Origin of the sequence: Sporosarcina trichiuri (assembly GCF_030406775.1) — a bacterium.
Taxonomy (GTDB): Bacteria; Bacillota; Bacilli; order Bacillales_A; family Planococcaceae; genus Sporosarcina; species Sporosarcina trichiuri.
Genome location: NZ_CP129119.1, coordinates 906,425 through 962,729, shown reverse-complemented (window position 1 = coordinate 962,729; position 56,305 = coordinate 906,425). Strand labels below are relative to the sequence as shown.

The following is a 56,305-nucleotide window of genomic DNA, read 5'->3' as shown; positions in this document are numbered from 1 at the left end:
AGCAGGCCGAGCAGGGAGCCGAGAATGCCCATGTTAGCGAAAAGGCTGCCGAACAGGAGTCCTGCCAGGCCGCCGACCATGAGACCTTTCATGAGACCGCCAGATTTGGGTTTAGCAGTCTGGGCACTTTTGTCTTTCGTAAATGAGGTTTGGTCTTTCTTTTTGTCAACTGCAGGTTTATTGAAGTTGTTCTGGTTTGGTGTGAAACCTCTCTTGCCGGATTTGTAGCCCCGCGCATCCGCAGTCGGCGACTGATCCTGGAAAACATAGGATCCGATCGGCGAAAAGATGAGTGTGAGCGCCAAAAAAACAGCTGCTAACTTTTTCATAGGTGAATCATACCTCCGTTGGTGTGATGGGTTGCTCAGCAATCCTCCCTATTCAGTATACAGGATTTTAATTTGGAGTTAAATGAAAAGGGTTTCATCTGAATGGCGCATATTAGTTAAATACCAAACTAAACACTTGAAGAAAAGTTCCATTAGGAGTATAGTATCGGATGGTAATCTGAATAGGAGAATGTGCCGAGTGAACGGAACGTCAGTTTTGCCATGCATATTCTTACTACCTCAGGACAAATACACATCATACTGAAAAGGGGATTTGCACATGACTACGCCGCTCAATCCTGAAGAAGCAGCGAACACTGCTGCTGAAGGCACAAAACTGCCGTCAGAACAGAAACAAGACATTTTGGACCAGCTGCTGAAGCCGGAAGTACAGGAATCATTGACAACTCTTGTGGAAAAACTTCCACAGCTGACAGAGCTGGTTGACCTGATGACGAAATCATACGATGTTGCGAAAGCAGTCGCAACAGATGACGTACTTAAAAACGATACAGCTGAGTTCATGAAAGAGATCGCTGCACCAGTGAAAGACTCTGCAAAGAACTTGGCTGCAACCGTTATCGAAGCAAAAGACCTTGCTGCTCAGAATACGGAAACCATCGGTCTGTTCGGTCTCATGAAAATGATCAAAGATCCGGAAGCCCAGCGCATTTTCCGTTTTTTGAATGCATACCTCGAAGTTGCAGGACAGCGCAACCGCACAAAGTGATCACAACCTAAATTATTGTAGAAGGAGATTAGACAATGACCAAGCAAATCGTTATTCTAGGAGCAGGTTATGGCGGTCTTTTGGCAGCGCTGAACGCCCGCAACTTCTTGTCAGAAAGTGATGCAGCCATCACGCTCATCAACCAGACTCCGACTCACCAGATCATTACAGAACTCCACCGTTTGGCTGGCGGCACAATCAGCGAAGGAGCGGTTGCACTGCCGCTTGAGAAACTTCTTGCAGGCAAAGGCGTCCAGCTGCTCATCGAAACGATCGAGAATTTCGATGTGAACACGAAGAAAGTGAATCTTGCGAATGGTGATACACTTTCCTACGATGCACTTGTCGTAGCCCTCGGCAGTAAAACAGCATACTTCGGCATCCCGGGCCTTGAAGAGAACAGCATGGTCCTGAAATCGGCAAGTGAAGCGAATGCCATCTATGCTCATATCGTAGACCGCATCAAAGCATACGCTGTCTCGCACGATGAAGCGGATGCGACGATCCTGATCGGCGGAGGCGGACTGACAGGCGTCGAACTTGTCGGTGAAATCGTCGACCACATGCCGAAAGTGGCACGTGAGAACGGCGTCAACCCGGATGATTTGAAAATCATGCTGGTGGAAGCAGGACCAAAAATCCTTCCTGTGCTGCCGGATCCTCTGATCGAACGCGCGACGGAAAGCCTTTCAAAACGCGGTGTCGAATTCCTGATCGGTCTTCCTGTCACCAACGTGGAAGGCAACGAGATCTCCTTGAAAGACGGACGGATCATCAAAGCGAACACATTCGTCTGGACAGGCGGCGTCACTGGAAATCCGCTGGTTGGCGAGTCGGGGATTGAAGTCGACCGCGGCCGTGCAACAGTGAACGAATTCCTGCAGTCGAAATCACACAAGGATGTCTTCGTTGTCGGTGATGCAGCTGTGGCATTCCCTGCTGAAGAAGGCGCACGTCCATACGCACCGACTGCGCAGAACGCATGGCAGATGGGTGAATTGGTCGGATACAACTTGTATGCAATGCTTGCAGGCAAGCAGATGGAAGTGTTCAATCCGGTCAACTCGGGAACACTTGCAAGCCTCGGCCGTAAAGATGCTGTCGCGTCTGTCGGCGGAAACAATACATCCCTCAAAGGGATGCCGGCATCTCTTATGAAAGAAGCAAGTAATGTACGTTACCTTTCACATATCAAAGGGCTGTTCAGTCTCGCATACTGAGCCGCTTGAAAACTGTCCGGAGGTCTGTCGATACAGGCCTTTGCGGCAGTTTTTTTCTGTTTTCTGAACGATCCGTCAGTTGACAGCGGAAAATGCGATTCGCTATGATAGTTGTTGGCTGCAAATGCAGTCCGTGCAGGAAGGAGCACAGGGAGCACGTAAAACCCGGAAACCAATTGAAGCGCCAGAGCCGGAAAAATCACTCCGCACTTTCCGGCAGACGAGGCGGAGGTTCATCGAACATTCGGCGGATGCCTCCCGATCGATGCTGCCCGATTGTCATGCCATCTTTAAAAAGCACAGGGCGACCTGTGTGACAAAGGAGATGAGCAGGCAGCCTATTACAACCAACGGCCCGGCAACAAACCTGCCGGACTGCTAAAGTGATTCTTAGTTCGGCAGACGTTCTGTATGCCTGTCCGCTGAAGCGGAGGAAACGATATGTGCGGAATTGTAGGTTATAACGGAAAGAAACAGGCAGCGGATATTTTATTGAACGGTCTTGAGAAATTGGAGTACCGGGGATATGATTCGGCAGGCCTTGCATTCCAGACAGCAGAGGGTCTCATGCAGTACAAAGAGAAAGGGCGGATTGCCGATCTCCGGAAAGCTGCGGACCTGACGATCGATTCGAAGACCGGTATCGGTCATACCCGGTGGGCGACCCATGGTATTCCCGATCAGAAGAATTCGCATCCGCATAAAAGTGCGTCAGGTCGTTTCACGCTCGTCCACAATGGGGTCATCGAAAATTACAGCAAGCTGAAACGTGATTATTTGGCAGGCGTCCCTTTCGCATCTGACACAGACACGGAAGTCATCGTACAGCTTGTTGAGCGCTTTGCGGAAGAAGGTCTGACAACAGACGAGGCGTTCCGGAAGTCGTTATCCCTCCTTCATGGCTCGTATGCAATTGCCATGCTCGACGAAAAGGAACCCGATCTGATCTTCGTCGCGAAAAACCGCAGCCCGCTGCTCATCGGCGTCGGAGAAGACTGCAACGTCGTCGCTTCGGATGCAATGGCGATGCTGCAGGTGACGGATCAGTTCATCGAGCTGCACGACGGGGAAGTCGTCCTTCTTGGCAAGGAAGAAATTGTTATCGAGACAATTGATGGAACCGTAATCGAGCGCACGCCGTATACGGCTGAACTCGATATGAGCGATATTGAGAAGGGCACATATCCTCACTATATGCTGAAGGAGATCGATGAGCAGCCCGGGGTCATCCGGAAAATCATGGAGGTCTATACTGATGAAGACGGCAGTCTGGGGATCGACGCAGCCATCCGGCAGGCATTCCAGGAGGCGGACCGTCTCTATATCATTGCAGCCGGAACAAGTTACCATGCCGGCCTGATCGGCAAGGAGTATTTTGAAAAGCTCGCAGGACTGCCTGTCGAAGTGCACATATCCAGTGAATTCGGTTATAACATGCCACTTCTTTCAAAAAAACCGATCTTCCTGTTCATCACACAGTCAGGCGAAACTGCAGACAGCCGGCAAGTGCTCGTCAAAGTGAAGGAACTCGGATATCCGTCTGTCACAATGACGAACGTACCGGGCTCCACATTGTCCCGGGAGGCCGATTATACGCTGCTGCTGCATGCAGGTCCTGAGATTGCAGTCGCGTCAACGAAAGCCTATACAGCGCAGCTTGCGGTGCTGGCCATCACAGCCGCTGCGCTCGGCGGCTCTGCAGGTGAATTCGACCTGAAGCAGGAACTTGCGATTGCGGCAAATGCAATCCAGACATTGACCGATGCGAAACAGGAAATCGAAACGCTTGCGGCCGAACTGCTCACTGACCGCCGCAATGCCTTCTTCATCGGCCGCGGGCTCGATTATTACGTCAGTCTGGAAGGCGCCTTGAAATTGAAAGAAATTTCCTATATCCAGGCAGAGGGCTTTGCCGGAGGGGAACTGAAACACGGAACGATTGCTCTGATCGAGGAGGGCACTCCTGTCATCGCACTCGCAACACAGAAGAGCGTAAATCCTAACTTGCGCGGCAATGTCAAGGAAGTGACTGCACGCGGTGCGAACGCATGCATCATTTCAATGGAAGGGGACAGCGAAGAAGACGACCGGTTTGTCATCCCGCATGTCCATGACCTGCTGACACCGCTCGCCTCCGTCATCCCGCTGCAGCTGCTCAGTTATTATGCTTCGCTGCAGCGCGGGTGTGATGTCGACAAGCCGAGGAACCTCGCGAAGAGTGTGACAGTCGAATAACGTAAGAGAAGCCGGCCCCATGCATAAGCATGGGGTTTTTAAATTTCAGTTACCCATTTATACCAGTTGTGGTATGCTGGAAAGAAAAGGGCTGTTGCCTGAGCAATATTGGGGGCGGAAAACGGAATGTCGAATGTACAGCAGCTGATGGTGATATTAGTTGGAATTCTATTGTTCTTCTTCTTGACGATCTGGCTTGTCCGCAAGCTGTTCAAGGTGAAGACGCCGTTTCGATGGGTTGCCCATTCAGTGAATGACCGACACCGCCGGATCGACTGGACGCTGCGTGCGGTGTTCATCTTTCTATTAATCGGCCTGGCGGTCTGGCTGGCGGCGTCAGATTACTCGACGGTCACTTGGTTATACGTATATTTCCTTTACGTCACTTTGAGCAATGTCATCTTGGAATCGATTCGGGGGTATATGCAGAAAAAGTATTCCGAGGACCCGGCAGAATACAAAGTGACTTTTGTCCAAACTGCCCTAATGGTGCTGATCGGGGTTGTCCTGTTGACGACCCGTTTCTTCGGTCTGATCGTGTGAGAGACTACTGGGGTGATTGAAAAATACGCCTGCATGCTCGCTGGCATACAGGCGCAGATTTGCTATGATCAGCAGTCTTTTTTGTGATGATGGCCATGATCCCGGCAATTATTCGGGACATAGGATGCTCCGATGATGATGAGGAGGATGAACAGAACGACCAGAAGAGCAAACCCTCTTCCTGGACCGAATCCCCCGCGGCAATGCGGCTGTTCAGGGTATGGCATATATCCGCCATGACCGCAGCCGCACAAATCCCAACCGTAACCCATTGTATCGGCCTCCTTTCCATGAGCGGCCAGCTTGAAGGCAGATGACGAATCCAGATCATCCGGCTTTCAAGCTGCCTATAGAATAAGGTATGTCAAAGCCGCCTGTTTGACAGGGGCATACGTCCCGATGACTTGATATTGTATGGGAACAGCTATGGAGTCCTGCTGGGAATTGTGAAGTTATGAGCGTTTGCAGAGGTTTATGAGCAGTTTGTCGGTTTTATGATCATTATCTGCGGTTTAAGAGCGGAACGGCAGATTTATGATCACTTTCCGAGGTTTATGAGCGGAATGAGATGATTTATGAGCGCCGTCGCCATTTCAACTGCAGGAAAGGAAAAGAGCAGCCGCGGCTGCTCTTTTTAGGTGGTCTCTTTCAGGATTTCGTCGACTGTCTCGTTCACTTCATCGCGTTTCATCTTGTCCTCGCCTTTTTCCATCGCCGCAAGAGTCTTCTTTGCCAACGCGAGCGGGATCTTGCAGAACAGGATGATGTTCTTCGTCTGGATCGATTTCATGTATTCATCTGCCATTGCAAGGTTCTCTTTCGCGTAGGCGAACAGGTCATCACGCGTCCAGCCCTCCGGCAGGAACCGGACCCCTCGTTCTGCATCTTCTTCCTGATTTCGCAGCATATTGACAGCCTGCAACCCGCGGCCATAGCCGATTGCAAGGTCCCGATCCGTCTTCGTGCCGTCGTACTGTTCCCAGATATCGGACAGCATGACGCCGACAAGACCTGCGACGTAGTACGTATAATCGTCCAGATCCTCTTTCGTCTCGATGACAAAATCCTTCTCGACCCATTTGGCCATGCCATCCGCCATGACTGCGGTCACATTGCGGACATTCTCGTACAAATCAGGTGGACAGACGTCAAGCCAGTCGGCCAGCCGGAGTGTCACTTCCGGCAGGCTGTCCTTTTCTTCGGTCAGCAGTTCCATGTACGCCTGCCGGTCCAGTCCGTTCTGCAGCAGTTCGGCTGTCGCACGAAGAAGGGCCGTTTTCTTTGCAGCATCAAGCTGTTCGTGGTCCTCGATTTCATCGATTGCGCGCATGCATAGGTAAGCGGATCCGACTGTCTGGCGCAAGGTCGGCTTCAATAGTTTGATCGGTATGTAAAATGTGCGGCTCGTCTCTTTCAATACGCGCATCGCGTCTTTTTGCAATGTCGTCTCATTCATGTCAAAATCCTTCTTTCCATCTGCTCTTGTAGATATCAATGAACCTATCATACCGTGTCGTCCGCCGGTAATCCATTAAAAAGGCGTATCAGGCACTTGACGGAAAGCTGTCAGAGAAGTATACTGGCAATTACTTTAACAATTGAACTATTAAATGAGTGAACAATTAAGGGCGAGGAGGAATAGAATGGGGAACGATCATTCAGAGGACTTCGGTAAGTTCGAAGAGCTTTTTTGGAATGTCACGCGGGATATGGGACGGATCTGGAAGGATATCTTCATCTCCCATTTCCCGGGATCGCAATCACAGCTGGTATTCACACTGGCGCGGAAAGGCCGTCTGAAAATGTCCGAACTTGCAAAAATATTGGGATTGACGGCCGGGGCCGTCACGGCGGCTTCCGATAAGCTGATCGAGAATGGATATGTCTTGCGCATCCGTGATGATAAGGACCGCCGGATCATCTATCTGGAAATCACGGATAAAGGACGCAAAGAACTGCAGCAGCTCCGTCTGGCCGGTCGCAGAAAAATGGCGGAAGCATTTGCCGGAATGGATGCTGCACAGCTGGAGGTCATGCTGATTGTATTCGAACAGGCCGCAACCAACATATCAGCTATGAAAGGACTGAAAGAATGAAAGAATGAATCATTTAACGGACAAACAAAAAGTGACCATCATGCTGGCCATCATGGCTGCCATGTTCTTTTCGGCCATCAATCAGACGATTATCGGGGTAGCCATGCCGCGGATCATCGCCCGTCTCGGCGGCATGGATTACTACACGTGGGTCATCACCATCTACTTGCTGACAATGGCAGTTGCGACCATCCTGGTCGGTAAATTATCGGATATATATGGAAGGAAACCATTTTTGCTCGCCGGAATCGGATTCTTCATGGTCGGTGCGTTCTTATCCGGTCTGTCGAATGATATTTTCCAGTTGATCGTCTACCGCGGAATCACCGGTCTCGGCGGCGGGATGATCATGTCCACGGCGTTCACGGCGGTCGGAGATCTGTATTTGCCGCGGGAGCGGGCGAAGTGGACGGGTGCCATGAGCGGGATTTTTGGGATCTCCAGTGTCCTCGGTCCATTGATGGGCGGCTACATTGTCGACCATCTCGACTGGCACTGGGTGTTCTGGGTTTTCCTGCCGCTCGGTCTGATCGCATTTGTCCTGATAGCGAAACTGTTCCCGAAAGTGCCGCGTCGGGAAGGGGAATCGATCGACTATCTCGGTTCGTTCTTCCTGACGGTCACCATTGTGTCCCTGCTGATGGCATTCAGCCTTGCAGGTGAGGGACCCGGGAAATTTGCGTGGTACTCCTGGCAGATCATCGGTCTGTTCGGTCTGACGGTCATTGCACTGATTGCGTTCATGATCACAGAAAGCAAAGTGAAGACGCCCGTCCTGCCGTTATCCTTGTTCAAGAATGACATTGTCACCATGTCCAATATTGCTGGCTTCTTGCTGGGAGCGGGCATGATGGGAATCATGATCTATACCCCGTTCTTCATCCAGGGGGTCAAGGGCATTTCACCAAGCGGCTCCGGGTATATCATGATGCCGATGTCGATTGCAATGGTGTTTGCAACTACATTTGCCGGCAGTTTCATGACGAAGACCGGTAAGTATAAAGGCCTTGCGATCACAGGACTGCTCATAGGGGCTGCCGGGATTTTTGCCATGAGTTCTGTTTCAATCGACACCCCGATCGCACTCATGATTGCCTATCTGTGCGTAGTCGGCATCGGTTTGGGTCTCAGTATGCCGGTCTTCTCGCTGACCGTTCAAAATGCCGTCAGTCTGAGCCAGCTCGGTGTCGCATCCGCGTCCTCCCAGCTGTTCAGATCTCTCGGCAATACGGTCGGGATCGGTGTGTTCGGCGCTGTCATGAGTTCCGTCTTGGCGAAGAAGATGACAGCCCGATTTTCCGGACAGGAAAGCGGGATGGGAAACCTGCCGTCTGAACAGTCTGGCAAACTGGGCCAGCTGATGGATCCGCAGCTTCTGCTCGATGCACCGAAGCTGAAGGAACTGCAGGCAAGTCTGCCGGCTGATCTCCAGCCGGTCGCCTCCCAGCTCGTCAGCACGATTAAAGGCGTATTCAGTGATGCGTTGACGACAACATTCTTTGTGGCCGCCTGCATAATGGTCGCGGGGGCTGTGATTGCCATCTTCCTGCGGGCCATACCGCTTGTATCCGCGCAAGATGCCATGAAGAAAAGCCAAGGGGCAGACGAAACTGAAAAACTGGATACCGCTGGTACCAAATGATCCATTATAGTAAAAGCAAAGCACTTCGTCCTGTTGCGGACGAAGTGCTTTGTGTGCTTGGCAGCGCTTTTCTTTAACGGGTGAAAGTCCCTGGCATACCGCAGTGGCGAAAGTGCTTAGCTGACTGGCAGTGTGGGTGCTGCGAGGTTCCGTGCGGGGTACCAGAAGGCATAACCGGAATAGATGGCATATACCATGTTGGCTGATAGGAACAAATAACCTTGCAAAGCATAGGGGGCGTTCAATACTACGATGGTTCCTATAAGTTCTGGCAAAAGACTCCTTGAAAGAGATCGAGCAGATGTTTGATCCGTTTGAGTTTTACAGGGTGCACCAATCATTCCTCGTGCCTCTTCATCAGATCATCTCGATCGAAGCCGACTCATCCGCCCGTTCGTATGCAATCGAATTGACGAACGGCCACAAAATACCATTGAGCCAATCCAAGTACAGTGAACTGCAGGCGATGCTGGAAGCCGATGGGATCCATATTGTCTGAACGGTACACTTATCTTACGGGAAAGGTGTTTTTTGATTCGTTGTCATCGATTGGGGAAAGGAACAACAGAAAGGATGTGCAGGAAATGATTGTTCGAGAACGGAAAGACAGTTTCATACTGGTTGAGCAGGACTGCCATGGCCGGCTGGCCGAGCAGATCATGAGTCACTGGAAAGAGGAGCTGTTTCCCGGAGAGGAGGATCGCTCATCCGTATTGACGGCAGTCCGTCTGCATGACGTCGGCTGGTCACCCTTCGACAAAGAACCATTCTGGAATGATAGCAAACAGGCACCTTACCGGTTTACCGATTTCCCTCTTCCCTCCAAGATCGTCTTATACAGGCAGGGCATCGATGCTGTCGAAACGGTCGACGCCTACTCGGCGATGCTCTGCAGTGAACACTATTCCCATTTTGTGAGCGGTGGGGACGGAGAGCAATCCGATGACTTTCTGGAGTACGAAAGGAAGAGGCGGGCCAGGCTAGAGAGTGCCTTTGCTGACTTTGATGAAACAGTCTTTCGTCAGCACTATGGAATCCTGCAGCTCGGCGACAATTTTTCACTATACTGCTGTGTGAATGAACCCGGCGTGCGTAAGAGTGAGGAGCACCCATTCTTCGTGAACGGCATTCCTGCACCTGAATCGCTGCCCGGCCTCCCGGATCATCGGCTGGCGATCCAGTTCCTCGACAATCGGACGATTGCGGTCGAGAGTTTTCCGTTTGACGCGCCGTTCGAGGTGAGCTATCCGTACAAAGAGGTACGGAAGGAAGACATCCGCAAACTCGGTTTCCAGAAAGCGTATGATCAGGCAGATCAGCATCATACGGAACTGCGATTTGTACCGCAGACATGACAAAGAGCAGACCACAAAGACGGTCTGCTCTTTCATTTGGATGTGTCAAAATAGAGGTGTTTGTGTAGGCTGCAGCCTGGGTTGAATGGCGCGCTGCAGGCCGGACAGGCAGAGCCGCAAGATAGATATTCCGTAACCGATAATTCGAATCCGCAGGCGCCGCAAAGAACGGCCTTCTCCGAGAACCGGGAAGCCGGCCATACTGCAGGATGGCCGCAGCCATGCATGCCATGGCATTCATAACATGGATAATACGTTTGGCAGCAGAAGAATTTGATCGCAATCCGGTCGACTTCCGAATGGTAGTGCCGGCAGCGCGTCTCCTCATCCACCTGCTCGCCAACCACTTCTTTTTCATGGATTTCCATGGAACAGCACTCCTTTTTGCTAGTATAGCGTAAAAGAAGTGCAGCAGGGGATTACTGTTCTGCAGGTTTGTCGGATTCATCCACATATTTTCCATGATCCGGTACAGCGAGTTCCTTGAAATTCCGGTCAAGCTGTTCGAGGTGCTCGGTCAGCCAGCTGCCTTCCGCTGCAGCGCCATGCCCGGTGATCGCATAGGCCGGCTTCAGACCTGTCAGCAGATGGACCGATGCTTCGGCTGCCGCCCAATCGGGAGTCAAATAACGGGGCGGGCCCGTCAATTCCTTTTCCTGGGTGAGAACCTTATACAGCTCATCTTGCCGCACAGTCACAAACGCATCCCCGGCGATCAGGGCCCGATCTTCATCCCGGAACAGGGAGATATGGCCTTCCGAATGACCTGGTGTATGGATCCAGCGCCAGCCGGGAAGAGGGGGGACACTTCCGTCTTCCGGCAGGGCACGGAGGAACTCCGAAATGTCGATCGGATCCGTCGGGTAGAGGAATGACAGTTTGGCCAGCATACCGCCTTCCACTGTTATATCCGGATCGGGGTACTGCTCCCGGCCGGTTAAATAAGGGTGTTCGGCTGGATGGGCGTACACTGGGACCTGCCATTTTTTGAGAACATCGATGATGCCGCCGATATGATCGAAATGGCCGTGTGTCAGGACGATCGCTTCCGGCGGACGATCCGGGCCAAAGCGCTCCTCCGCTTTTTCGATGACTGTTTTACCTGATCTTGGCATACCGCTGTCCACCAGCACCCACGGGTTGCCGGGCTCAGGATTTCCTACGAATACGAGATTGACGATCTGGTCGGTGAGATAGGCGAGATCGGGAAGAACTTCCGTAATCTCCCCGCTGTTTTTCGACGTGACCGGCTGGAACCGGTCAGTGGATGAACTTCTTTCCATCATGATCTCCTCCTGTTGGCGTTTCTGTACCAGTTTCCCCGTTCCCCGGAAAAAAACACCTGATCGGCTCACTTTTCAATCGAAAAGCTGTACGCTGAGTCGTTGAGGTGCATATTGAATGGACTTTTGTGGTATACACAAATAAGAAGGAGGGATGATTGCATGACATTTGTCCATTTAGGGGTCTTCTTGATAGCCGTGGCGTTCGCTGTGTTCGCCGTGTACGTATGTATTGTGCTAAATCGGATTTCCGGTCTATTATCGACGGTCGGACATACAGCGAAACGGATGGTTGGCAAGAGTGATGAAACGATCCGCCAGCTGGAGCTTACAATCGTGGAAGCAAGGTCTTCAGCGGCAGATGTGCAGATGAAACTCGATGCACTGGAAAGCCTGACGGATACGGTGAAGAACGCAGGTGACACTGCCGAACAGGCGGCTGAGAGCGTCAGTGATCTGACTGCTTCATATGGGAAGCAGCCCGGACTCCCGGGAACAAAACCGTTCGTCGGCCTGATCCAGGCAGGTGAACTGGCGGCGAGCCTGTTCACAACTTGGAAGAAAGCAGAAAAAGTCACAAAATAACATGATGATGCTGGAGGGATGATGATGAGTTTAGCAGGTGTGGGCGTATTATTGATCGGCGTCGCCTTCCTGATCCTTGCAATCTTCATTGCAAGGATCCTGAAAGGGATTGCAGGAACGCTTGACGGCGTGAACAAAACACTCGATCAGCTGCCTGAACAGCTGGACGGAGTACTTGGGGAAACAGGACAGCTTATCCGCCATTCCAACGACACATTGGCGGACGTTAATACGAAATTGGGCAATCTGACACCGCTGTTCCAAGTGGCGGGGGACCTCGGTAACACAACACGCAATTTGACAGCTTCGCTGCAGAACGTGACAGATGCAGCGAAACGGAAAGCGGAGGGTGCCGACGAAACGGCACGCAACAAATCGATCGGCGGCATCTACGGCACAGCGGCACTCGGCTACTATGCAGTCCGGAAAGGCAAAGCGCTGAAACAGCCGGAGCGTTATCCAAAACCGGACACGTTCGCTGCGAGAGGCCAGGAACGCGCACAGGAGATCGACAGGATGAAAGCCGAAGCTTCGGCTGCGGCAAAAATGACGAAATGAACGGGATGATGAGCACCGGCCGCGGCCGGTGTTTTTTGGTGCTGTAGATTTAGCGTATTGGCAAGTCGGCAGGAAGAGCCACAGTCCGCGGGTGTACTAAAACAGATTAGGGAAGCTATTCAGCACGCTGATAGATTTGGCATGGGTATTTAAGCGGTGGCGGACAGGGGAGCTGTTGGCGAACGAAGAGATGATGTGGTTTATGAGCGTTTTTTTAGTTTTATGATCACTTTTGCAGGTTTATGAGCGGTTTCCGGGATTTATGATCACTTTCATGAGTTTATGATCACTTTTTCCGTTTTATGATCACTTTCCAGGATTTATGGACACTTTCCCCGATTTATGAGCACAATGGCAGTTTGAGCAGGAAAGGAAAGGAGCCGGCGCATAATGCGCTGGCTCCGTATCGATCACTTATTCAGCACTTCGGCTTTCACTTTGATTTCCTGCTTGTTCTCTTTCAGATAATACAGGAACGACAGCAGGCCGTACAGCCCTTGATATCTTTCACGGCGGGACAAGTTCGCAGCATCCGTCGTACGGGATTTCAGCTTCGTCGTCTTCTCAAGAGCGGAGTTGGTAAGGGAGCGTGCCGCTTCCCCGGTATCACCGACAATCTGGAACAGGGGAGTGATTTCATTCACCTGCTGATTCACATTGCCGATTGTCTCATTGCTCGTATTCAGCACGATTTGTGCCTGTCCGGTGACAGTTTCCATCGTACCGGGCAGCTTTGCTGTCGTCTCTTTCAAGTTCTCCGTAACATCCCCAAGATTCTTCAATGGTTTGATAAGGATCACCACTAACACTGCGAAGGCGATCCCGATGATCAATACACCGATTCCAAGCCAATCCATCTGCATCACCTCTTCGTTTAGTTTTTACTTCGGCTCAGGAAGCCGCTTTTGCGGCGGCGGGAGCAGTTCGACATCCGTCCTGGCATTCCGGCTGCGTCCGGGACGGCTGGAAGGGTCAGTCTGCTTCGCTTTCTCCCGTTTCGCCCGGTAATAGATGCTCGCTGCAATGCCAGTCACTGTGTTCGCTTTCTGCATCAGATCTTTGTACTTCGGATCAGGATTGCTGATCTGGTCCGCCAATGCCTGGAAGGACTGATTCATGTGTTTCGTCGACTCATCCAGCTTCTGGGCGGCCTTTGCAACACTGTTCAATGATTGCAGTTTACGTTCCACGTCTTCCGTGATCCGATTCGTATTTGCAAGCAGCTCATTTGCCTGTCCGGTCACACCGTTGAGCTTGCCCTGCAGATCCGTGAGGGAATCCGCGATCTCATCCTTCGTCGCATTCATAGCTTTGACTGCCTTAATGACGAAGATAGCGATGAGGAGGAGAGATAATGCCGCGATTGCTGCGCTGGCATATAAAAGTATTTCCATTCCATAACCCACTCCATTCTGACTGACGTTTTCTAATTGCACCGCTTACCTAGTTGTACCACTATTCCATTGTGCATAAACAATTGGAAGCATGCAAGTTCGACGTCAATAGAGGGCCAGAGCGGCAGACATGAGAATGAGAATCGGGATTCCTGCCTGGAAAAAGATCTTAGGGCTGAACGAAAAGACTTCAGAGGGACGCCGCATCGTTTCTAAGTCATCCCGGGTATGTTTCGATGCCAAGACTTTTCTCATACTGCTTGTGAAAAAATCAAACGAACCAGTCCGGACAATATAGACTATTCCTCCTGCCAGTACGAGCACACCGCCGACATAGAAGGAGTAATTGATGTAGTTTAGCAACGAAATACCTCCGTCTGACAGGAAACACAGAAAAAAAATAGTAAGTTGACCAATTGAAAACAAAAATATGCTTTTTCTCAAAATTCTAACCTCGATTTCCTATTTCGTAATAATTCATTATGTATCATACAGCACTATCGTTGTTTAGACAAAGAAAAATAGGGCCGGAAACCGCTTACCGACACAATTCGACGACTATTCAAATTCATCGGTTGGTTATGCCTAGTAAAATTTTTTGTAAAAAAAACTTTGACTTAAGAGAATTTGATTGTATAATGAAATAGTGTTAATTCTTCAGACAATTATAAAAAGGGGGAATGACCTTGAAGAACACAAAATGGCTATTGCTGCTCGCGATGACATTAGTACTAAGTATCTTCCTTGCTGCTTGTGGCGGCTCGGATGATAAGGACAATGCTTCAAAAGACGACGACAGCAAAAAAGATGACTCCGCAACAGAAACACCTAAGAAAGAAGATGGTGAGCCGGATGCAGAACAAATTCTGAACTTGGCTGAATCTGCTGCAATCCCTTCCGTCGACTCAGCAATCGTTGAAGATGCAGTAGGATTCAACGTACTGAACAACGTAAACGAAGGTCTCTACCGTCTGAACGAAGAAAACATTGCAGAACCTGCAATGGCTGCAGAAGAGGCGACTGAAAGCGAAGACGGCTTGACGTACACGTTCAAACTCCGTGACGCAAAGTGGTCTGACGGTACACCAGTCACTGCTGATGATTTCGTATTCGCATGGCAGCGTGCAATCGATCCTGCTACAGGATCTCCGTACGGTCCGTTCATGATGTCCGGAACTGTCAAGAATGCAACCGCTATCAGTGAAGGCAAAATGGACAAGAAAGAGCTCGGAATCGTCGCGAAAGACGAAAAGACACTCGAAGTGACACTTGAGCGTCCGGTCCCTTACTTCCTGTCACTCATGTCATTCGGAACGTTCTACCCGCAAAAAGAAGAATTCGTCACTGAAAAAGGCGACGCGTATGCTACAAACTCCGACAACCTTCTATACAATGGACCATTCACTCTGACTGAATGGGACGGTACAGGCGGAAGCTGGAAATATGTTAAGAACGATCACTATTGGGATGCTGACAACGTGAAATTGACTGAAATCAATGTCAACGTCGTTCAGGATTCTGCAACAGCAGTCAACCTGTACCAGGATGGCAAGCTTGACCGTGCCGGCGTATCCGGTGACCTTGCAATGCAGTACCAGGATGACCCTGAAGCTGTAACACAGGCAGAAACATCTGTTTTCTACTTCAAGTTCAACCAGCAAAAAGGCGGCAAGGAAACACCTCTTGCAAACGTCAATATCCGTAAAGCGATCGCAAAATCATTCCAGAAAGAAGACCTTGCAGATGTTGTTCTTGCAAACGGATCGATTCCTGCAAACTTCCTCGTACCGAAAGATTTCGCTTACGATGAAAACAAGAAAGACTTCCGTGAACTGAGTGGAGACCACCTCGAGTACAACGCGGAAGAAGCGAAAGAATTCTGGAAAAAAGGATTGGATGAACTCGGTGTCGACAGCCTTGAGCTTGAAATCCTCGGCGGAGATACAGAGCTTTCCAAGAAGATGGATGAGTACTTCAAATCTCAGCTCGAAACGAACCTTGAAGGTCTGAAGATCAAGCTGAAAGAAGTTCCATTCGCAGTACGTCTTGAGCTTGACAGCTCACAGGATTACGATATCCAAGTTTCCGGATGGGGCCCTGACTTCCAGGATCCGATCTCCTTCCTGGATCTGTTCGTCACAGATGGAACAAACAACTTGATGTCTTATTCCAACAAAGAATATGACCAGCTGATTGCCGATTCGAAAGGCGACTTGGCATTGAAGCCGGAAGAGCGTTATGAAGCATTCGCTAAAGCTGAAAAAATCCTTCTGGAGGACGATGCAGCTATCGCACCGATCTATCAGCGCGGTTTGATTTTCCTTGAAAAACCATACTTCAAAGGTTTGGTAAGCCACCCATTCGGAGCTGACTACAGCTATAAGTGGGCGTATATTTCAGGTAAAGAGTAAGCGGTTCAGCTGAATAACGGGAGTATATGGCGGCGTTCCGCCATATACTCTCTTTTTCAATAACAGAAAATAATGTGAATGTTTTGTAAGTGCTTTCATTTTGAATACAAATCGTCGACACGGTTTCAGATACAGTGGTACATAGACCTGGAGGTGCAGCATGGTTAAATATATTGGTAAACGGATCATTTATATGTTCATCACAATGTTTCTCATTGCGACGACAACATTTTTCTTAATGCAGACATTGCCAGGTTCCCCGATTGCGTCTTACAGCAAGCTGAATGACACGCAAAAGAAGATTGTCGAGAAAAAATACGGTATCGACAAGCCGGCACCTGTCCAATATGCAATTTACATGAAAAACTTGGCAAAAGGCGATCTTGGTACGTCCTTCGCATTCAAAGGCAAGAGCGTCAATGACCTTCTTGCTTCACGTATCAAGCCGTCGTTCATCCTCGGCGCCCAGGCGATGGTATTCGGCACCCTTGTCGGTATCCTCCTCGGAATGCTGGCCGCATTAAGGCAGAATACATTCTGGGATTACGGGAGTACGTTCATGGCGATATTGGGAAGCTCGATTCCATCGTTCGTATTCGCCTCACTCCTTCAATACTATGTCGCTTCCCAATGGCACCTGCTTCCGGTCGGCCTGTGGAATGACGGCTGGCAGTCCAGTGTACTTCCATCGCTGGCACTTGCAATGGGACCTCTTGCACTGTCCGCACGTTTCATCCGGACCGAGATGATCGAAGTGATGAGTTCCGATTACATTACACTCGCCAAGGCGAAAGGTGCGAACAAGTTCGAAATCGCATTCAAGCACGCATTCCGGAACGCGCTCATTCCGCTCATCACAGTTCTCGGACCGGTCGCTGCAGGCCTCGTTACCGGCTCACTCGTTGTCGAGAAAATTTTCGCGATTCCCGGAATCGGGGAGCAGTTCGTTTCTTCGATCATGGTCAACGACTTCGCGACAATCATGGGAACTACGCTGTTCTTCTCGGCATTTCTTATTGTGGTTATTTTCATTGTGGATATTCTGTACGGTGTCATTGATCCGCGTATCCGCTTGGCTGGAGGGAAAGCATAATGCAAAAAGATCACGAACAACTGCCCCAAGACCAATTTGAACGGATATCCCTGAACAGTGATCAGGCAGAACGGATCGAAAAACCGAGCTTGAGTTTCTGGCAGGATGCCTGGCTCCGCCTCCGTAAGAACAAAGCGGCCATCGTCAGTATGGTTGTCCTTGTGCTTCTGATTCTAATGGCGTTCATCGGTCCGCATTTGAATGGCCACGATGGTGCTGCCCAGAATTTGCGGCATGCGAATCTTCCGCCGAAAGTTCCGGGTATTGAGAAACTCGGCATCATGGACGGCGTCGGAAACCTCGGCGGCAAGAAAGTCAACTTGTATGAGATGAAGAAAGTCGACGAATATTACTGGTTCGGTACGGATGGACTCGGCCGTGACTTGTTCACCCGACTGTGGGAAGGTACCCAGATTTCGCTTCTCATCGCCTTTGTAGCGGCAGTCATCGACCTTGTGATCGGTGTCCTGTACGGAGGGATTTCCGGATACTTCGGGGGACGGACGGATGATATCATGCAGCGGATCGTCGAAATCCTGATCGGGATCCCGACTCTCATTGTCGTCATCCTGATGCTCATGATCATGGAACCGGGCATCAAGGCGATCATCATCGCCATCTCCATCACCGGGTGGATCGGGATGTCCCGTATTGTCCGGGCACAGATTCTGAAATATAAAAACCAGGAATTCGTCCTGGCAGCCCGGACACTCGGAACGAATGATACGAAGATCATGTCGAAGCACCTCATGCCGAACGTTCTCGGAATCATCATCATCAACACGATGTTCACCATTCCGAACGCTATTTTCTTCGAAGCATTCCTGAGCTTCATCGGGATCGGTCTTCAGCCGCCAGATGCCTCACTCGGAACTCTGATCGATGACGGTTACAAAGTGATGCGGAACCAGCCATACGTTCTGCTGTACCCGTCCATCGTCATCAGTGTTCTCATGATCGCATTCAACTTGATTGGTGACGGACTGCGCGATGCGCTCGATCCGAAGATGAAGGACTAACTAGGAGGAAAGCAGAATGAGTAAAATACTACAAGTCAAAAATTTAGAGCTTTCCTTCCATACGTTTGCTGGAGAAGTGAAAGCGATTCGCGGCGTCAACTTCGATTTGAACAAAGGGGAGACATTGGCGATTGTCGGGGAGTCGGGTTCAGGGAAATCCGTCACGACGAAATCGATCATGCGTCTTCTGCCCGAATCGAGTGCCGAATTCAAAAACGGGGAAATCCTGTTCGATGGGAAAGACCTGACAAAACTCTCGGATACAGAGATGCAGAAAATCCGCGGGAAAGATATTTCGATGATCTTCCAGGATCCGATGACCTCCCTGAACCCGACGATGACCATCGGGAAGCAGATCATGGAACCGATCTTGAAGCACCAAAAAGTGAGCAAGGCGAAAGCACGTAAAGTGGCAATCGACTTACTCAACATGGTCGGCATTCCTAATGCGGAAAACCGTTATAAGATGTACCCGCACCAGTTTTCCGGCGGACAGCGGCAGCGGATTGTTATTGCGACTGCGCTTGCGTGCAATCCCCAGATCCTCATCGCCGATGAGCCGACAACTGCGCTGGACGTTACCATCCAGGCTCAGATCCTGGAGCTCATGAAAGATATCCAGAAGAAGATCGATACATCGATCATTTTCATCACCCATGACCTTGGTGTCGTCGCAAACGTCGCGGACCGGGTTGCGGTCATGTACGGCGGTAAGATTGTCGAGATCGGCACAGTGGATGAAATCTTCTACAATCCGCAGCATCCGTACACATGGGGGCTGCTGAGTTCGATGCCGTCAATGGACGTCAATGACGAGAAGCTGTATGCGATTCCCGGCACGCCGCCGGATCTGCTGAACCCGCCGAAAGGGGATGCCTTTGCACTCCGAAGCGAATATGCCCTGAAGATCGATATGGAACAGCCACCCCCATTCTTCCAGGTGAGCGACACACATTATGCAGCAACATGGCTGCTGCATCCGCAAGCACCGCAAGTGGAACCGCCTGCTGCAATCATCGAACGGATGCGGACATTCCCGGGCAGCCGATACTATGAAGCAACAGGAGGGCGTGCATGATGTCAGATGTCTTACTTGAAGTGAAGAACCTGAAACAGTATTTCAACGAAGGAAAACCGAATGAAGTGCGGGCGATCGATGACATCAGCTTCAAGATCAACCGAGGTGAAACATTCGGTCTCGTCGGCGAGTCGGGATGCGGAAAGTCGACAACCGGCCGGACGATCATCCGTCTCTATGATGCAACGGACGGCGAAGTGCTGTTTGATGGCGTGAATGTCCAGGGGAAGAAATCGAAAGCCGCCAACAAAGAATTCAATCGGAAGATGCAGATGATCTTCCAGGATCCATATGCATCGCTGAATCCACGGATGAAAGTCATGGATATCATTGCAGAAGGCATTGATAACCATGGACTGGCCAAGACGAAGAAAGAGCGTCAAGAACTTGTGATCAAGCTTTTGGAGACTGTCGGATTGAACCGGGAGCACGCTCAGCGCTACCCGCATGAGTTCTCGGGCGGACAGCGACAGCGGATCGGGATTGCACGTGCACTTGCGGTCGATCCTGAGTTCATCATTGCGGATGAACCGATTTCCGCGCTTGACGTGTCCATCCAGGCGCAGGTCGTCAACCTGCTGAAAGAACTGCAGGAAGAACGCGGGCTGACGTATCTCTTCATCGCGCATGATTTGTCGATGGTCAAGTACATCTCCGATCGGATCGGCGTTATGTATTTCGGCAAACTCGTGGAAATGGCGCCTGCTGATGAGCTGTACCGCAATCCGATGCATCTGTATACGAAGTCGCTGCTCTCAGCGATCCCGCTGCCGGATCCCCGGTATGAGCGCACACGGGTGCGGACGCCGTATAACCCGAAAGACCATAATTACGGAGCAGACGAAACAGTCGAGTTCCGCGAAATTGCACCGGAACACTTCGTCCTCTGTTCCGAAAAGGAATACAAGGAAATGAAAGCGGCCCATAAACCGGCTGAATGACAACAGAAAGCCCGGACATCCAATACGGATGGTCCGGGCTTTTTTCAATAGATCTTCATGTAGCGGTCGAGTTCCCATGGATGCACGGTGATCCGGTAGCTGTCCCATTCCGCCTGCTTGGCTGCTTTGTAGTTCGCATAGATATGGCTGCCGAGCGCTTCCTGCATGACAGGATCCGCTTCGAGTGCGAGCAGGGCGTGGTCGAGGTCTGTCGGCAGCGTCACGATACCGGCCTGCTTCAGCTCTCCGGCATTCATCTCGTAAATATTACGGTCGCACGGAGCACCGGGATCGAGCTGCCGGCGGATACCGTCAAGGCCGGCTTTCAGGATGGCAGCCAATGCCAGATACGGGTTTGCGACTGAATCGACCGATCGCACTTCGATGCGGGTGCTCAAGCCCCGCGATGCCGGAATACGGATCAGCGGGCTCCTGTTCTGTGCAGACCAGGCGATATAGCAGGGTGCTTCATAGCCGGGGACGAGCCGCTTATACGAGTTGACCGTCGGATTGGTGACGGCGGTGAACCCTTTCACGTGATCGAGGATACCGGCCATAAATTGATAGGCTGTCGTGCTCAGCTTGCGGTCGCCGTTTTCGTCGAAGAACATGTTTTCACCGTCTTTGAAGAGGGAGATGTTGCAGTGCATGCCCGACCCATTCACGCCAAATAGCGGTTTCGGCATGAATGTCGCATGGAGACCGTGTTTGCGGGCAATCGTCTTAACGACGAGCTTGAATGTCTGGATATGGTCGCATGCGGTTAATGCATCCGCATATTTGAAATCGACTTCATGCTGGCCGGGGGCCGCTTCGTGATGCGATGCTTCCACTTCGAAACCGAGCGCTTCCAGTTCCAGGACGATATCCCGCCGGCAGTTTTCACCGAGGTCGAGCGGTGCGAAATCGAAGTAGTCGCCGTGGTCATTCAGTTCCATTGTCGGCTCGCCATTGCTGTCGAGTTTGAATAGGAAGAATTCCGGTTCAGGTCCTAAGTTGAAATCAGTGAAGCCCATATCTTCCATCTCACGGAGCACCCGCTTCAGATTGCCGCGCGGATCACCCGGGAACGGCTGACCGTCCGCAAGTGAGACATCGCAGATAAGCCGTGCCACTTTTCCAGTGCCGGACGGCCAGGGGAAGACCATCCAAGTGTCCAAATCGGGAATCAGGTACATATCCGATTCCTCGATCCGGACAAACCCTTCGATGGAAGAACCATCGAACATCATCTTGTTATCCAGTGCTTTGTCGAGCTGGCTGATAGGAATCTCCACGTTCTTGATCATCCCGAGGATGTCAGTGAATTGCAGACGGACGAAATTGACGTTGTCCTCTTTCACAAATTTCCGAATATCGTCTTTGGTTGTCTTCCTCATCAGGCCACTTCCTTCTTGTCGGTATTATATTACTGCACTGTCACGGCTGCATAATATTTTTTAATAGTACGGAAATACAGGCTGCATTACAAGATTTTTTTTGTGTCGATTTTGGACATAGAAAAACCCGGACACGAAGGGGTGTCCGGGTGCAGGATGATCAATAGATTTTACGGTATTCGTCGATTTCCCAAGGATGGACGGTGATCCGGTAGCTGTCCCATTCCTTCTGTTTGACGTCGCGGAAATTCCGATAGATATGCTCACCGAGCGCCTCTTGGACGACCGTGTCCTCATCGAGTGCAAGCAGCGCATGGTCCAGATCGGTCGGCAGCACCGAAATACCGGCTTCCTTCAAGTCTGACGCGGTCATGTCATACAGGTTGCGGTCACAAGGCGCGCCTGGATCGAGTTGCTGCTCGATACCGCTGAGTCCTGCTTTCAGGATCGCTGACAGCGCGAGGTATGGATTCGCCACCGAGTCTACGGAACGGAGCTCGATCCGCGTGCTCATGCCGCGGGATGCCGGAATACGGACGACGGGACTCCGGTTCGATGCGGACCAGGCAATGTAGCACGGTGCTTCATAACCAGGCACGAGACGCTTATAGGAGTTGACCGTCGGATTAGTGATAGCTGTAAATCCTTTGACGTGTTTCAGCACACCTGCCATGAACTGGTAAGCGGTCCGGCTGAGCTGGTCATCCGCGTGTTCATCGTAAAATGTATTTTTACCATCTTTGAACAGAGACACGTTGCAGTGCATACCTGAGCCGTTGACACCAAAAATCGGTTTTGGCATGAAAGTTGCATGAAGGCCATGCTCCCGGGCAATTGTTTTGACGACAAGTTTAAAGGTCTGGATATTGTCGCATGCTCGTAAAGCATCAGCGTATTTAAAGTCGATTTCGTGCTGGCCCGGTGCGGACTCATGATGGGAGGCCTCGACTTCGAATCCGAGCTCCTCCAGCTGAAGAACGATATCCCTGCGGCAGTCCTCACCGAGATCGAGCGGGGAGAAGTCGAAGTAGTCGCCATCATCGTTCACATGCATCGTCGGCTCACCGTGGCGGTCCAGCTTGAAGAGGAAGAACTCCGGCTCGGGACCGAGGTTGAAATTGGTATAGCCCATACTTTCCATCTCTTTCAGCACCCGTTTCAGGTTGCCGCGGGGATCACCGGGGAACGGGGTGCCGTCCGCCTGGCAGACGTCACAGATCAGGCGTGCGACTTTGCCGCTGCCGGATGCCCATGGGAATACCATCCACGTATCAAGATCTGGTACGAGGTACATATCGGATGCTTCGATTTTCGTAAACCCTTCTATTGAAGAACCGTCGAACATCATTTTGTTATCCAGCGCCTTATCCAGCTGGCTCACCGGAATCTCCACGCTTTTGATCATCCCGAGTATATCGGTGATCTGCAGGCGGATGAAATTCACGTTTTCCTCCTTTGCAAACTGTCGTATGTCATCTGCTGTGGTTCTGCTCATTTTGGCACGTCCTTTGTAAGTAGTATCGAAAATCCATGCGAAAAAAATCACATCATTATTCTATATATCCTATTTTACAAGTTTCACTCCTGAAATCAGCATTTTTGAAAGTAAGTCCGTATTTTTTACGCGCAATGAAATGCCGGCCAGTGAAAACGGGTATAAGGGGGGAGAATCTGAAAGGAGGAACGGCTTTATGAACCGTATTTTTTCCATAGTTGTATTTGCGGGGGTCCCGATCGTCGCGGCCGGTGCGTTCCTGCACTGGTCGGATATCGTCATGTTCATCCTGAGCTGTATTACGATCATCGGTCTGTCGGGTTTCATCGGGCGGGCGACGGAAAGTCTTGCAATCGTAAGCGGCCCGAGGATCGGCGGTCTTCTGAACGCGACATTCGGCAACGCTGTTGAGCTTATCATTTCCATCTTCACCCTGAAAGCGGGATTGATCGGCATCGTGCTTGCGTCCCTGACAGGTTCGGTCCTCGGGAACCTGCTGCTAGTGCTCGGTCTGTCGTTTTTCGCAGGCGGCCTGAAGTTCAAGCGCCAGAAGTTCAGTCTGCATGATGCCCGTTATAATTCCGGGCTGCTCATATTCGCAATCATCGTAGCATTTATCATACCGGAAGTGTTCTCGATCTCCATGGACTCCGGAACGACATTGAATTTGAGCGTCGGCATCTCGGTGATCCTCATTGCGATCTACTTGGCAGGACTGTTCTTCAAATTGGTGACGCACCGAGGTGTATTCGCTTCCGGCGATGAGGCTGCAGTCGAGGAGGAGGAACCGGAGTGGACCAAAGGGAAATCGATTCTTGTGTTATTGCTGAGCACTGTGGCGGTTGCGTTCGTTTCCGAACAGCTTGTGCAGACTTTCGAGACGCTGGGCGAACGATTCGGCTGGAGTGAGCTGTTCATCGGGATCATCATCGTGGCGATTGTCGGAAATGCCGCGGAGCATGTCTCCGCCGTGACGATGGCCATGAAGAATCGGATGGACGTATCGGTTGAAATTGCTGTCGGTTCAACACTGCAGGTCGCGATGTTCGTAGCCCCGGCACTCGTGCTCATTTCGCTGCTCATGCCGACAGAGATGCCGCTTGTCTTCACGATTCAGGAACTCGTCGCCATGGTGACGGCGGCCCTGCTCGTCATCAACTTATCCAATGACGGGGAATCGAACTGGTTTGAAGGGCTCGTCCTGTTCGCCGCTTACATCATCATGGCGATCGGCTTCTATTTATTGTAACGAAAAAGACCGCAGTCAGCTGCGGTCTTTCCAATTGGCCTGGATGAATTCGTCACGCCCTGATTGTGCGCGGTCGTCTTCATAGGCTTCTTTTTCTTTTTTGTAGAAATCCTGGTGATACTCTTCTGCCCGGTAGAACGTTTCTGCAGGACGGATCGGCGTGACGATCGGTTTGTCGAACCGTCCGCTTTCTTCGAGCGCCGTCCGGGACTGTTCAGCTGCCGTGCGCTGGCTGTCCATCGTATAGAAGATGGCCGTCGTGTAGGAGTGGCCGCGGTCCTGGAACTGGCCGCCTGCATCTGTCGGGTCGATCTGTTCCCAGAAGATAGGAAGCAGATTCTCATACGGGAACTTTTCCGGATCGTAGGTGATTTCGACGACTTCCAGATGCCCCGTATCCCCCTTTTTCACTTGTTCGTATGTCGGGTTCTCGACAGTTCCGCCCATATAGCCGGAGACGACCGACTCGATGCCGTCCCACTCGGTGAACGGTTTCACCATGCACCAGAAGCATCCGCCTGCAAATACCGCTTTTTCAAATTCCGCCATCCGCTGTTCCCTCTTTCTTCAATTGACTGATTGCTTTTAATAGTAGACGCTTGCGGGCAGGCTGTAAAGTGATTGAGCATGTTATAATAGCAGTCCGGCATGCAACCAACGCCTTATCCGGGCGTCCTGTTTGGTGACTTCTTTATTGGGGGAATAGATTCATGTCAGAACAATACGAAGGACCGGTTCCGCGCAGGCGCAGACGGCGCAGGCTGAGGAAGGGACGGGTGTTTCTCAGCCTGCTGCTCGTCGGATTTGTCGGAGCAGGACTTTTCTCATCTTATCAATATATGGCAGGCAAGCGGGCGGCTGTGAAAAATGCAATCGAACCCGGCAGTTTTGAAGGCGATCTTCAGGATCCCTCTGCATCGGCGGTCGAAAATTACCTGCTTCTCGGCGTGGACGACGACGGCAGCGGACGCTCTCGGACGGACACAATGATGGTGCTTTCCTGGGATAAGCAGGCACAGTCGATGAAACTCGTGTCATTCATGCGGGATATCTATGCGGACATCCCCGGATACAAATCGTACAAACTGAACACCGCCTATTACCTGGGCGGCGTCCAGACCGCCAAGGATACGATCACCGGCATGTTCGGCATCCCGATCCACCATTATGCGATCGTCGACTTCGATAATTTCGAAAAGATTGCGGATGCCGCTTTCCCGGAAGGTGTCGAAATCGATGTCGAGAAGGAAATGTCCGAAAAGATCGGCGTAACGCTGAAGCAGGGTGTCCGCAAGCTGAACGGCAGGGAACTGCTCGGCTATGCGAGGTTCCGTGCGGATGCGGAAGGGGACTTCGGCAGGGTGCGCCGCCAGCAGCAGGTGCTGTCCGCAGTGAAAGAACAGGCGATGACACCAGGGATGGTGCTGCGCGCGCCGAAGATTGCCGGTGTGCTGTCGCAGACGATCGAGACGGATCTGACATCGAAAGAGGAACTGTCAAGGGTCGTCAGCCTGCTCTTATCCCGCGGCGCAGACATTGAGACGTTGACGATTCCGGCGAAGGGTACATACTCGTTCGCGGATTACCCGCACGCAGGTTCCGTCATCGAAGTGGACACAGAAACGAACAAACGGGAACTGCAAGCGTTCCTGCAAACTGAATAGGCTGTTGTTGTAAAGGGGGAGTGAAGTTGAGCGCACAGAAAGAAACGAAGAAAACTGAAAACAGTATGGCGGAGGGATTCCTGGCCGACAACCGGATCATCCGGTTCCTCGGCGGGAAGACGACGCTTTTCATATTGATCGTCCTGATGCTTGTGGGCATCAACGTCATGATCTTCGATAAGATTTCATTTATCTTCTATCCGATCCGTGTTCTCTTTTCCGTCGTTGTCCTGCCGATCGTGCTTGCGACGATCCTGTATTACCTCCTGCGTCCGCTGCTGCAGTTACTGGAGCGGGCGAGGATCCCGAAAGTATGGGGGATTGCCATCATATTCCTGACAGCGATCGGACTGATCACGCTGCTCGTATTCCTCGTACTGCCGTTCTTGAAATTGCAGTTCTGGAAACTGGTGGACGAATTCCCGACGTATTTCAATGAGCTCATCCTGACGCTCGATTCGTTTTTCAGCAACTCAATATTTGCACCCTATTACAATCAGCTGAATATCAATGCCGGCGAGCTGCTCGATTCAGGACTCGAGAATATCGGCCAGATGATTGCAGACGCTCTTGGGGGCATCGCTTTGGGACTTACGACATTCATCTCCAAGCTGACGGGTATTTTGCTGTCGATCGTCACCGTGCCGATCATCCTGTTCTACCTGCTGAAGGACGGCCATAACCTGCCTGGCTTTGTGCAGCATTTGCTGCCGCCCCGCATGCGGGATGATGCGGAATCGATCCTCGGTGATGCCGACAAGCAGATCAGTGCTTACATACAGGGGCAGATCCTGGTCGCTGTCTGTATCGGGACGATGGTGACAATCGGGTTCCTGATCATCGACATGAAATATGCACTGCTGCTCGGGGTGCTGGCCATGTTCACAAGTGTCGTCCCGTATCTCGGCCCGGTGATAGCCATCACGCCGGCGATCATCATCGCCATCGTGACATCGCCGTTCATGCTCGTGAAGCTGGCGGTCGTATGGACGATCGTGCAGGTGATTGAAGGGAAATTCATCTCCCCGCAGATCATGGGGAAGACGATGCATATCCATCCGATCACCATCATCTTCGTGCTGCTGACCGGGGGATCGCTGTTCGGCATTCCAGGGGTGATTCTGGGAATTCCCGGATACGCACTCATCAAAGTGCTCGCGACCCATCTGTTCAAGCTGTTCAAGATCCGCTACAACAAATATGAGGTGGACGTCCGGATGCATTACGAACGGCCGCCTTCAAAAAAATAGACCGCAGGAAACCGGCAATCCGCTGAATTGGAATGCCGGTTTTTTGTTCCATATATTAATTAACCATAATAATATTATGTAAAGCAGATGGTGCTGATGAAGAAGAAGAGGGAACACCGTCCGGCATGAACAGCAGGACGGTGTCTTATGGTGTGTCATATAATATCTGCCCCATTCGCGAAAAGTCGTATCCTTGAATTGAGGCCAATTCTTTCCGGAACGATTCGGATTGCAGAATACGGATCACCGTGTCCCGGAATTCGGCATTCTCCGGCTTCTTCAGCATGACAAGGTCATATTGCTCAGTCGTGATCGGTACAAAATCGACATTCACGAGGCTGGCGGCCTTTTCGATGCCGACACCTGTATCGGCTTCGCCGGCAGCAACTTTTCCCGCGACTGCCAGATGTGTCTGTTCGATCGTACTGTATCCGCTGATGGTCCGCGGAAGGATCCCTTCCAGGCGCAGCCGTTCGTCCGTTAGCACCCGGATGCCTGAGCCAAGTTCCCGGTTGACGAATCGGATATCATTCCGGTTGAGATCCCGCCAGCTCATGATCTGTTTCGGATTGCCCGGCTGTACATAGAAACCCGCTTTCCGGGACAGCATCTGGATGACGGTATACTCACGGCCTGTCAGGAGTCTCCGGATATAGGGCAGGTTATAGGATCCCGTGTCGCCGTCGAACAGGTGTGTGCTCACCAGGTCCGCATCCCCCTGCAGCAGAGCAATCAGGTTTGCGAGACTTCCTGTATGGGACCGCAGCGTGCGCCAGCCGGCAGAAGACGCCGAGATCTCGTTCGCCAGCAAGTCGAGTGTGACATCCTGCCCGCTGATAATGAGGGGCTGTACTGTCCGGGGGTGAGGGGCTGCAGGAGGGGAAGTCGTCTCGTATTGCTGATTGACAGGCGGTGCCTTGGCTACTGGTGCTTCAGCTGCAGACACGGAAAGCCGGCCGCCTTTCATCCGGTTTTTGTAGGCTTCGAAGTCCGCTGCGTCGACACGCATCTGACGGCCGACCCGGTAAGCTGTGATTTCCCCTTTTTTTATGAGATCGTAAACTGTCAGCTTGGATACTTGAAGGAACTCTGCAAGATCTTCAGTTGTATAGGATATTCCATCATTCGGTTTCAAGATATATCCCTCCGTTCGTTTCCTCCATTCTCCTTTATCCGGAAGAAGAATGCAATAGATATAGATAGACTAATCTAATTATTTTTAATACTATATAGATAAAAGTAGATATAGGAAGTGTCGTTGTGTTATAAGTAGTTATAAGCAAAGATATAGAATGATATATAGAAAAGGGGAGCTCGGTATGAAGCGTGCGTTAGCAGCAGGGCTGGCGGCGGCCGTCCTGGTTTTGTTGGCAGCCTGTACTAATACAGAAGATAGTGATGAAAAAGGGAATGCCCCGGATAATGTCGAATTGCGTATATCAGCCGCTGCGAGTCTGACAGATGCCTTGGATGATTTCAAGAAGACATACGAAGAAAAACATGAGGGCGTTAAGCTGACTTTCATGTATGGGGGATCCGGCAAACTGGCAACAGCAATCGAGAACGGAGCGCCTGCCGATCTGTTCCTGTCCGCCAGCAAGAAGGATATGGATACACTGGATGGAAAGGGGCTCATCGATGGGCCGACACGGAAGGACTTCACAACGAACACACTTGTCCTCATCACAAATGAGGGCACAGCAGATCCGATTACAAGCTTTAAGGACATCGACCCGGCGGATATCGATCATTTCGTCATCGGCGAGCCTGGAAGCGTCCCGGTTGGCCGGTATACGAAAAAGGTTTTCGAGTCTCTCGGACTTTGGCGAAAGATGCAGGACAAACTTGTGCTGGCTTCGGATGTCCGGCAGGTGCTGACACAAGTGGAGCTCGGGAACGCGGAATATGGTATTGTTTATTCAAGTGATGCATTCATCTCGGACAAGGTCAAAGTGGTAGCGGAAGCGGACCCGGGCTGGCATACCCCGATCGTGTACCCGGGAGCGGTCGTGAAAGATTCCAAGCATCCCGAAGAAGCGGAGAAGTTCTTTGACGAATTACTGGGGGATGAAGGCCAGAAGGTACTGGAGAAATACGGCTTCAAGTAAGAAATTGGGGAGGTGGACGCAATGGACATGCATCCGCTGCTGCTGTCCGTGAAAGTGGCGGCCATATCGACGGTGATCGTCTTCATATTCGGTGTATTTCTGGCCCATCTGTTCGCAAAACACAGGTTTTTCGGCAAATCGGTGCTGGAATCGCTGTTCCTGCTGCCGCTCGTCCTGCCGCCGACAGTTGTCGGGTTCGGCCTCCTGCTGCTGTTCGGCAAGAAGGGCTGGATCGGCAGCTGGCTGCTCGAGACGTTCGACATCCAGATCGTCTTCACATGGACCGCCGCTGTGATCGCCTCCGTGGTCGTCAGTTTTCCGCTCATGTACCAGAGTGCGGCGGCAGCCTTCGAAAACCTGGACGGGAAGCTGGAGGATGCCGCCCGGACGATGGGTGCTTCCGAGTGGCGGGTGTTCCGCACAGTGACCTTTCCGCTTGCATGGCCGGGTCTGCTTGCAGGACTCATCCTGTCGTTTGCCAGAGGACTCGGCGAGTTCGGTGCCACCCTCATGCTCGCCGGATACATACCAGGCAGGACGGACACGATGCCGATGGCCATCTACTTCGCCGTGGAAGCCGGTCAGATGGAAAACGCATCGTTCTGGGTCATCATCATCACAGCACTCGGGTTCAGTATCATATTATGGTTGAATTGGTGGAGCAGACGGAACTTGCGCCGGTTTGCCGCCGACAAACGTTAGGCAGGTGTGAAAAGTGCTGGAAGTTGCGATCAGTAAACAGCTTGGCCATTTTAAACTGGAGGTAGAATTCGAGGCTGGCGAGGAGATCATCGTCCTGGCAGGTCCTTCCGGGGCAGGGAAGACATCGATCCTGCAGGTGATTGCAGGCCTCACACACCCGGACAGCGGCAGCATCACGCTGAACGGAAGGCGATTTTGCGGCGGGCCGGGAAGACCGCTGCCTGCCCGGGACCGCAATATCGGCTATCTGTTCCAGGACTATGCGTTGTTTCCGCATATGACCGTCGAACGCAATATACTGTACGGAGTGGGAAAAGACCAGCTTGCAGACGCCCGGCCCGTCATCAACCAGCTCCAGGAAGTGCTCGGTATCGGTCACCTGCTGAAGAAATATCCCCATCAGATCTCAGGCGGCGAAAAGCAGCGTGTCGCACTGGCGCGCGCACTCGCTGCGGAGCCCGATCTGCTGCTGCTGGATGAACCGCTGTCGGCACTTGACGAAGAGACCCGCGAGGAATGCCAGGATGAGCTGCTGCGGCTGCATGAGCTGTGGAACATCCCGTTCATCGTCGTGACACACAGCCGGTCGGAAGCAGAGAAGCTCGGGGACCGCATACTGCGGCTGAAAAAGGGCTCGCTTGTCGAAGAAAGTCGTGGAACAATATAGAAAACCCTGCAGAGCTTCAGGCGGGTATCGGAGGGGATCCATAGTGGGAACAATCGAGATCACCGTTTTACGTACCGAAGAGGAATTGCTGGAAGGGTTTCCGATCATGAACCAGCTGCGGACACATCTGAACGAAAAAGAATATCTGGAACTCGTCTACGAGTCGGAAGCGAAAGAACGGTACCAGCTGCTCGGCCTGCGGGATGACGGTATCCTGAAGGCGCTGATCGGCTTCAAGCCGATGATCACGCTGTATTACGGCAGATCGCTCTGGGTCTGCGATCTCGTGACCGACAGTGCTGCACGTTCAAAAGGCTATGGTGACCAGCTGCTGACCCATGTCGAGAAGTGGGGAAAAGAGCATCACTACGAATCGATCGCACTGTCGTCAGGCATCCAGCGGACCGATGCGCACCGTTTTTATGAAGAGAAGATGCACTATCATAAGGTCAGCATGGTGTTCAAAAAGAATTTCTGAAACGGAAAGTGCGGTTTTTGCTGTAAGCGAACACCGATGCGAACAGCCGGCGGAACTGGTTCGCCGCCGGTTAATCTCATTTAAATATAGGAGGAATCCATCATGTGGATCAACCGGGACGGACAGTTGTATCAGGCAGCCGATGAGACGCGGGTCAAATTCCGCACATCACTCAGCGCGAAAGTACTGGAAGAGCTGAAACAGCGAGCCGATGAACACGGTACGTTTGTGAATTATTTGCTGGAAGACGGATTGAAAGAACTGCTGCAGCAAGAAACGATCCATTTTACGAAAGATATGCGGCCGAAAGACCGGATCCAGTATAAGACGACGTATGACGAAGTGCTGCTCGAGCAAGTGCGTGCAGCTGCGAAAGAGCATAAGCTGTATATCAATGATGTGATTGAAGCCGGTGTGCAGTTCATCGATGTGGAACGTGCAAAAAGGGGGCAGCATCGGTATCGTATTGAGTAATAAGAAGGTTATCTTTTAACGCCCCCGTCATAATATATATTATAGGAAGTTACGTATCAATTGCAAGTATACTTATGATAGTGAGATAAAACGCGAAATTTAAGATGACTCACGGCAACTTAAAAAGCCGCAGCAAAGTTCATTGCGCTGCGGCTTTTCCGTCTGTAAGATCATTCTGTTCACGTTGCTGGTTTCACCGGCATAACCGGTTCGGTTTCAACTTCCGGCTCTTCCAGATCGATGTTACGCCGTCTCATCTGCACGTAGAATATTGCGGTCAATCCGATGCTGATCATACCGAAACTCATCACCATCACTTGCATCCCGACAATATCCAGCAGCGCCCCCGCCGCCAGCAGTACGACCTGGAACATGACCCGTTCCAGCATATTGCGGAATGAGAAAAACCGGCCATGGTATGCTTTCGGCATCTGTTTCTGGAAGACGACCATCGCTGTCGGGAAAAAACAGCCTAAACTGAATCCGAGCAAGGAAAACGCAGTCAGTACGGCGAACTGGCTCTCTGTGAAGAACAAGATGAACTCAGCAACCCCTACCATGCCTGCAAAGAAAAACAGGATTTTTGCGGTCTGCCATTTCATCGCAATCCGTTTGACGGCGAATGATCCCACCATGAACGCGACGCCTTCACATGTATAGATCAGTCCTTTGATGGATGCAGACTGCTGGATCTCACTGATATTGATGACAATCAGGTTGAACGCCCCGAGGAACAGCAGCGGGATGAGGGTCATGATCAGTGTCATACCGACCGCCGGATACATCTTCAGCACAGGAAAAACATCCATGAATCCGCTGTTTGGTGTACCGGCCGTTCCGGTGCTCCCTTCCCCCTTCCCTTCATCGATCGTCAGCATGAATGTGAAGACGAGCAATATGGCGTAGGCGGCAATTGATATCCAATAGAGTGACGACAGCGACCAATAGACGAGAATCACGCCGGCGAGCGCAGTCCCGGAGACCCGGGCGATCGTCGCAACATTCATATGGAGCCCGTTCATCGTCAGCAGCTCCCCTTCCCTTACGACAAGCGGGATGGCCGCCTGCAGTGCCGGAAAATAGAAGGTGGCGGCCAGCTGGATGCTGATGACGAAGGCGAGCATCCACCAGACGGAGCCTGCAGCGATCGCAATGAGCATGAAGACGACACTGACGAGCCGTCCGGCGCCCGCAATGATCAGAATCCGTTTCTTCGGCTGCTGGTCGATGATCCTGCCGGCGAGCGGTCCGGCCAGGATGCCGGCTAACAGGCCGACGGATAAGATGAGTGCTTTGACGAAGTCGGATGGGATCAGGCCCTGCATGAATTCCAGATTGCCGATGATTCCGGTCCACAGCCCGATTCCCGCAATCAGCTCCCCCGATAGAATAATCCAGACATTTCGGTTTTTCCACAGCATGCCAGTTCCCTCTTTCTGTTTCTGGATAATTCGCTTCTCGAACTAGTATACGACAAAACACGAAAAAAGCACACGAAAATTAAAAGAATTTTCGTGTGCTTCCGGATGGTTACTTCGAATCCGGTTTATCGGTCTTCGCTTTCGGTTCATAGTAGAGCCGGACAGCTTTGCCGTTTTTCGCTTCGTCGGACAGCGTGCTGCCATTCGACAGCCGGTCTGAAAGACGGAGTTTGCCGGCGTCCACTTCGATGCGCGGTTCGTGCTCCGCGGACAGGATCAGCGTTTCGGCAGGATCCGTCAGTCTGGCGCCGATCACCCGGTACGGATTCTTCTTCAGTTCCTTGAGGATCATCAGGCCGCGCTGCGCCCGGCCGCCGATCTCAATTTCCTTCAGGGCGGTCCGTTTGACGGATCCGCGCTGTGTTGCAACGACAATGGAGGCAGTGCTGTCGGTGATGACATCGAGCGCCGCCACATAGTCATCGGTCTTCAGGTTGATGCCTTTGACACCGGCTGTACGGACGCCTGTCGTACTGATTTCACTCAGCGGGAATCGGAGGATGTATGCCTGATGGGTCACCAGGACAACATCTTCACTGCCTTTGACGAGGCGCACGTCGATCAGCCGGTCGCCTTTCTTCACATTCATCGCCTTGTAGGAGCGGCCATACCGCTGGACTTGATAATCAGCGAGCTTTGACAGTTTGATGAACCCATTCGCTGTCACAGTAAGAAGGGAATGGACATCATCGAATGCTTCGAGGCCGATCGCCGCCACAAGCGTCTCACCCGGCTCGAGTGAAACGATGCTCGAAATGTGCTGGCCGAGGTCCCGCCAGCGGATATCCGGCAGTTCGTGGACCGGCTGATAGATATAATTGCCGAGAGACGTGAACAGCAGCAGATGATGCTGCGTATTCATCGTCTGTTCGAACAGCGGATAATCTGACTCCTTCATATCCATGCCCGCACCGTTCGAGGCCCCGTACGACCGCATGCTCGTGCGTTTGACGTAGCCTTCCTTTGTGACGGAAACGACAACTTCCTCGCTCGGTACGAGAATATCGAGATCGACTTTCAAGTCTTCGATCTTCTCTTCGATGACCGAGTTCCGCGGTTCCGCGAACTGTTTGCGCACCGCATGCAGTTCCTTCTCGATGACGCGGGACAGTTTCTTCGGACTCGTGAGGATTGCGTTCAGTTCCTCGATCTGCTTCCTCAGCTGCTCCTCTTCCTTTTTCAGTTCCGTAATATCCGTATTTGTCAGACGGTACAGCTGCAGCGAGACGATCGCCTCCGCCTGCACTTCGGAGAAGCCGAAACGGGCGATCAGGTTGTTTTTCGCATCCCGTTTATCGTTGGACTCCCGAATTGTCCGGATGACGTCGTCGAGGATGGAGAGCGCCTTGATGAGTCCGTCGACAATATGGAGACGGTCTTTCGCCTTCCGGATATCGAATTCGGAACGGCGTGTGACGACGTCCTTCTGGTGCTCGATATACGCATCGAGCAGCGTCGGAAGTGTCATGAGTTTTGGACGTCTGTCGGCGATCGCCACCATGTTGAAGTTGTAGGCAACCTGCAGATCCGTGTTTTTCAGCAGATACCGGAGGATCGGATCTGCCGGGATGTCCTTCTTCAGTTCGACGACAATCCGGAGTCCTGTGCGGTCCGATTCATCGCGCACTTCGGAAATACCGTCGAGGCGGCGGTCAAGACGGAGTTCATCCATCTTCTTGACCAGGTTCGCCTTGTTGACGTCATATGGGATTTCCGTGATGACGATCTGGGATTTGCCGGCCTTCAAGGATTCGATCTCCGTCTTCGAACGGACGATGACACGACCTTTGCCGGTTTCATAAGCGGCTTTGATGCCGTCGGTCCCCTGGATGATGCCGCCTGTCGGGAAATCCGGCCCTTTCAGTACGGTCATCAGCTCTTCGACGGATGCTTCAGGATTTTCCATCCGCATGAGGACAGCATCGATCGCTTCGTGGAGTGCATGCGGCGGGATGTCCGTCGCGTAGCCTGCCGAGATGCCGGTCGATCCATTGACGAGAAGGTTCGGGAACCGCGCCGGCAGTACGGTCGGCTCCGGCTCGGTATCATCGAAGTTCGGGATGAAGTCGACGGTTTCCTTGTTCAGGTCGTTCAGCATCACGCCTGCAATGGCGGACAGCCGGGCTTCGGTATACCGCATGGCAGCTGCCGAGTCACCGTCGACCGATCCGTTATTGCCGTGCATCTCGATCATCAGATGACGCAGTTTCCATTCCTGGCTCATCCGCACCATCGCTTCATACACGGACGAATCGCCATGCGGATGATAGTTGCCGATGACATTCCCGACTGTTTTCGCCGATTTCCGGAATGCTTTGTCATGCGTGTTCCCTTCGTTGTACATGGCGTACAAGATCCGCCGCTGCACCGGTTTCAGGCCGTCGCGCGCATCAGGCAGCGCCCGGTCCTGGATGATGTATTTACTGTAGCGGCCAAAACGGTCGCCGATGACTTCCTCTAGCGGAAGATCCTGAAAGCGTTCTGCTGCATTCATTCAGTTTCCTCCTCCATATGCAGGAATTCGTTTTCCAAGATGGTCTTATCTTCTTCGAGACCGAAGTCGACATTGTGTTCGATCCAGCGGCGGCGCGGTTCGACCTTATCGCCCATGAGCGTCGTGACACGCCGTTCGGACTGTGCGCCGTCCTCGATGGTGACGCGGATCAGCGTGCGCGTCTCAGGATTCATGGTCGTTTCCCACAGCTGGCCGGCGTTCATCTCCCCGAGACCTTTATAGCGCTGAAGGATGTAGCCTTTGCCGACCTTTTTGATGGCCGCATCCAAGTCGCGCTCCGTCCAGGCATATTCAATCTTCTCTTTCTTGCCTGTGCCTTTCGAGACTTTGTAGAGCGGCGGCAGGGCGATGTACACTTTCCCCGCTTCGATCAGCGGTTTCATATACCGGTAGAAGAACGTCAGCAGAAGCACTTGGATATGCGCGCCGTCCGTATCGGCATCTGTCATGATGATGACTTTGTCATAGGCGGCATCGTCGATTGTGAAATCCGCACCGACGCCTGCGCCGATTGTATGGATGATCGTGTTGATCTCTTCGTTTTTCATGATATCTTCGAGTTTTGCTTTTTCGGTGTTGATGACTTTTCCGCGCAGCGGCAGGATCGCCTGGAATGTACGGTCCCGTCCCTGTTTGGCAGACCCGCCGGCAGAGTCGCCCTCCACAAGGTACAATTCGTTCTTCTTTGCATTCTTCGACTGAGCGGGTGTCAGTTTGCCGGAAAGCAGTGTGTCGCCTTTCTTGCGCTTCTTGCCTGAACGCGCGTCTTCCCGCGCTTTACGGGCCGCCTCACGCGCCTGGTGGGCACGTACAGCTTTCCGGATCAGATTGGCGCTCAGTTCAGCATTCTCCTCGAGGAAATAGAGCAGATGCTGGGAAATGACGGCGTCCGTGACGGTCCGCGCCTCGCTCGTGCCGAGCTTCCCTTTCGTCTGCCCTTCGAACTGGAGGATCTCTTCCGGTATGCGCACCGAAACGATGGCTGCGATCCCCTCCCGGATATCCGCACCATCGAGATTCTTATCTTTTTCCTTCAACAGCCCGGTCTTCCTCGCATATTCGTTGAATACACGGGTCATCGCCGTTTTGGCACCCGTTTCGTGCGTGCCGCCGTCCTTGGTCCGCACATTATTGACGAACGACAGGATCGTTTCGGAATATCCATCATTGAACTGGAATGCATATTCCACTTCGATGCCGTCCGATTCGCCTTCAAGATACGCGACTTCATGAAGCGTGTCCTTCTCTTCGTTCAGATAGGAGACGAACGCTTTGATGCCCGTTTCGTAGTGAAATGTCTCGGTCTTCCCTGTACTCTCTTCCGTCAGGACGATTTTCAGCCCTTTCAGCAGGAATGCCGACTCCCGCAGACGTTCCGCAAGAATGTCATATTGGTATTTCGTCGTCGAGAAAATCGACGCATCCGGCTTGAAATGGATGGTCGTGCCGGTGTCTTTGGCTTTCCCGATCACTTCAAGCCCGGTTGCCGGTTTCCCGCCATGTTCGAACCGCTGACGGAAAATCTTACCGTCCCGGTGGATCGTCACGTCGAGCCATTCGGATAAGGCATTGACGACGGAAGCGCCGACGCCATGCAGGCCGCCGCTTGTCTTGTAGCCGCCCTGGCCGAACTTCCCGCCGGCGTGAAGGACAGTAAGGATGATCTCCGTCGTCGGCTTCCCTGTCCTATGCGTGCCGGTCGGCATGCCGCGTCCGAAATCCCGGACGCTGATACTGTTGTCTTCATGGATGATCACATCGATTTCCGATCCGTAGCCGCTCAAAGCCTCATCGACCGCGTTGTCGACAATCTCGAACACAAGATGGTGCAGCCCGCGGCTGTCCGTGGAACCGATATACATCCCGGGCCGTTTGCGGACGGCTTCCAGGCCTTCGAGCACTTGGATGGAATCATCATTATACACATTCAATTCTTGTTGTTTCGTCAAGGTGCAACCCCCATCAAACAAATGTTCTTATTTAGTTCATGATACGCCGGCGTGCAGACCGTGTCAAACCGCTGCACCGGCGCTTTGCTTACATAATTGTATAGAAGAAGCCTTTAATATGCAATGCCGGCACGGATGCATGGACCCCTGATTGTCGCACGGCTGCTGTTCTGGTAAACTGGATAGTATCTTTATCACTATCTACTGAAGGGGCTTTCTATGGAGACTGTAATTGTTCTAGTACTTGCATATGTGATCGGCTCCCTGCCGTCCGCACTCTGGATCGGCAAGCTGTTCTTCAAGACGGATATACGCCAGCACGGCAGCGGCAACATGGGGGCGACCAACACGTTCCGGGTACTCGGAAAAAAAGCCGGTATCTTCGTGACAGCGTTCGATATCCTGAAAGGGACTGCCGCTGTACTGCTCGTATCGCTTCCTGCGTTCAGTGATGTGCACCTCCACCCGCTCCTTGTCGGGATGGCAGCGGTCATCGGGCATATCTTTCCGGTGTTTGCAGGGTTCAAAGGAGGAAAGGCGGTCGCGACGTCCGGCGGTGTGCTGCTCGGCTACAGCTGGCCGGTCTTCGTGCTCGTCATTCTGACGTTCCTTCTCGCACTGAAGATCACGAAGATGGTCTCGCTCAGTTCCATCATCGTTGCGGCGATGGGGGCTGTTTACGGATTCATCTATTACCTGATGACAGGTGACATCTACTTGGAGGCGGTCATCGTGCTGATGGGCGTGTTCATCGTAATCCGCCACCGTGCCAATATCGGGCGTATCAAGGCAGGAACCGAGCCGAAAGTGAAGTGGCTGTAATAAAATCAAGCGGACAGCGAAAGGTGGTGTTGCTGGATGGAAATCCGGATTACACAGAAGGCGGCTGATTGGTTCAAGGAAGAAATGGATGCAGAACGCGGCGAGGCTGTCCGGTTTTTCGCACGCTATGGCGGCAGCAGTCCGCTCCATGAGGGCTTTTCGCTCGGCGTGACGAAGGAGCAGCCGGACGAAGCTGCCGTGGAAGCGGAAACGGACGGCATACGGTTCTATATTGAATCCCGGGACGTGTGGTATTTCGACAGCCACGATCTCCATGTCGATGTGGATGATACGATGGGTGAGCTGAAGTTCGGCTATGTCCGGAGCTGAGCAGGAAACTTCAGGCAGGCTGCAAAACTGGACAGAGCATTTCACGTTTGGTATACTTGCGTTGAAATCAGGATACAGTAAATAGGACCAGGAAGATGTGGTGATCGACCTGGCCCTGCAATAGAAAACAGCGTTCGCTTCAAAGGCGATCGCATAGTGCCGAGTAAACCGCTCCTATGCTTGTCGGCTCAAGGGCGGTTTACTTTTTTCTTGAAAAAGTATATGACAAAGCGAGAACTGCTGTGATCAGGCTGCCAAAGCCGATCATCAGGCTGACTGCTTCATATGATGTCATACGCATCACCCCCTCCCGGCCTGGAACAGGCTGCAGGATTGCAGGTATGCGAACCGCCTATGAGCTCGTACTGTTTCTATCTGTCTATCAGTATACCATAAAGTCAGGACGGGCACATACGTTCCTGTCCTTTTTTTGCTGCATCATGCCGGTTCCGGGCGTGATGCTTTTTTGGCTGGCATGGATTGTACCGCGAGACTTGCCGACAGTAAACGAGCGGAAGCGAGCACAAGCCAGGGGGTTTTGCAGTACTGCTGTCTTATGCTGATAAAGGGCTGCGCCCGCTGTCGTATAGGTGAGAATTGTGAAGTTATGAGCGCGAACCGGTGGTTTATGAGCGAAAATCTGCATTTATGAGTACATTCGTCAATGTATGAGCAAAACTTGCTTCCGACAGCAAAAAACGCCCTGTCTCATCAATAAGACGACGGGGCGTTTCTGCATCATTCGGCTGATTTTGCAAGTTCGGCATATTTCGCATCCCACTCGGGGGCGATCTTGCGCAGCGACACCGGGCGGAAATTGTCTTTCCGCACGACGACGTGTTCCGACACGGCGGTCGCCGCCACGGTACCGTCGGCGTGCAGGATTTCATAGCCATAGACCGTGCGCAGTTTTCCGTGGGACTCGATCCACGTACGGACGGTCGCGGTTTCACCATACCGCATGGCGGCTTTGTAGTTGACCGACAGATCGGTCACCGGCGACAGGTATCCGTCCGCCTCCAGTCCTGCATAATTGAAACCGAGGTCCTCGATCAGCTTCGTGCGGCCGATCTCCATCCAGACGAGATAGTTCGCATGGTAGACGACGCCCATCTGGTCCGTTTCCGCATAGCGGATTTCAATCTCTTTTTCACTGACATGCATGTCTGATCACCTCTTCTACCCCGCCAGTATACCGAAATTCCGTCCGTCCTGCACAAAAAACCCCTTCCCTGACAAGCGTCAGGAAAGGGGCGGCAGGCTGGCTCAGCCTTTCATCTTGTCGCGGAGCACCATTTGCAGGATGCCGCCGTGACGGTAGTAGTCGATCTCCACTTCGGAGTCGAAACGTGCGAGTGCCTCGAATTCAGTGACGGTGCCGTCTGCCGCCGTCGCTGTCACTTTGAGGATATCGCGCGGGCTGACGCCTTCCGCGATGTCGACGCTGATCGCTTCTTCGCCTGTCAGTCCGAGGGATTCCGCGTTCTGTCCGTTGATGAACTGAAGCGGCAGGACACCCATCATAACGAGGTTCGAACGGTGGATCCGCTCATAGCTCTCGGCGATGACTGTCTTGATGCCGAGAAGGGACGTTCCTTTGGCTGCCCAGTCACGGGACGAGCCCATACCGTAATCTTTGCCGGCAATGATTGCGAGTCCAGTGCCGTCTGCCTGGTACTTCATGGCAGCGTCATAGATCGGCATGATCTCTTTGTTCGGCCAGTAGGTCGTATAGCCGCCTTCCGTTCCTTTTGCAATCTGGTTGCGGATCCGGATGTTGGCGAACGTACCGCGCATCATGACTTCGTGGTTTCCTCGGCGGGAGCCGTACGAGTTGAAGTAGCGCGGCTCGACGCCATGCTCACGCAAGTACAGTCCTGCAGGTGTATCCTTGCCGATCGCACCAGCCGGCGAAATGTGGTCGGTTGTGATCGAATCGCCGAACTTCCCGACAACGCGCAGATCTTTCAGTGCGCTGATGTCTGCAGGTTCTTTGGAAAGCCCTTCGAAGAATGGCGGGTTCTGGATGTATGTGGAATTCTCATCGAAATCATACAGCGCTTCGTCTGTCGTTTCGATTGCATTCCATGCTTCGTTCTCTGTGAACACGCGTGCATATTCTTTACGGAACAGTTCTGGTGTGACCGTCTTCTCGATCATCGCCTTCACTTCTTCCGTCGATGGCCAGATGTCATTGAAGTAGACATCTTTGCCGTCTTTGCTCTTGCCGATCGGCTGTTTCTTGAAGTCGATGTCGACTGTTCCGGCAAGCGCATATGCGACGACGAGCGGCGGAGATGCCAAGTAGTTGGCTTTGACGAGCGGGTGGATCCGGCCTTCGAAGTTCCGGTTCCCGGACAGGACGGAAGAGACAAGCAGGTCATTGTCCATGATCGTCTTCTCGATTTCAGGAAGAAGAGGACCCGAGTTCCCGATACATGTCGTACAGCCGTAACCGACTGTGTTGAAGCCGATCTGGTCAAGATATTTGTCGAGACCTGATTCTGCCAGGTAGCCTGTCACGACTTTCGATCCCGGTGCCAGTGAAGTTTTCACGTAAGCCGGCGGTGTCAGGCCGAGTTCGACAGCTTTTTTTGCTACCAATCCTGCGCCGAGCATAACGTACGGATTCGATGTGTTCGTACAAGATGTGATTGCAGCGATCGCGAGGTCACCGGTCTTCATTTCGATCGACGTACCGTTAGCGAATTCGATTGTGCCGCTCTTCTTGAACTCTTTCGGAGTGAGGCCGAACCCTTGGTTGCCTTCAGGTGCAACGACTGCATCGTTGAATTCACGCTTCATGTCCGAAAGCGGAATCATATCCTGCGGGCGTTTCGGTCCGGCAAGGTTCGCTTCCACTTGCGTCAGGTCGATTTCGATACACTCCGTATACACCGGCTCTTCTTTGTCCGGCGTGAAGAACATATCGTTCTCCTGCAAGTATTTTTTGACGACCGCAATGTGGTCTTCGTCGCGGCCTGTCAGCTTCATATAGTTGAGTGACTCTTCGTCAACCGGGAAGAATCCGCATGTTGCGCCGTATTCCGGAGCCATGTTGGCGATGGTTGCCCGGTCTGCAAGCGGCAGTTCGGAAACGCCTGGTCCGAAGAACTCGACGAATTTGCCGACGACGCCGTGTGCACGCAATGTCTGCGTCACTTTGAGCGCGAGGTCAGTCGCAGTCGTGCCGTTTGGCAGTTCGCCTGTCAGCTTGACACCGATGACCTGAGGAATCGGGAAGTAGGAAGGCTGTCCGAGCATGCCGGCTTCCGCTTCGATACCTCCGACACCCCATCCGAGGACGCCGATTCCGTTGATCATCGTTGTATGGGAGTCCGTACCGACCAATGTATCCGGGTAGGCTTCGAATGAGCCGTCTTCGTTTTCGATTGCATGGACAACGCTTGCCAGGTACTCGAGGTTCACCTGGTGGACAATCCCTGTAGCCGGCGGAACCGCGCGGTAGTTGTCATATGCTTTCTGCGCCCAGTTCAGGAACTGGTAGCGCTCTGCGTTCCGTTCGAACTCGAGCTCCATGTTCTTCTGGAGGGCATCATGCGTGCCGTAGCTGTCTACCTGCACGGAGTGGTCGATGACGAGATCGACCGGGATTTCCGGGTTGATCTTGTCCGGGTCTCCGCCCATGTCCGCCATCGCGGAACGCAGGGATGCGAGGTCGACGACGACCGGTACGCCTGTGAAGTCCTGCAGGATGACGCGGGATGGCTTGAATGGCACTTCTGCATCGGCATCCGCGTCTTTGCCCCACTTTGCCAGGTTGTTGACATGGTTGTCTTTGATGACATATCCGTCATGCTGGCGAAGGACGGATTCCAGAAGTACTTTGATCGAGTAAGGCAGTCTTGAGACTTTTGCAATACCTGCGTCCTCCAGCGCCTTGATGCGGTAGTAGTTATACGTCTTACCGTTCAGGTCGAATGAGGAGCGGCTGTTGTGGAAATTGCTCTTTGTCATTGCTGAATTCCTCCTTTACGTACTGAAAAGGCTTTAAAAATAAGCGTCTTTTCTCTACTCCATCATATAACAGCAAAGTCTATAAGTAAATTACATTAAATTTATAGTAGTCCATAAGAAGAATCGATATGATGACTGTTCTGATGAACGGATGGCCTTTTCTCAGACTATGTGCATAATAGAAGAAAGAAAGGAAGTGGCTGAATTGAAGAAGGCATTGCTGGTCATCGATTACACGGAGGATTTTGTCGCGGAAGACGGCGCATTGACGTGCGGGGCGCCCGGAATGGCGCTCGAGCGGTATATCACACAGCTCACACAGGAATTCATCGACCGGGAGGAAGCAGTCGTCTTTGCGGTCGATGTGCACGAAAAGGATGATCCCCATCATCCGGAATCCCGGCTGTTCCCGCCTCATAACTTGCGCGGCACACCCGGGCGGGACTTGTACGGTTCCCTGAAAACATTATATGAAGAAAACAAGGAAGCGATCCACTGGATGGATAAAACCCGATACAGTGCGTTTGCCGGAACGGATCTCGACATCTGGCTGCGTGCCCGTACTATCGATGAACTCCATTTGACAGGAGTCTGCACCGACATCTGTATTCTGCATACGGCTGCTGATGCCTATAACCGCGGGTACAAGATCGTTATCCACGAAAAGGGCGTCGCGAGCTTCGATCCGGCCGGCCATGAATGGGCGCTCCGCCACTTCGAGAACACGCTCGGTGCCGAACTGATCCGCTGAAGCGGCCTCCCTTTTTTTCGCTGTCATGTTTGAAGTATAGAATTTGTGGCTATAACAAATACTACACCAGACAAATTACTAAAGCGAAAAGGAGAGGAATCACATGCTAAGTTTTCTTTGGTTTTTAATCATCGGAGGTATTATTGGCTGGATTGCCGGACTTATTCTTGGTAAAGATATCCCAGGCGGAATCATCGGTAACATCATCGCTGGTATCGTAGGTGCATGGGTCGGCGGAACACTGCTTGGAGAATGGGGACCGAAAGTATCGGACTTCTATATCATCCCGGCGCTGATCGGTGCACTCGTCCTTGTATTCATCGTCAGCCTCGTGCTGAAAGCGATGCGCAAGGCTTCGTAACACCAGGCATAGCAAAAAGGACTTCGCATATTGCGGAGTCCTTTTATTTTTTGGCCTGTTTAGTCTGCTGGGCTTCATACTCATCGAAAAACCAAAGGACGTCCTCTACGTACTTGTCACTATGATTGTAATGATAAATCGCTTTTTCGATATGGCCGTCCGCCGCCCCGCTTTTCGATAAGTAGTTCGCGGCGCTGAAGATGGCATCCTCGAGATTGAACGGATCGGCCTTCCCGTCTCCGCTGCCATCCACGCCGTATCCGCCGTACTCCGCGATGATTGCAGGATCGGTCTTGTCCTTTTCGGGGATATCCCCTTTGCCGAGGCCGCTGCAGCCGGGATAGCTCCACCCGACGAATGTACACGGCATGAACTGCATATGCCCTTCTGCGCCGGTCGGTGACAGCAGCGGATCCATCGTGGAAAAGCGGGTTTCGACCCGATGATGGGCTGCAAGCAGCGTCCATGGGATGTCATACTCGTCGGCAGCCGCTTTATAGATCGGGATGTATTCGTCCGGAATGGTGAGTCCGCCGTGCCGGTCATGCAGATCGATCAGCGTACTCGCGGACTTCTGGATGACCGACGGATGGCGGAGGGTTGTCCAGATGATGGCGGTCAAGGTGAACAGGACGGCTGAAACCGGTACAAGCAGTGCGATCAGCAGCAATTTCGCCTTCGCGGTCAGCCTGCGTTTCTTTTTCTTCACCCGTCCCTCCCCTTTCCTGCAATCAGTCTTGTTTGCTCAGTGTTTTCATGTCTTTGACAATTGTGTCGAATGGTACGTCTTCGTTCCCTGCGTAGGTTTTCACGACTTTCCCTTCTTTGTCGACCAGACCGAAACGTGAGCCGTGGATGACCTGATCGGAATTCGGATCATCGATGACCGGCATCTTGAACGATTTGACAGCAAGATCGCTGATGTCATCCATCGTGTAACCGGTCAGCATCTCCCATTTCGATTTGTCCGGCACGTCAAAGGCGTCCAGGTATTCGCCGAGTTTTTCAGGCGTATCGACTTCCGGATCCACACTGAAGGAGACGATTTTATAGTCTTCCACCCCTTTTTTCTCGAGGCCTTCCTGGATTTCCGCCATGTTGCTCATCATCGGCGGGCAGACAGTCGTACAGCTGGTGAACACGAACTGGGCCAGCCAGATCTCGCCTTTCAAATCGTCCAATGAAACCTTCTCATTGTTCTGATCGGTGAATTCGAACGGAGCGATGCTGTAATGGTGGTCGGCTTTGAAGCCGCCGCCGCACGCACCCAAAATCAGAGACAGCATAAGGACGCTCAGTAACAAAGCTTTTTTCTTCATGACTCTTCCTCCAAACTCTGTGCACTCACTTTATCATATCGAACCGGCAAACGCCAAACAACCGGGATTTCCACAGTTGTTTGGCGTTTGTTTGTCGGAACTGTGAAGACTATTTCACTTTCAGCGTGACGAGGGCGCCGTGGATCGCTTCCAGTTTCGTTTCCAGCCGATGCAGCAGATAGAAGGATACGAACACTGGAAAGCCGATCTCCTGGATGAACCCCATCGACAGCTCAAGCATCTGTTCCACGTTTTTTCCCTCCTTTATGGTGTACGTCCGAAAAAGCCGGTCCCAGTCACTGGACTGGATACCGGCCTCTCCCCCCTTACTTGGTTTTGATGAGTTCGTTTACACTGCGGTCGATGATGCGGGCGCTTTTGACTGCTGTCAGGACATCGCCGTCCTTCTTGAATGCAGCGGAATCGATGATCTGCTGCATGGCGGCTTCCACCTCCGCCGGCGTCAGGTCGCTGCGCGGTTCGTCCACGGTCATGATGAAGTCCTTGCCGTCGGACTTGGTGAAGACAAGCTGCAATGTGAGTGCCATTCAAGTTTCCTCCTTCCGTTTTGAGTTGCCTGCGGTTAGTCGGTGACAGTCGATGTGACGACTTTCTCGTACGACATTACAGACCATGCCGACAGCTGGCCGAGCGCTGTCAGAGCTGCCTGCAGACTTTCCGGTGAAGCGTTCCGTTCGACGAACCGGTACGTTTTCGTCCGGCTGATCAGACGGCCGTCCGGTGTCTGGCCGGCGTCGAAGATGATCTTGCCTGTTGCAGTCTGGAATTGAAGTGCTGCCATGTGTGTTCCCCTCCTTTCACACTCTACATAGACGCGGAAGAAGGAAAAGGATACAATGTTCGTGAAAGAGTTTCAGTTTGCAGGTACAATGGATAGGAAGAGAGTCTGTAAAGAGGTGAACGAATCATGCCAGGCTGGTTTATCTGGTTTATCGTCTTCTGGTGCATCGTGCTGATCGTCCTGTTTGGAATCGGCGGCTTTTTCATGTTCCGGAAGTTTTTGAAAGTGTTCCCGAAAGAGGATGGGAAATCGACGCTGGACTGGGAAGAGTATTATGTCGACCGGTCGCTGCATCTGTGGAATGACGAGGCGAAGGGGCTGCTGAACGAACTGGTCCAGCCGGTGCCCGAGCTGTTCCGGCCGGTGGCGAAGCAGAAGATCGCCGGAAGGATCGGGCAGATCGCACTGGACGAACACGCGAAACGAATCGAGTTCGACCATATCATCCGCGGTTACATCGTTGCGACGCCAAAGCGCGACCATAAATTCCTGCGCAAGAAACTGACGTCAATGGACGTCGATATGACGCCGTATGAGCATCTGTTTTAACGCAAAAAAGAGAGGGACCCGGTCATTTCACCGGAAGTCCCTCTCTTTTTTTCAATCGGCTGTATTTGACGAGCATCCCGATCCGCCAGGGGATGATCATGGAGAACGCGAGGATGAAAAACATGCCCGCGAGTTCCCCGACGTCGATCGAACTGCTGAGAATCAGCTTGGCGACCAGACGGAAGATCAGCAGCCCTGCCAGAATGAAGATGAACGCCTTCGACCGCTTGACGAACAGATTGCCGTCCTTATGCTCGAAATTCGTCGTGACGATCAGGATGGTCGAGAATAACAGGCCGACCGCCATCGCTTCGAACACTTGGTTTTTCGGCACCTGGAACTGTGTGAACAAAAACATCAGCAGTCCCGACGACATGAAGAGCGGCGGCAGGATGATGCGCACCGGTGTTATGGGGCGCTGTGCCGCTTTCGATCGGACGAAGAATGCAAGCAGTCCCATGACAAAGAAAACGACGGTCGACCCGACAATCAGGACGACAGGCGGGATATCGTTGAAAATGGTATCGAGCAAGCCCTGGATCCGGTTCATCCGGACACCGCCTCCTTGAGCTCGTCCAGCCGCTTCCGCAAGTCATCCATCGGCACGAACCGCGCAAAACGCGTCAGCTCCCGGCCGCGGCTGAACAGGAGGACGACTGGAGCGGTGAACAGCGCCAGCTGGCCTGCCATCTCAGGCACGTCCGACACATTCACCCGGGCGAACGGGAATGGATAGGCCGGTTCCAGTGCCGCCACTTGCGGATACAGCCCGTCACAGACGGAGCAGCCGTCCGTTTTCACGAACAGCAGGACGGCTGTTTCCGAAGCAGCGAGCTGCTGCCAGTCATCATATGAAGTTACTTCAATCATTCAATCCAGCCTCCCTGCTTAAAAGCCTTGGAAATCCCCGAAGATCGGGCTGAGCAAGCTGATCAGGTATGTCATGCCGTCAAAGAACAGGATGATACCGAAGACGATCATCAGGACGCCCCCGATGCGCATGATCGTCCGGTTATGGCGCCGGATCCAGCCGAGCCGTGTCACGAAGAACGACAGGACGAAGAACGGCACTGCAAAACCGAGGACGTACATCATCATGTAGAGCATGCTCGATCCCGGATTGGATGCGGCGAGTCCGATGATCGCCCCGATGATCGGGCCCATGCATGGCTGCCAGCCGGCGGAGAACGCCAGACCGATCAGCGCCGTACCGAGATAGCCGGACGGCCTGTTCTTGAACTGCAGTTTGTGTTCCTGCATGAGGAACTTCGGCGTGAAGACACCTGCCACCATCAGTCCGAACAGGACGATGAAAATTGCGCCCACCTGCCGCAGAAGGTCCATATATTCGATGAAGAACCGGCCGATGAAGGACGAGCCGAACCCAAGGAAGATGAACACGATGGAAAATCCGAGCAGGAAGAATAATGTATGCAGCATTCCATTTCGGCTCATGCGCTTCTTATCAGACGTCAGATCCTCGATGGACATACCGGTTATGTAGGAAATGAATGCCGGATAAAGCGGCAGGACACACGGGGAGACGAAGCTGAGAAAACCCGCGCCGAATGCAAGGAATACGTTCACATCTGCTGCCAATGAACTTCCCCCTTATCAGTTTGTCTGAATTTGCTTCTCCATCGTATCAGAACAGGGCGGCGAATACGCACATTTTGTCTGTGAACAGTTTATGACATGTGAAAAGCCGCACGCAGCGGAACCTGCGTGCGGCTTGACCCAGCTGGTCAGGCGGTCTGCCCGTTCTGCAGCTGATACATTTTGTAATAGAGCCCTTTCTGGCGCAGCAATTCCTGATGAGTCCCCCGCTCTGCGATCTCCCCTTTGTGCAGGACGAGGATGAGTTCGGCATCCTGGATGGTGCTCAGACGGTGCGCAATGGCAATGGTCGTACGCCCTTTCCGCATCTTCTGCAGGCTCGCTTGGATGGCAATCTCCGTCTCGGTATCGATGTTGGCCGTCGCCTCATCGAGCACCAGGATTTTCGGATCGGCCGCCATCGTGCGGGCGAACGCGATCAGCTGGCGCTGTCCGCTCGAAAGCGTGGCGCCGCGCTCCATCACTTTATGGGCATAGTTCCCTTCAAGCTGTCCGACGAATGCATCCGCCCGGACGAATTCCGCTGCCGCCCGGACGGTTTCGGAAGACATCCCGGAATTGTGCAGCCGGATATTGCTTTCGATATCCCCGTAGAACATGAACGGATCCTGCAGGACAAGCCCCACCTTGCTGCGCAATTCTTCGGCGGAGTAGGATTTCAGCGACCGGCCGTCGATGGTGATGCTCCCCTGCTCGTATTCATAGAAGCGCATGAGCAGGTTGATGATCGAACTCTTGCCGCTGCCGGTATGCCCGACGAGTGCCACGGTTTCACCGGCGTTCGCGGTGAAGGAAATGTCTTTCAGGACATCGTTCTTGCCGTCATAGCTGAACGTCACATGATCGAAGACGATCTTCCCTTCCGTGATCGATGCAGGCTCTGTCACTTGCTGGACAGGCTCCATATCCGTTTCATCGATCAGCGTGAATACACGGGAGGCGGACACGAGTGCCTGCTGGAAGATCGACATCCGGTTCATCACCTGCTGGACCGGCTGGAACAGGCGGCTCAACAGCGTCGTAAAGGCATAGATGACGCCGACGTCGACGGCCGAGACCAGGGACGTGAAGCCGAAATAGGCGAGTGCAGCAACAACGGCTGCCGTATACAGCAGGTCAATGAACGGCCCGAGCAGCAGGCTGTCGAATTTGATGTTCCGGCGGCCGGCCCGGTAATGCCCTTCATTGATGGTCCCGAATTCATCCGCGAGCCGCTGCTCCTGACGGAAGGCCTGGATCATACCCATGCCGGAGAGCGATTCCGAAATCTTGCCGTTGAGCTGGCTGAGACGCTCCCGGATATCTTGGTAGAAATCCGCGCTGTAATGGCGATAGACCGCCACCAGCACCGCGAACAGCGGCAGCAGGACAAGTGAATACAGCGCCAGGGACGCATCGAGTGAGAAGAGGGCGATGTAGACACCGATGATGCCGAAGATCGCCTGCAGGAACGTGACAACAACGCTGACGAACATCTCCTTGATCGCTTCGGTGTCGTTCGTGACGCGTGATACAATCGCGCCTGCCGGTGTTCTGTCGAAATACCGCATGCCGAGTCCCTGCACCTTTGTGAATGCATCGATCCGCAGCTGCTGGATGATCTTCAGGGCGATCCGCTGGAAACGGATCGACTGGAAGTACGAGATGACGACGACCGTCACCTGGACACTCACATAAGCAGCAAGCAGCCGGATGACACCTGTACGTTCGAAATTGAGCGGAACAAGATGATCATCGATGAACGACTGGATCAGCAGCGGACTGACGATCCCGCCTGTGGTCGTCAGGGCCAGCAGGATGAGCGCAAAGGCGATCGAGAGTTTGTGGGGTGTCAGATAGCGCAACAGCCGCACAAATACGCGGAGCTGCTCCCGTACCGACATCGTTGGTTGTTTCGTCTCTCCCATTACGCCTCACCTCCCTGTTCGACGGATGCTTCCAGCTGCTGCAGATCATACATCTCTTTGTAGCGCCCGCCGAGTGCCATCAGTTCAGCATGGGTGCCGGCTTCCGCGACACGCCCGCCGTCCATGACGATGATCTGGTGGGCATGCTGGATAGCACTCAGCCGGTGCGACGTAATGATCGTCGTTTCTCCGCTCCTTGCCGTCTTCAATGACCGGAGGATCGCTTCCTCGGTTTTCGCATCGACCGCCGAGAGCGAATCATCGAGGATGAGCAGTTCGGGTTTCATGAGCAGGGCGCGTGCGATGGAAATCCGCTGCTTCTGGCCGCCGGAAAGCGATACGCCGCGTTCGCCGACAACGGTCCGGTAGCCTTCTGCAAACCCTTGGATATCTTCATCGATGTGCGCAAGACGCGCAGCCGCCCGGATATCATCCATGGAGACGGTCGGATTGGTGAAGGCGATATTCTCTGCGATGGTCGTGGAGAACAGGAAGTGATCCTGCGGCACATAACCGATCGATTCCCGAAGGAACTGCTGTTTGTAATGCTGGATGGAGTGGCCGCCGAACCGGATCTCCCCTTCGAATCCATCGAATTCCCGGAGCAGCAGTTTCAGGATGGCGGTCTTCCCGGAACCGGTTTTTCCGACAATCCCCAGCGTTTCTCCCTGATCCAGCGCAAAGCGGACGTCCTGCAGGGCGGGTTTCGGATCCCCTGGGAATGTGAAGGAATCGATATTGAAAACAAGATCTCCCTTCGGCCGCTCACTGATCGCCCCTGCGACGTCCGTCACTTCCGGCTCGACAGCCAGCAGATCGCGGATCCGGCTGTACGAGGCACTTCCCCGCTCGACAATGTTGAACAGGAAGCCGAACGCGAGCATCGGCCATGTCAGGAGGCCGAGATACGTGCTGAACGCCACCATATCTCCGACGGACATATTACCAGCAAGGATGAAACGCGCACCGAAGATGAACGAAATAATGGAAGAGACGGCGAAGATTCCGCCGATGGTCGGGTCGAACAGAGCATCGATCCGGGCGACGCGCATGTTCTTCTCCACGACTTCGTCGGACAGTTCCTTGAAATCTTCGATGTCTTCTTTCTGCTGGCCGAATGTCTTGATGACTTTCATGCCTGAAATGCTTTCCTGCGTCTTATCATTCATGCTGGAAAATGCCTCCTGCGCCGTACGGAAGTGCCGGCGCAGCAATCTCCCGTAGAAACTTGTCAGGATGATCATGAGCGGGATCGGAACGAGGGCGATCAGGGTCAGTTTCCAGTTGATCGTCAGCGCCATCGTCAAAATGACGAAACCGCCCGTCGAAAGGGAGTCGAACAGAGTGAGCACCCCCATGCCGGCGGTCTGCTGGACGGCGCTGACATCATTGGTGGCATGGGCCATCAGGTCCCCGACCCGCCGCTTCTGGTAGAATGCGGGTGACATCTTCAAGAAATGATCGAACAGCTGCTTGCGGATGGTCCGGGCAAGTACGATGGAGGAGCCGAAAATCATGACCCGCCACACATAGCGGAACACATACATGGCGGCACCCGCAGCTGCCAGGATGATGAGCCATCTGGTCAGCTGGCCCGCGTCAAGTGTTCCTTCGGTAATATCATCGACGATATAGCCGATGATCTTCGGCGGCAGCAGCTGCAGAATCGAAACGAGCACAAGTGCCGCGATGCCGGTGAGGTATTGCTTCTTCCGCTGTCTGAAAAACCAGCCGAGCTGAATGAGTACGTTCAATGGACTTCCCTGCCAATCTATAGAGGACTCTGACCAGTTTAGCAGATAGATCCGCAGCCCGGATAGTCTTTCTTTCGAATTATCCGATTTTGAAAACAGTTTCGATGTCACACAGTGAAATGATGCATGCTTTCCCTTCCGCCGTCACTCCCCGCAGGCGGCTCCGTTCAGGTTCCAGGCAATGCACATGGAGTTCCTCTGTCTGCGGCCGGCCTGTCTGCCAGTGGGTCAGGACGACCAGTTCGTTCGTCTCCATCGCTTCCGCCAGCAGATAATTCCATTCTTCCAGCTGCTGTTCGTCAGGCTCGGTCCGCATCCGCATCGTATCTTCCGCCTGCCAGGCGCGCAGGCGCTCGACATGTTCCGGCAGCATGAGTGCCGTCCATTTGATCTTTCCGCGATCTCTCAGCATGATGATCCCTCCTTCCGTCCATCTCCTCGTGTACTTATTTCACATGGCCGCCGATCAAGCCCGCCCGGCGGCGCGCCGTGCCGGCATCGGTATACGACACAGCACGCAGCACGGCGGCCGAACCATACTTGCCGCGCAATTCATCGACCGTCTCCCCGAGTTTCCGTTTCCGCCATTTGCCGGTGTCGAACAGGCTCAGCTGCATGGCGTGCTCATCGATCAGATTGCCCAGGCTGATCGACAGCTGGCGGACCGGGCGCCCGTCGTGGAACGTATCGAACAGTTCCGTGCAGACGGCGTAGATCTTCATCGTGTCGTTCGTCTCTTCCGCAATCGACTTCGACCGGCTGAAACCGCCGCCGAGCGCATTTTTGGAGTAGCCGACGGACAGCTGGACCGTGCGCCCTGCACGGCGGGCGGTGCGGGCTCGCATCGCCACGTCCTCGCACATCTCCAGCAGGACTGCGAGTACATCTTCCCGGCGGTTGTAGTCCCGGAACAGGATCTGGCCTTTTCCGTAACTCACCTGCCCTTCGATGAGCGGTGCGCCGAGGTCGGACAGGTCAATGCCGTGCGCATGGTGGTACAGCTGATTGCCCATGACGCCGAACTTGTCTTCGAGTGCCTCGAGCGGCGCATGTGCAAGATCGCCGACCGAATAGATGCCCATGCCGTTCAGCGTCTTTTCGAGCCGTCTGCCGATCCCCCACATTTCGCTTAAAGGGGAAACCGGCCAAAGCTTCTCCGGCACATCGTCGTATCCCCAGCGGGCAAATCCCGTCTTTTTCGCTTCCAGGTCGAGTGCCAGTTTTGCCAGCAGCATGTTCGGCCCCATCCCGCAGGCGGAGGGCAGCTGGAATTGGCGCAGCAGATCATCCTGGATACGGGCGACCGTTTCACGCGGCGGTCCCCACAGCCGCTCGGTCCCGTCCAGATCGACGAAACACTCGTCGATACTGTAAACGTGGATCGCCTCTTTCGGTACGTACTGATTCAGCAGATGGGCGATTTCCATCGAAACGGATATGTAAAATTCCATGGATGGCTCGATCAGCCGGATCGCCGGATCATCAGGAATCTCGAACAGCCGCATGCCGGTCTTGATGCCGAACCGCTTTTTCAGCGGTGGCGAGGCGGCAAGTACGACGCCTCCTTTGCGCTCCTTGTTGCCGATGATCGCAATCGGCGTCTCCATGACATCGAGTCCTTCGAGGGCCGCTGCACAGCTTGCGTAGAAGCTCCTCATATCCAGGCAGATGATCGTCCGTTCAGGCAGTTGGTTCATGTTCATTCCCCTCCTAGAACATCTGTTCCCATAGTATAAAGCGCACAAACCCATCCGGCAACGGCCATTCTTTTCCAGTTCTTGTGAGACGTTGAGACTCCGGCCTAAAATCGCTGAAAATCTTTTCAGGATATCCGCCGCTGGTATGGAATTTCCGGTTCGGCAGGCTGGTTTTACTGAATCAGCCGTCAGCAGAGAACAGCAGCTGTCCTGCACCAGAAGAACCGGTTCCTTGGGCATACCGTTAGAAGAATCAAAGAAATTGACCAGTTATCGCCAATCGCGGTACACTTCGATAGATACGCATTCATTACATACAGATAGGAGCAAGTCCATGTTGAAGAAATTATGGCGCGGCTACCGTGACAGTTCATTTGTCCTTAAGATGACTGTCGGGTTCGGCGCCGGAATTATAAGCGGACTGCTGTTCCGCGAAAAAATGGCGGTCTTCCAGCCGCTTGGCACACTGCTCATCAATCTGCTGAGCCTGGTCGCCATCCCGGTCATCTTCCTGACAGTCGTGCTCGCGGTCGATCAGATGAGCATCAAACAGCTCGGCCGGATCGGCTGGAAACTCGTCCTCTACTACGCGGCAACCACAGCGGCCGCCGTCGGCATCGGGGTCGGGCTCGCCCTGCTGTTCCAGCCGGGCAGACACCTGACACTGCCGAACACGATGGTCGATACGCCGACTGCGCCGAGCTTCTCGGATGTGCTCTTCCAGCTTGTTCCGTCCAACATGTTCGAAGCGTTCTCGGGCGGCAATGTCATGGGCATCATCTTCCTCGCTGTCATCATCGGCCTCGCGATCTCGGCGATGAAGTTCGCAGAGGAACCCGAAATGCGGCGGCACGGCGAGCTGCTTGACCGGGTCATCGTCGCGCTGAAAGAGATGTTCTCGAAACTGCTGACGGGGGTGCTGCTGTACGCACCGATCGGCGTGTTCGCCATCAGCGCCACGGCATTCGGCAGCCAGGGCGGTGCGACGTTCAAGTCGCTGCTCGCGTTCACGGGGGTCTTCTACCTCGGCATCACGCTGCTGTGGCTGCTCGTCTACACGAGCTTCCTTCGGCTGTCGGGCAACTCGGTCATCGACTTCTTCAAGTCGACGAAGGAAGCGTACACGACGGCATTCTTCACATCGAGCAGTATCGCCTCACTTCCGGTGGCCATCAAAGCCGCACAGAAAGCGGGCGTGTCGGAAAAGACCGCGAACTTCGCCCTCCCGCTCGGCGCCGTCTTCAATTCGGATGGCGGTGCGCTGCGGATGGGCGTATCCATCGTCTTCGCGGCAAATATCACCAACCTGGAACTATCGGTGTCGAGCTTCTTTGTCATCGTCATCGTCGGCACCCTGCTGTCGATTGGCACAGCCGGCGTACCGGCGGCGGGTCTTGTCACCTTGGCGGCCGTCCTGACGATGTTTGGCCTGCCGCTTGAAATCGTCGCCCTCATCGCAGGCGTCGACGCCATCATCGGCATGGGCGGCACGGCGTCCAACGTCACCGGCGACCTCGTCGGCGCCGCGGTCGTCGACAAGTCCGAGCGGAAACGGGCTGTGACAGAATCATAAATAGGGAAAAGCCCGCAGTCCGGGAAGGACGCGGGCGTGAAGGGAGAACGTACAGATGATCGGTCTGTGCGTTTTTTTGTTTGGGTTATTTTGAGAGTGAAACTACCTTTTTTTTCTTTGCAAACACATCCGATTACCGAAGAGTCTGCTGTTACAAAGTACTATTCAACTCCATTCATAGATCTCCCTGATTAATCATTTCAACGACTTCCTCTGTTGTATATATTTTTCCGTGCAAAATATCCATTTTGGCTTGAAGCAATTTTTGTTTCAGATCCGGGTCGGCTTCTACATCTTCAACGACCGTTGATTCAGGTTTTTCAATTAAAGAAAGGTAAAATTTTTCCCCTTCAATTTCCACAACTGATTTATCATCGGCGATAGTTTCCTCCAACGATTCTGCCATGTGACCTTCAATCTTCTTCATTGTAAATTCCTCCTTGTAGGAATTACCGGTCAACAACTAAAAGTCTATTATCTTTTATGGTGTAGGTACCATGTTTCCTTGAAAGCACAACGGTTTTGACGGCATGTTTTTCATTAGCAAATACTAATAAAAAACGGTCGTCTAGTAAATCAATTCCACCATTGTCCCCTTTAAATTCAATATTCATTAAATCCTCAATTGATTCATCTGTTGTATAAGGTCCAAATAGACTGACTTGAGTCCATTTAAAGTTGGTTAGCCTTGTTAAATCAATTTGTGTTTCTCCCTTTTTTAAAAGGGAGTCAATTTCTTTAGCTAAACCCGTATCTTGACTAGCTCGATTTTCCAATAAATTAACAGCTAAACCTATAATGACAATAAAAGAAACAATATAAACTATTCTTTTCATAAGCCCCTATCCCCCCTATCACCTGAATTTTACATACCTTATTTCAAAAGACGCCAGGTAGAGAGTGTAAGATTCCCAAAGCTAAA

The 56,305-nt window shown here is 52.8% G+C and carries 61 protein-coding genes (1 of these 61 only partly in view); 29 read left to right on the top strand and 32 right to left on the bottom strand.

Annotated elements, in window-relative coordinates; translation table 11 throughout:
* Window positions 1-329, bottom strand: partial view of a hypothetical protein gene (locus QWT68_RS05135; protein ID WP_040286526.1) — the 5' portion only. 109 nt of this gene lie to the left of the window's left edge; only the first 329 of its 438 coding nucleotides appear in the window; its start codon is at window positions 327-329; the stop codon falls past the left edge of the window.
* Window positions 330-609: 280 nt separating this feature from the next.
* On the opposite strand from QWT68_RS05135, the gene QWT68_RS05130 reads away from it, so the two are divergent.
* The 4 genes from QWT68_RS05130 to QWT68_RS05115 all read left to right on the top strand — a co-directional run bounded on the left by QWT68_RS05130 (window position 610) and on the right by QWT68_RS05115 (window position 5,057).
* Window positions 610-1,059: a DUF1641 domain-containing protein gene (locus tag QWT68_RS05130; RefSeq protein WP_082023325.1), complete on the top strand. Its 450-nt coding sequence runs from the start codon at window positions 610-612 to the stop codon at window positions 1,057-1,059.
* 35 nt (window positions 1,060-1,094) lie between these two features.
* Complete coding sequence (locus QWT68_RS05125; RefSeq protein ID WP_290150001.1) at window positions 1,095-2,279, top strand: NAD(P)/FAD-dependent oxidoreductase; 1,185 nt, start codon at window positions 1,095-1,097, stop codon at window positions 2,277-2,279.
* 441 nt (window positions 2,280-2,720) lie between these two features.
* Window positions 2,721-4,514 carry a glutamine--fructose-6-phosphate transaminase (isomerizing) gene (gene glmS, locus QWT68_RS05120; protein ID WP_290149999.1) on the top strand — a complete coding sequence of 598 codons (1,794 nt, stop codon included), beginning with the start codon at window positions 2,721-2,723 and terminating at the stop codon, window positions 4,512-4,514.
* Between the two features lie 126 nt (window positions 4,515-4,640).
* Window positions 4,641-5,057 (top strand): DUF4181 domain-containing protein, encoded by a 417-nt coding sequence (locus QWT68_RS05115; protein ID WP_040286523.1) that lies wholly within the window; start codon window positions 4,641-4,643, stop codon window positions 5,055-5,057.
* Window positions 5,058-5,125: 68 nt separating this feature from the next.
* Here the strand turns inward: QWT68_RS05115 and QWT68_RS05110 are convergent, their stop codons facing one another.
* Together QWT68_RS05110 and QWT68_RS05105 are read right to left on the bottom strand one after the other, a co-directional pair.
* On the bottom strand, window positions 5,126-5,329 hold the full coding sequence (locus QWT68_RS05110; RefSeq protein ID WP_082023324.1) for a YjcZ family sporulation protein: 204 nt from the start codon (window positions 5,327-5,329) through the stop codon (window positions 5,126-5,128).
* 362 nt (window positions 5,330-5,691) lie between these two features.
* The gene (locus QWT68_RS05105; protein WP_290149996.1) at window positions 5,692-6,513 is read right to left on the bottom strand and encodes a squalene/phytoene synthase family protein; all 822 of its coding nucleotides are present in this window, start codon (window positions 6,511-6,513) and stop codon (window positions 5,692-5,694) included.
* Between the two features lie 187 nt (window positions 6,514-6,700).
* On the opposite strand from QWT68_RS05105, the gene QWT68_RS05100 reads away from it, so the two are divergent.
* From QWT68_RS05100 to QWT68_RS05085, 4 genes are all read left to right on the top strand, one after another.
* Complete coding sequence (locus QWT68_RS05100; protein ID WP_052461769.1) at window positions 6,701-7,153, top strand: MarR family winged helix-turn-helix transcriptional regulator; 453 nt, start codon at window positions 6,701-6,703, stop codon at window positions 7,151-7,153.
* Window positions 7,154-7,157: 4 nt separating this feature from the next.
* Complete coding sequence (locus QWT68_RS05095; protein ID WP_290149995.1) at window positions 7,158-8,795, top strand: MDR family MFS transporter; 1,638 nt, start codon at window positions 7,158-7,160, stop codon at window positions 8,793-8,795.
* Between the two features lie 283 nt (window positions 8,796-9,078).
* Entirely contained in the window at window positions 9,079-9,294 is a 216-nt protein-coding gene (locus QWT68_RS05090) for a LytTR family DNA-binding domain-containing protein (RefSeq protein ID WP_290149993.1), read from the top strand.
* 85 nt (window positions 9,295-9,379) lie between these two features.
* Window positions 9,380-10,150: a DUF3891 family protein gene (locus QWT68_RS05085; RefSeq protein WP_290149990.1), complete on the top strand. Its 771-nt coding sequence runs from the start codon at window positions 9,380-9,382 to the stop codon at window positions 10,148-10,150.
* Window positions 10,151-10,182: 32 nt separating this feature from the next.
* Here QWT68_RS05085 and QWT68_RS05080 read toward each other — a convergent pair whose 3' ends face one another.
* Window positions 10,183-10,518 carry a CHY zinc finger protein gene (locus QWT68_RS05080; protein ID WP_290149988.1) on the bottom strand — a complete coding sequence of 112 codons (336 nt, stop codon included), beginning with the start codon at window positions 10,516-10,518 and terminating at the stop codon, window positions 10,183-10,185.
* Window positions 10,519-10,569: 51 nt separating this feature from the next.
* Window positions 10,570-11,433 carry an MBL fold metallo-hydrolase gene (locus tag QWT68_RS05075; RefSeq protein WP_040286517.1) on the bottom strand — a complete coding sequence of 288 codons (864 nt, stop codon included), beginning with the start codon at window positions 11,431-11,433 and terminating at the stop codon, window positions 10,570-10,572.
* 162 nt (window positions 11,434-11,595) lie between these two features.
* Between QWT68_RS05075 and QWT68_RS05070 the strand changes: the two genes are divergently transcribed.
* On the top strand, window positions 11,596-12,018 hold the full coding sequence (locus tag QWT68_RS05070) for a DUF948 domain-containing protein (RefSeq protein WP_040286516.1): 423 nt from the start codon (window positions 11,596-11,598) through the stop codon (window positions 12,016-12,018).
* Window positions 12,019-12,042: 24 nt separating this feature from the next.
* Window positions 12,043-12,576, top strand: a complete 534-nt coding sequence (locus QWT68_RS05065; protein ID WP_082023321.1) for a DUF948 domain-containing protein — start codon at window positions 12,043-12,045, stop codon at window positions 12,574-12,576.
* Between the two features lie 410 nt (window positions 12,577-12,986).
* On the opposite strand, the gene QWT68_RS05060 is transcribed toward QWT68_RS05065, so the two are convergent.
* The 3 genes from QWT68_RS05060 to QWT68_RS05050 all read right to left on the bottom strand — a co-directional run bounded on the left by QWT68_RS05060 (window position 12,987) and on the right by QWT68_RS05050 (window position 14,333).
* Window positions 12,987-13,433: a DUF948 domain-containing protein gene (locus QWT68_RS05060; RefSeq protein WP_290149983.1), complete on the bottom strand. Its 447-nt coding sequence runs from the start codon at window positions 13,431-13,433 to the stop codon at window positions 12,987-12,989.
* Window positions 13,434-13,457: 24 nt separating this feature from the next.
* Window positions 13,458-13,970 (bottom strand): DUF948 domain-containing protein, encoded by a 513-nt coding sequence (locus tag QWT68_RS05055; protein ID WP_040286514.1) that lies wholly within the window; start codon window positions 13,968-13,970, stop codon window positions 13,458-13,460.
* Window positions 13,971-14,075: 105 nt separating this feature from the next.
* Window positions 14,076-14,333, bottom strand: a complete 258-nt coding sequence (locus QWT68_RS05050; protein WP_052461768.1) for a DUF3899 domain-containing protein — start codon at window positions 14,331-14,333, stop codon at window positions 14,076-14,078.
* A 323-nt stretch (window positions 14,334-14,656) separates the two neighbouring features.
* On the opposite strand from QWT68_RS05050, the gene QWT68_RS05045 reads away from it, so the two are divergent.
* The 5 genes from QWT68_RS05045 (at window position 14,657) to QWT68_RS05025 (ending at window position 20,512) form a co-directional block, all read left to right on the top strand.
* Window positions 14,657-16,381, top strand: a complete 1,725-nt coding sequence (locus QWT68_RS05045) for a peptide ABC transporter substrate-binding protein (protein WP_040286512.1) — start codon at window positions 14,657-14,659, stop codon at window positions 16,379-16,381.
* 160 nt (window positions 16,382-16,541) lie between these two features.
* Window positions 16,542-17,474, top strand: coding sequence for an oligopeptide ABC transporter permease (opp3b, locus tag QWT68_RS05040; protein ID WP_040286511.1), 933 nt, complete (start codon window positions 16,542-16,544; stop codon window positions 17,472-17,474).
* Window positions 17,474-18,493, top strand: a complete 1,020-nt coding sequence (opp3C, locus tag QWT68_RS05035) for an oligopeptide ABC transporter permease (RefSeq protein WP_040286510.1) — start codon at window positions 17,474-17,476, stop codon at window positions 18,491-18,493. Before opp3b ends, opp3C begins: the two co-directional genes overlap by 1 nt.
* 16 nt (window positions 18,494-18,509) lie before the next feature.
* Complete coding sequence (locus QWT68_RS05030; protein WP_040286509.1) at window positions 18,510-19,571, top strand: ABC transporter ATP-binding protein; 1,062 nt, start codon at window positions 18,510-18,512, stop codon at window positions 19,569-19,571.
* Entirely contained in the window at window positions 19,571-20,512 is a 942-nt protein-coding gene (locus tag QWT68_RS05025) for an ABC transporter ATP-binding protein (protein WP_040287237.1), read from the top strand. Before QWT68_RS05030 ends, QWT68_RS05025 begins: the two co-directional genes overlap by 1 nt.
* Window positions 20,513-20,556: 44 nt before the next feature.
* On the opposite strand, the gene glnA (QWT68_RS05020) is transcribed toward QWT68_RS05025, so the two are convergent.
* Window positions 20,557-21,891 carry a type I glutamate--ammonia ligase gene (gene glnA, locus QWT68_RS05020; RefSeq protein WP_040286508.1) on the bottom strand — a complete coding sequence of 445 codons (1,335 nt, stop codon included), beginning with the start codon at window positions 21,889-21,891 and terminating at the stop codon, window positions 20,557-20,559.
* A 160-nt stretch (window positions 21,892-22,051) separates the two neighbouring features.
* The gene (gene glnA, locus QWT68_RS05015; protein ID WP_290149976.1) at window positions 22,052-23,386 is read right to left on the bottom strand and encodes a type I glutamate--ammonia ligase; all 1,335 of its coding nucleotides are present in this window, start codon (window positions 23,384-23,386) and stop codon (window positions 22,052-22,054) included.
* Window positions 23,387-23,582: 196 nt separating this feature from the next.
* Here glnA (QWT68_RS05015) and cax point away from each other — a divergent pair, with 196 nt between their 5' ends.
* Window positions 23,583-24,635, top strand: a complete 1,053-nt coding sequence (gene cax / locus QWT68_RS05010; protein WP_040286506.1) for a calcium/proton exchanger — start codon at window positions 23,583-23,585, stop codon at window positions 24,633-24,635.
* A gap of 15 nt (window positions 24,636-24,650) precedes the next feature.
* Here the strand turns inward: cax and msrA are convergent, their stop codons facing one another.
* Entirely contained in the window at window positions 24,651-25,184 is a 534-nt protein-coding gene (msrA, locus tag QWT68_RS05005) for a peptide-methionine (S)-S-oxide reductase MsrA (protein WP_040286505.1), read from the bottom strand.
* 161 nt (window positions 25,185-25,345) lie between these two features.
* Here msrA and QWT68_RS05000 point away from each other — a divergent pair, with 161 nt between their 5' ends.
* Both QWT68_RS05000 and QWT68_RS04995 read left to right on the top strand, forming a co-directional pair.
* Window positions 25,346-26,299: an LCP family protein gene (locus QWT68_RS05000; protein WP_290149972.1), complete on the top strand. Its 954-nt coding sequence runs from the start codon at window positions 25,346-25,348 to the stop codon at window positions 26,297-26,299.
* A gap of 65 nt (window positions 26,300-26,364) precedes the next feature.
* Entirely contained in the window at window positions 26,365-27,549 is a 1,185-nt protein-coding gene (locus QWT68_RS04995) for an AI-2E family transporter (protein WP_040287236.1), read from the top strand.
* Between the two features lie 145 nt (window positions 27,550-27,694).
* Here the strand turns inward: QWT68_RS04995 and QWT68_RS04990 are convergent, their stop codons facing one another.
* Entirely contained in the window at window positions 27,695-28,684 is a 990-nt protein-coding gene (locus QWT68_RS04990; protein WP_040286503.1) for a helix-turn-helix transcriptional regulator, read from the bottom strand.
* Window positions 28,685-28,868: 184 nt separating this feature from the next.
* Here QWT68_RS04990 and modA point away from each other — a divergent pair, with 184 nt between their 5' ends.
* The 5 genes from modA to QWT68_RS04965 all read left to right on the top strand — a co-directional run bounded on the left by modA (window position 28,869) and on the right by QWT68_RS04965 (window position 31,978).
* A complete protein-coding gene (gene modA, locus QWT68_RS04985; RefSeq protein WP_290149969.1) occupies window positions 28,869-29,657 on the top strand; it encodes a molybdate ABC transporter substrate-binding protein in 789 nt (262 codons plus the stop codon).
* Window positions 29,658-29,678: 21 nt separating this feature from the next.
* The gene (modB, locus tag QWT68_RS04980; protein WP_040286501.1) at window positions 29,679-30,359 is read left to right on the top strand and encodes a molybdate ABC transporter permease subunit; all 681 of its coding nucleotides are present in this window, start codon (window positions 29,679-29,681) and stop codon (window positions 30,357-30,359) included.
* A gap of 13 nt (window positions 30,360-30,372) precedes the next feature.
* Complete coding sequence (locus QWT68_RS04975) at window positions 30,373-31,026, top strand: ATP-binding cassette domain-containing protein (protein WP_290149966.1); 654 nt, start codon at window positions 30,373-30,375, stop codon at window positions 31,024-31,026.
* 43 nt (window positions 31,027-31,069) lie between these two features.
* Window positions 31,070-31,504 carry a GNAT family N-acetyltransferase gene (locus QWT68_RS04970; RefSeq protein WP_040286499.1) on the top strand — a complete coding sequence of 145 codons (435 nt, stop codon included), beginning with the start codon at window positions 31,070-31,072 and terminating at the stop codon, window positions 31,502-31,504.
* 102 nt (window positions 31,505-31,606) lie between these two features.
* Window positions 31,607-31,978 (top strand): rRNA methyltransferase, encoded by a 372-nt coding sequence (locus QWT68_RS04965; RefSeq protein ID WP_290149964.1) that lies wholly within the window; start codon window positions 31,607-31,609, stop codon window positions 31,976-31,978.
* Window positions 31,979-32,157: 179 nt separating this feature from the next.
* Here QWT68_RS04965 and QWT68_RS04960 read toward each other — a convergent pair whose 3' ends face one another.
* The 3 genes from QWT68_RS04960 to parE all read right to left on the bottom strand — a co-directional run bounded on the left by QWT68_RS04960 (window position 32,158) and on the right by parE (window position 37,923).
* On the bottom strand, window positions 32,158-33,396 hold the full coding sequence (locus QWT68_RS04960; RefSeq protein WP_052461836.1) for an MFS transporter: 1,239 nt from the start codon (window positions 33,394-33,396) through the stop codon (window positions 32,158-32,160).
* Window positions 33,397-33,508: 112 nt separating this feature from the next.
* A complete protein-coding gene (gene parC / locus QWT68_RS04955; RefSeq protein ID WP_290149962.1) occupies window positions 33,509-35,953 on the bottom strand; it encodes a DNA topoisomerase IV subunit A in 2,445 nt (814 codons plus the stop codon).
* On the bottom strand, window positions 35,950-37,923 hold the full coding sequence (gene parE / locus QWT68_RS04950; RefSeq protein WP_040286496.1) for a DNA topoisomerase IV subunit B: 1,974 nt from the start codon (window positions 37,921-37,923) through the stop codon (window positions 35,950-35,952). Before parE ends, parC begins: the two co-directional genes overlap by 4 nt.
* A 219-nt stretch (window positions 37,924-38,142) precedes the next feature.
* On the opposite strand from parE, the gene plsY reads away from it, so the two are divergent.
* Complete coding sequence (plsY, locus tag QWT68_RS04945; RefSeq protein WP_040286495.1) at window positions 38,143-38,745, top strand: glycerol-3-phosphate 1-O-acyltransferase PlsY; 603 nt, start codon at window positions 38,143-38,145, stop codon at window positions 38,743-38,745.
* A 36-nt stretch (window positions 38,746-38,781) separates the two neighbouring features.
* Window positions 38,782-39,075 (top strand): HesB/YadR/YfhF family protein, encoded by a 294-nt coding sequence (locus QWT68_RS04940; RefSeq protein WP_040286494.1) that lies wholly within the window; start codon window positions 38,782-38,784, stop codon window positions 39,073-39,075.
* A 199-nt stretch (window positions 39,076-39,274) separates the two neighbouring features.
* On the opposite strand, the gene QWT68_RS04935 is transcribed toward QWT68_RS04940, so the two are convergent.
* From QWT68_RS04935 to acnA, 3 genes are all read right to left on the bottom strand, one after another.
* On the bottom strand, window positions 39,275-39,370 hold the full coding sequence (locus QWT68_RS04935; protein ID WP_244898705.1) for a putative holin-like toxin: 96 nt from the start codon (window positions 39,368-39,370) through the stop codon (window positions 39,275-39,277).
* 443 nt (window positions 39,371-39,813) lie between these two features.
* Entirely contained in the window at window positions 39,814-40,239 is a 426-nt protein-coding gene (locus QWT68_RS04930) for an acyl-CoA thioesterase (RefSeq protein WP_040286493.1), read from the bottom strand.
* Window positions 40,240-40,341: 102 nt separating this feature from the next.
* Window positions 40,342-43,053: an aconitate hydratase AcnA gene (gene acnA, locus QWT68_RS04925; protein WP_040286492.1), complete on the bottom strand. Its 2,712-nt coding sequence runs from the start codon at window positions 43,051-43,053 to the stop codon at window positions 40,342-40,344.
* A 205-nt stretch (window positions 43,054-43,258) separates the two neighbouring features.
* Between acnA and QWT68_RS04920 the strand changes: the two genes are divergently transcribed.
* Together QWT68_RS04920 and QWT68_RS04915 are read left to right on the top strand one after the other, a co-directional pair.
* Window positions 43,259-43,804, top strand: coding sequence for a cysteine hydrolase family protein (locus tag QWT68_RS04920; RefSeq protein ID WP_290149955.1), 546 nt, complete (start codon window positions 43,259-43,261; stop codon window positions 43,802-43,804).
* A gap of 103 nt (window positions 43,805-43,907) precedes the next feature.
* Entirely contained in the window at window positions 43,908-44,165 is a 258-nt protein-coding gene (locus QWT68_RS04915) for a GlsB/YeaQ/YmgE family stress response membrane protein (RefSeq protein WP_040286490.1), read from the top strand.
* Between the two features lie 43 nt (window positions 44,166-44,208).
* Here the strand turns inward: QWT68_RS04915 and QWT68_RS04910 are convergent, their stop codons facing one another.
* The 5 genes from QWT68_RS04910 to QWT68_RS04890 all read right to left on the bottom strand — a co-directional run bounded on the left by QWT68_RS04910 (window position 44,209) and on the right by QWT68_RS04890 (window position 46,286).
* Complete coding sequence (locus QWT68_RS04910) at window positions 44,209-44,874, bottom strand: lytic transglycosylase domain-containing protein (protein ID WP_290149953.1); 666 nt, start codon at window positions 44,872-44,874, stop codon at window positions 44,209-44,211.
* A gap of 22 nt (window positions 44,875-44,896) precedes the next feature.
* Window positions 44,897-45,484 (bottom strand): SCO family protein, encoded by a 588-nt coding sequence (locus tag QWT68_RS04905; RefSeq protein WP_040286488.1) that lies wholly within the window; start codon window positions 45,482-45,484, stop codon window positions 44,897-44,899.
* A 109-nt stretch (window positions 45,485-45,593) separates the two neighbouring features.
* Window positions 45,594-45,725, bottom strand: a complete 132-nt coding sequence (locus tag QWT68_RS04900; RefSeq protein ID WP_290150454.1) for a YvrJ family protein — start codon at window positions 45,723-45,725, stop codon at window positions 45,594-45,596.
* Window positions 45,726-45,810: 85 nt separating this feature from the next.
* Window positions 45,811-46,032, bottom strand: a complete 222-nt coding sequence (locus tag QWT68_RS04895; RefSeq protein ID WP_040286487.1) for a DUF2922 domain-containing protein — start codon at window positions 46,030-46,032, stop codon at window positions 45,811-45,813.
* A 35-nt stretch (window positions 46,033-46,067) separates the two neighbouring features.
* A complete protein-coding gene (locus QWT68_RS04890; protein ID WP_040286486.1) occupies window positions 46,068-46,286 on the bottom strand; it encodes a DUF1659 domain-containing protein in 219 nt (72 codons plus the stop codon).
* Between the two features lie 126 nt (window positions 46,287-46,412).
* On the opposite strand from QWT68_RS04890, the gene QWT68_RS04885 reads away from it, so the two are divergent.
* A complete protein-coding gene (locus tag QWT68_RS04885) occupies window positions 46,413-46,835 on the top strand; it encodes a DUF2621 domain-containing protein (RefSeq protein WP_040286485.1) in 423 nt (140 codons plus the stop codon).
* Between the two features lie 22 nt (window positions 46,836-46,857).
* On the opposite strand, the gene QWT68_RS04880 is transcribed toward QWT68_RS04885, so the two are convergent.
* The 7 genes from QWT68_RS04880 to QWT68_RS04850 form a co-directional block, all read right to left on the bottom strand.
* Window positions 46,858-47,385: a CcdC family protein gene (locus QWT68_RS04880; protein WP_290149938.1), complete on the bottom strand. Its 528-nt coding sequence runs from the start codon at window positions 47,383-47,385 to the stop codon at window positions 46,858-46,860.
* Window positions 47,382-47,705, bottom strand: a complete 324-nt coding sequence (locus QWT68_RS04875) for a thioredoxin family protein (protein WP_040286484.1) — start codon at window positions 47,703-47,705, stop codon at window positions 47,382-47,384. Before QWT68_RS04875 ends, QWT68_RS04880 begins: the two co-directional genes overlap by 4 nt.
* Before the next feature lie 18 nt (window positions 47,706-47,723).
* The gene (locus tag QWT68_RS04870) at window positions 47,724-48,434 is read right to left on the bottom strand and encodes a cytochrome c biogenesis CcdA family protein (protein ID WP_040286483.1); all 711 of its coding nucleotides are present in this window, start codon (window positions 48,432-48,434) and stop codon (window positions 47,724-47,726) included.
* Between the two features lie 146 nt (window positions 48,435-48,580).
* Window positions 48,581-50,359, bottom strand: a complete 1,779-nt coding sequence (locus tag QWT68_RS04865) for an ABC transporter ATP-binding protein (protein WP_040286482.1) — start codon at window positions 50,357-50,359, stop codon at window positions 48,581-48,583.
* Window positions 50,359-52,113 carry an ABC transporter ATP-binding protein gene (locus QWT68_RS04860; RefSeq protein WP_290149934.1) on the bottom strand — a complete coding sequence of 585 codons (1,755 nt, stop codon included), beginning with the start codon at window positions 52,111-52,113 and terminating at the stop codon, window positions 50,359-50,361. Before QWT68_RS04860 ends, QWT68_RS04865 begins: the two co-directional genes overlap by 1 nt.
* Before the next feature lie 79 nt (window positions 52,114-52,192).
* The gene (locus QWT68_RS04855; protein ID WP_040286480.1) at window positions 52,193-52,525 is read right to left on the bottom strand and encodes a YolD-like family protein; all 333 of its coding nucleotides are present in this window, start codon (window positions 52,523-52,525) and stop codon (window positions 52,193-52,195) included.
* 34 nt (window positions 52,526-52,559) lie between these two features.
* On the bottom strand, window positions 52,560-53,816 hold the full coding sequence (locus tag QWT68_RS04850) for a Y-family DNA polymerase (RefSeq protein ID WP_040286479.1): 1,257 nt from the start codon (window positions 53,814-53,816) through the stop codon (window positions 52,560-52,562).
* 331 nt (window positions 53,817-54,147) lie between these two features.
* On the opposite strand from QWT68_RS04850, the gene QWT68_RS04845 reads away from it, so the two are divergent.
* A complete protein-coding gene (locus tag QWT68_RS04845) occupies window positions 54,148-55,383 on the top strand; it encodes a dicarboxylate/amino acid:cation symporter (RefSeq protein ID WP_290149931.1) in 1,236 nt (411 codons plus the stop codon).
* Window positions 55,384-55,558: 175 nt separating this feature from the next.
* On the opposite strand, the gene QWT68_RS04840 is transcribed toward QWT68_RS04845, so the two are convergent.
* Entirely contained in the window at window positions 55,559-55,810 is a 252-nt protein-coding gene (locus QWT68_RS04840; protein ID WP_040286478.1) for a hypothetical protein, read from the bottom strand.
* Window positions 55,811-55,832: 22 nt separating this feature from the next.
* Window positions 55,833-56,219: a hypothetical protein gene (locus QWT68_RS04835; protein WP_290149929.1), complete on the bottom strand. Its 387-nt coding sequence runs from the start codon at window positions 56,217-56,219 to the stop codon at window positions 55,833-55,835.
* Window positions 56,220-56,305: the final 86 nt, after the last annotated feature.

Excerpts from the sequence above, each read along its gene's own strand:
- QWT68_RS05130 (WP_082023325.1), top strand. The coding sequence starts at position 610 with ATGACTACGCCGCTCAATCCTGAAGAAGCAGCGAACACTGCTGCTGAA.
- QWT68_RS05125 (WP_290150001.1), top strand. The coding sequence starts at position 1,095 with ATGACCAAGCAAATCGTTATTCTAGGAGCAGGTTATGGCGGTCTTTTG.
- glmS (WP_290149999.1), top strand. The coding sequence starts at position 2,721 with ATGTGCGGAATTGTAGGTTATAACGGAAAGAAACAGGCAGCGGATATT.
- QWT68_RS05115 (WP_040286523.1), top strand. The coding sequence starts at position 4,641 with ATGTCGAATGTACAGCAGCTGATGGTGATATTAGTTGGAATTCTATTG.
- QWT68_RS05110 (WP_082023324.1), bottom strand. The coding sequence starts at position 5,329 with ATGGGTTACGGTTGGGATTTGTGCGGCTGCGGTCATGGCGGATATATG.
- QWT68_RS05105 (WP_290149996.1), bottom strand. The coding sequence starts at position 6,513 with ATGAATGAGACGACATTGCAAAAAGACGCGATGCGCGTATTGAAAGAG.
- QWT68_RS05100 (WP_052461769.1), top strand. The coding sequence starts at position 6,701 with ATGGGGAACGATCATTCAGAGGACTTCGGTAAGTTCGAAGAGCTTTTT.
- QWT68_RS05095 (WP_290149995.1), top strand. The coding sequence starts at position 7,158 with ATGAATCATTTAACGGACAAACAAAAAGTGACCATCATGCTGGCCATC.
- QWT68_RS05085 (WP_290149990.1), top strand. The coding sequence starts at position 9,380 with ATGATTGTTCGAGAACGGAAAGACAGTTTCATACTGGTTGAGCAGGAC.
- QWT68_RS05080 (WP_290149988.1), bottom strand. The coding sequence starts at position 10,518 with ATGGAAATCCATGAAAAAGAAGTGGTTGGCGAGCAGGTGGATGAGGAG.
- QWT68_RS05075 (WP_040286517.1), bottom strand. The coding sequence starts at position 11,433 with ATGGAAAGAAGTTCATCCACTGACCGGTTCCAGCCGGTCACGTCGAAA.
- QWT68_RS05070 (WP_040286516.1), top strand. The coding sequence starts at position 11,596 with ATGACATTTGTCCATTTAGGGGTCTTCTTGATAGCCGTGGCGTTCGCT.
- QWT68_RS05065 (WP_082023321.1), top strand. The coding sequence starts at position 12,043 with ATGAGTTTAGCAGGTGTGGGCGTATTATTGATCGGCGTCGCCTTCCTG.
- QWT68_RS05060 (WP_290149983.1), bottom strand. The coding sequence starts at position 13,433 with ATGGATTGGCTTGGAATCGGTGTATTGATCATCGGGATCGCCTTCGCA.
- QWT68_RS05055 (WP_040286514.1), bottom strand. The coding sequence starts at position 13,970 with ATGGAAATACTTTTATATGCCAGCGCAGCAATCGCGGCATTATCTCTC.
- opp3b (WP_040286511.1), top strand. The coding sequence starts at position 16,542 with ATGGTTAAATATATTGGTAAACGGATCATTTATATGTTCATCACAATG.
- opp3C (WP_040286510.1), top strand. The coding sequence starts at position 17,474 with ATGCAAAAAGATCACGAACAACTGCCCCAAGACCAATTTGAACGGATA.
- QWT68_RS05030 (WP_040286509.1), top strand. The coding sequence starts at position 18,510 with ATGAGTAAAATACTACAAGTCAAAAATTTAGAGCTTTCCTTCCATACG.
- QWT68_RS05025 (WP_040287237.1), top strand. The coding sequence starts at position 19,571 with ATGTCAGATGTCTTACTTGAAGTGAAGAACCTGAAACAGTATTTCAAC.
- glnA (WP_040286508.1), bottom strand. The coding sequence starts at position 21,891 with ATGAGGAAGACAACCAAAGACGATATTCGGAAATTTGTGAAAGAGGAC.
- glnA (WP_290149976.1), bottom strand. The coding sequence starts at position 23,386 with ATGAGCAGAACCACAGCAGATGACATACGACAGTTTGCAAAGGAGGAA.
- cax (WP_040286506.1), top strand. The coding sequence starts at position 23,583 with ATGAACCGTATTTTTTCCATAGTTGTATTTGCGGGGGTCCCGATCGTC.
- msrA (WP_040286505.1), bottom strand. The coding sequence starts at position 25,184 with ATGGCGGAATTTGAAAAAGCGGTATTTGCAGGCGGATGCTTCTGGTGC.
- QWT68_RS05000 (WP_290149972.1), top strand. The coding sequence starts at position 25,346 with ATGTCAGAACAATACGAAGGACCGGTTCCGCGCAGGCGCAGACGGCGC.
- QWT68_RS04995 (WP_040287236.1), top strand. The coding sequence starts at position 26,365 with ATGGCGGAGGGATTCCTGGCCGACAACCGGATCATCCGGTTCCTCGGC.
- modA (WP_290149969.1), top strand. The coding sequence starts at position 28,869 with ATGAAGCGTGCGTTAGCAGCAGGGCTGGCGGCGGCCGTCCTGGTTTTG.
- modB (WP_040286501.1), top strand. The coding sequence starts at position 29,679 with ATGGACATGCATCCGCTGCTGCTGTCCGTGAAAGTGGCGGCCATATCG.
- QWT68_RS04965 (WP_290149964.1), top strand. The coding sequence starts at position 31,607 with ATGTGGATCAACCGGGACGGACAGTTGTATCAGGCAGCCGATGAGACG.
- parC (WP_290149962.1), bottom strand. The coding sequence starts at position 35,953 with ATGAATGCAGCAGAACGCTTTCAGGATCTTCCGCTAGAGGAAGTCATC.
- plsY (WP_040286495.1), top strand. The coding sequence starts at position 38,143 with ATGGAGACTGTAATTGTTCTAGTACTTGCATATGTGATCGGCTCCCTG.
- QWT68_RS04940 (WP_040286494.1), top strand. The coding sequence starts at position 38,782 with ATGGAAATCCGGATTACACAGAAGGCGGCTGATTGGTTCAAGGAAGAA.
- QWT68_RS04935 (WP_244898705.1), bottom strand. The coding sequence starts at position 39,370 with ATGACATCATATGAAGCAGTCAGCCTGATGATCGGCTTTGGCAGCCTG.
- QWT68_RS04930 (WP_040286493.1), bottom strand. The coding sequence starts at position 40,239 with ATGCATGTCAGTGAAAAAGAGATTGAAATCCGCTATGCGGAAACGGAC.
- acnA (WP_040286492.1), bottom strand. The coding sequence starts at position 43,053 with ATGACAAAGAGCAATTTCCACAACAGCCGCTCCTCATTCGACCTGAAC.
- QWT68_RS04915 (WP_040286490.1), top strand. The coding sequence starts at position 43,908 with ATGCTAAGTTTTCTTTGGTTTTTAATCATCGGAGGTATTATTGGCTGG.
- QWT68_RS04905 (WP_040286488.1), bottom strand. The coding sequence starts at position 45,484 with ATGAAGAAAAAAGCTTTGTTACTGAGCGTCCTTATGCTGTCTCTGATT.
- QWT68_RS04900 (WP_290150454.1), bottom strand. The coding sequence starts at position 45,725 with ATGCTTGAGCTGTCGATGGGGTTCATCCAGGAGATCGGCTTTCCAGTG.
- QWT68_RS04895 (WP_040286487.1), bottom strand. The coding sequence starts at position 46,032 with ATGGCACTCACATTGCAGCTTGTCTTCACCAAGTCCGACGGCAAGGAC.
- QWT68_RS04890 (WP_040286486.1), bottom strand. The coding sequence starts at position 46,286 with ATGGCAGCACTTCAATTCCAGACTGCAACAGGCAAGATCATCTTCGAC.
- QWT68_RS04885 (WP_040286485.1), top strand. The coding sequence starts at position 46,413 with ATGCCAGGCTGGTTTATCTGGTTTATCGTCTTCTGGTGCATCGTGCTG.
- QWT68_RS04880 (WP_290149938.1), bottom strand. The coding sequence starts at position 47,385 with ATGAACCGGATCCAGGGCTTGCTCGATACCATTTTCAACGATATCCCG.
- QWT68_RS04875 (WP_040286484.1), bottom strand. The coding sequence starts at position 47,705 with ATGATTGAAGTAACTTCATATGATGACTGGCAGCAGCTCGCTGCTTCG.
- QWT68_RS04865 (WP_040286482.1), bottom strand. The coding sequence starts at position 50,359 with ATGGGAGAGACGAAACAACCAACGATGTCGGTACGGGAGCAGCTCCGC.
- QWT68_RS04855 (WP_040286480.1), bottom strand. The coding sequence starts at position 52,525 with ATGCTGAGAGATCGCGGAAAGATCAAATGGACGGCACTCATGCTGCCG.
- QWT68_RS04850 (WP_040286479.1), bottom strand. The coding sequence starts at position 53,816 with ATGAACATGAACCAACTGCCTGAACGGACGATCATCTGCCTGGATATG.
- QWT68_RS04840 (WP_040286478.1), bottom strand. The coding sequence starts at position 55,810 with ATGAAGAAGATTGAAGGTCACATGGCAGAATCGTTGGAGGAAACTATC.
- QWT68_RS04835 (WP_290149929.1), bottom strand. The coding sequence starts at position 56,219 with ATGAAAAGAATAGTTTATATTGTTTCTTTTATTGTCATTATAGGTTTA.